Source organism: Desulfofundulus thermocisternus DSM 10259 (genome assembly GCF_000686645.1).
In the GTDB taxonomy this organism is placed as follows: Bacteria; Bacillota; Desulfotomaculia; order Desulfotomaculales; family Desulfovirgulaceae; genus Desulfofundulus; species Desulfofundulus australicus.
Window position 1 is genome coordinate 1 of the sequence record NZ_JMLG01000010.1, and the last position, 57671, is coordinate 57671.

Genomic DNA, 57671 nt, shown 5'->3' on the forward strand with positions numbered 1-57671 from the left:
GGATGGGCGCCTGGAACTGGATAACAACCGGAGTGAGCGGTCGATCAAACCCTTTGTCATTGGCCGCAAGAACTGGTTGTTTGCCAATACTCCGCGGGGTGCACGGGCCAGCGCTATTACTTACAGCATCATAGAAACGGCAAAGGAGAATGGGTTGAATCCTTTCCAGTACCTCAGCTATCTTTTTGAAAAACTTCCCAACCTGAACCCTAAAGACAGTAACGCCCTGGATCAGTTACTCCCCTGGTCCGATTCGCTGCCCCCTGTCTGCAGGGCTAATAAATAAGCCAGATTATGTCCCCACCTGATTGCAAGGTGGGGTTTATTTTACGCTTACGGAGGAAAACGCGGCGATGCTCAAGAAGCTTATTGAAATCGGGCAGCTGATATCTTCCAGTTTAGAAATGGACGTGATCATTGAACATACGTTGCAAAGCCTGAAGGAGGTCGTAGGTGCGAAGTGGTGTGCGCTGGGGCTGCGGGACAAAGAAACAGGAGAAATGGTGCTGAAGGGGAGCCTGGGACCCGGCAAGGAATTGCCCGGAAAGGCTGAGCGAATGCCGGCAGAAGGTACGATCTTGGAGGAGGTGCTGAAAACGGCGCAGCCGCTGATTGTGGAAGATTTGGCAGAGTACGATCGTTCTCTGCGCCTGCCATATTATAGCAAAGAAATACGTTCTGCTGCCGTGGTCCCCGTCCAGGCCAGGGGAAAGATACTGGGTGCGCTGATCGTATGCACGCCTTTCCTCCGGCACTGGGAAGAAAATGAGGTTGGTTACCTGTCGATCATAGCCAGTCAGGTGGGCCTGGCGATAGAGAACGCACAACTTTACGAATCGTTACGGGAATATTACATGAGCGTTGTAAAGGCGCTGGCCGCAGCGTTAGAAGCAAAAGATAAGTATACGCAGGGCCATTCGTTGCGGGTAGCGTGGTGGGCGAAGGCTGTGGCTGGAGAAATGGGGCTTTCTGACAAAGAACAGGAAATGGTTTATATAGGAGGGCTCTTACATGATATAGGAAAGGTTGGGGTAAGGGAGTATATACTGCTCAAGACAAGCGAGCTTACACCGGCAGAACAAAAAGAAATACAGTCTCATCCGGGCGTGGGAGCAAAGATCTTAGAACCGGCAAATCTCCCCAAAGAAGTAGTTGAAGCGGTTCTTTACCACCACGAAGACTATGATGGCGGTGGTTATCCGGAAGGCATCGCCGGTGAAAAGATACCCCTTTTGGCCCGGATCATCAGGGTGGTGGACTCTTATGACGCCATGATGTCGGACAGGCCTTATCGCAAGGCGTTTTCCCAAAAGTGGGTAATAGAAGAACTAAGGCGTTGTTCCGGGAAGCAGTTTGACCCGGCAGTGGTAGAAGCAATGATAAAAGTTTTAGAGCGAGATAAATCGACCTGCATAGAGCTTGGGGGTGAGTGCCGTCCAGATTCTGAATTAGGGGGTCTTGAATAAGCAACACATGCCTTTTTAACGATCGCATATTCCCCGCACTTAAAGTTCCGCCAAGACGGTCGATTATGTTTTTTACGCGTAGGTACTTTTATTATTTTATTATTGAAAGGAGTATGTTAAAGTGGATAACAGTCGGTTAGAAATGCTTGCTGAGGAACTGGGGGCCAGTGAGCAGGAAAGAAAACTGTGGCGCAAACTCTTGTTAGCATCTGTTTCGGGTGCTACCGGAAATAATTTGCGCGAAGCGCTACGGGAACCCCTGCTCGAGCTGCTTGATGAACTGGAACCTGCGGCGCTGGGGGCAAAGCTAAAGCTTGTCATCGAGCGTGTCCCAACTTTTCCAGCGGCTGAACTTTTGCCGGCGGTTCTGGAACTCTGGGGTGAACAGCGACGAAAGAGGAACCAGATTCAGCGCGAACTTGAGTACATGTTTTTGGAGATGGCAACGCCGATTATCCGCATTTGGACTGAGGTACTGCTGGTGCCGCTGACTGGTAGCCTGGATACTGACCGGGCGCAGGCTATGGCAGAAAGGCTTTTGGAGCGCGCCAGTACCGCGCGGGCCAGAGTGGTAATTGTAGACGTGACCGGGGTCCCCGTAATTGACACCGCAGCTGGAAGTTTTCTTATTGAGATGTTCAGCGCGGTAAAGCTGCTGGGAGCGGAGGTTATCTTAACTGGCCTTAAGCCCGAAGTCGCCCACACCTTGGTTAAGCTAGGGATCGATTTCCGTATGGTGGCGATAGCGCGTGACCTTGAAGATGCTCTTCGCCAGGCTATAGCTATGCTGGAGGAGGAGAAGAGGCAACGGAGGCAAATCGCATGGTGGCGGGGCAATAATTTCCCAGGCGAAGGTGGGGAACACGGTGACATTTAAAGAAAAGGTGGTTCCAACTATAAGGGTTGCCGATTGTTTGTTGGTGCCCATACAGATAGACCTGGACGATAGGACGGTGGAACAGCTGCAAGTACAGCTATTGGCGGAAATTCAGGAACAACGGGTACGAGCGGTCATTCTGGACGTACGGATGGTAGAGGTGATCGACAGCTATATATCCTATACTCTTTCAGAGACTGCTGCTATGGCCCGCCTGATGGGCTGCCGCACGGTGATCTGCGGCATTCGGCCTCCTGTGGCTCTAACCCTGGCCCAAATGGGGATAGAACTGCAGGGCTTTTTGGTTGCCCGGGACCTCGAGCACGCTTTAGCTCTGGTATGGTCTCCTTAAGAGAGGAGTAGGTGGTCTTGGCGTGGAAAGTAAGAGAGTTACTGGACATCCCGGCGGACGACTTTGACATGGTGGTGCGCATCGTCCGGGAAGAAGACATAGCCGTAGCCAGGCAGATGGCCAAGCAACTTGCCCAAGGGCTTGGTTTTTCTCTCGCTGATGTAACCAAAGTAGCCACTGTGGTTTCCGAACTTGCTCGCAATATCTATCGCTATGCGCAAACTGGCAAAATAATGATTCGCAAACGACTTGAGGAGAACGGCGGGCCTACCATACAGGTGGTGGCGGTTGATCGCGGTCCGGGCATTGAGGACGTAGATCTCGTTCTGACAAAAGGTTACACAACGCATGAGCGCAGCCTGGGCATAGGCTTATCGGGAATAAGGCGCCTTGTGGATTTTTTTGAGATTGTGTCTGAAGTCGGCACGGGCACCGCAGTGGTAGTGGAAAAGAGGAGACGCAAGTTTTGAGATTACAAGTTGAAAAACCGGAAACTAACAAACAGGCACGAGAAGGCTCCGGGTGGGAAGTGTCGGCCTATTCGCGTCCCCACCGGAAGGAGAAAGTGAACGGGGACCTTTGTTACGCTAAGGAATTGGATACCCGCGTACTGGCAGTCGTAGCAGATGTGCTGGGCCACGGGGAGGGAGCGCACCACGGAGCGGCAGTCCTGGCACAGGCGTTGCGACGAGCTACGTGTATTCTGCAGCAGACATACTCCATTCTGGAAGAAGCAGCTTCACGGACGCGGGGATGCGCTCTTTTCCTGGGCCTGCTTGACCGGAAATCGATAGAATATATCCTGGTCGGGAACATCAGAGGGTGGGTGCTGACGCGAAAAGGTACGGAGGTTCTGATAGGACAGCCGGGCATTGTAGGCAAGAGAATTTTGAAACCTACCATCCGCCGGCTGGAGCTGTCGGAGGCTGCTCTTCTTCTGGTCTGTACCGACGGGATCAAGCGAAGCTTTTCGCCCGTAGATTTGCAATGGTTCTGGGAAGGGGCTGGGGTAGAAACGGCACGCCGTGTGGTAGAGAGATATGGCATCGCTGAAGACGATGCCAGCGTGTTGGTAGGGAGGAGGTGTGTTTAATTGCCAGGGGAATTTTATTCAACTTACCGCAGTTATCTTGAACGTTATATGCACGAAGGGGCTACGGAGAGGGTGCTACTGGAAGCATACCAGGACCTGCCGCGCTACCTGGACGAGAGCGATGCGCAGGCCGCCAGCATTTTGGACGTGCATACACGTGCCTTGCGGGAGGTCATGGGAATTAAGCGGGACAGCGACAACTTGCAGTGGATATACATAGCCCGTGCGACAGAGTTTTTGGCCCAGATCCTGATAGTTATTGATACGCTTCTCCTCCAGCTAAAGGAAAAGGTTGAACGCGATAACCTTACCGGGCTTCGTAACCGGCTGGCCCTTTATCGCCTGCTTCCCCAGATGCTCGAAAAAGCTCAAGAGCAGGGCAAGCCGCTTGTTGTAGCCATGCTTGATTTAGATGATTTCAAGCAAATCAATGACCAGTACGGCCATCAAGCTGGTGACGAAGTACTCCGTTTCGTAGCTGGTTTGATCAAAAGAAGTTTGCGGAATGATGACTTGGCCGTTCGCTTCGGGGGGGAAGAATTTGTAATCGTCCTTCCGGCTACAGATTTTGCTAAAGCTAAGGTTCCCCTGGAACGGATTCGGACCCAAATAGCAGCGGAAAAGATACTGCCGGGTGTGGAAGGCATTACGGTAAGTATAGGAGTTGCCGGGTATGCCGGCCGTGGCTCTGTCGATCCCGACGAGCTAATCCGGCAAGCGGATGAAGCAATGTATCGAGCCAAAAAATTGGGCAAAAACAGGGTGGTTTTTGCCCAGGGCGATAATGGGGAGTGAAACGTGCGTTGCGGTTTTCCAAGGGAATACAGGAGCTCATTCAAGAACTAACATCCCAGGCTTGGCAATTGCCCCTGGATTGGGTAGAGGTTACTGAAAAGGCAGCGCAAGCATATGCTGACCGGCTGCGAACCTTGCTGGAGCGGGCAGGGCAAGAGGTGAACGAGACGGAACTGCGCCGGGCAGTGAGCGACTTATTGGCGTTGTTTGCTGGAAAACATGACGAGGAACTCTTGCGGCGGCGGATAGAACTCGGAAGAAAGCTGGGCGCTGCAGAAGTGTCGCTGGAGCAACTGGTAACAGCTTACCGGTTCTTTTTCGGGCGTTGGTGCGACGAATTAGTCCCGGTTATCCATATCCTGGAGAGAGAAATGAAAAGCTTTAAGTACGGCGGGACATCGTTGCTTCTTGACCTCGGCCTGCTCCTCCTGGGATACAGGGGAGAGGTAGCGCGCCAGATGCAGATGCTTTCGGAAGTAGATGTTCTTACAGGCCTTTTGAGCCGCCGCAAGTTCGAAGAAGAGATGCAGCAGGCAATCGAGTTTGCGCGGCGCACAAAACGAGAGTTTTCTTTATACTGGATAGACATTGATAATTTTAAGCTGGTTAACGACGTTTACGGTTATATCGTAGGTGATATTGTGCTTAAGGTTGTGGCTGACTTCCTGCAGGAGTCGTTCCCCGACGCCTTTGCTATTGCCCGCATAGGCGGTAACGAGTTTGGGGTTATGTTGATGGATACGGGTCCTGCTGAAGCACTGGCCAAGGCGCAGGTGCTGTGCCAGGGCATTGCCGAGCTGAAAGTTCGTCCTTTGGGAGAGGACATTTTCATTACCAGCAGCATTGGCGTGGCTTCGTACCCCCATCATGGGCAAGCGCTGGCCGACCTTATGTTAGCTGCCGAGGTTGCTCAGGTAACGGCCAAGAGGAAAGGGAGGAACCGGGCGCAGCTCGTAGATGCGGTCGACGACAGTACTAATCCTACTGTGGTTCACGAGAGAATTCTCCTCTTGCGAGAAGCTCTCCGTTCGGAGGGGGCTATCGTCCCCTTTTATCAGCCGATTGTAGATTTAGAGACTGGCAAGACATTAGGTTACGAAGTGCTTGCTCGCGTGAGGAAAGGGGAAAAGTTTCTTTCTGCCGGGCTTTTTATAGAGGCAGCCGAGCAATCCGGACTTATGAAGGATATTGGTAGAATCGTTATAGAGCAGGCCATGCGGGAAAAAAAGAGCCCTTGGGCGAAAGACAGGCTTTTCTTTATTAACTTCTCTATGCGCGAGGTAGAGAACAGAGAAACTTCCCGGTTCCTGGCTGACCTGTTCAACCGCTACAGCATCCGTCCGGAAGAAATTGTGGCCGAAATTACCGAGCGAGAAGCCGTGCTTGATATTAATGCCGTGCAGGCTTTCGCCAGGGAGCTGACAGATCTCGGGGTGCGCCTGGCGGTCGACGACTTTGGAAGCGGTTTTTCGTCATTCATTTATCTTCGTTACTTTGACTGTTACTTTGCCAAGATAGAGGGTTCCCTGGTGCGTGAGATCACCAGAAGTGGACGCTCCAGGATGATTGTAGAAAACATGGTAAAACTTTTGCAAGGGCTTTCGATAGAGGTGGTGGCCGAGTTCATAGAGAACCGTGAAACAGCTGAAATTTTGCGCCGCGCCGGCGTTCGATACGGGCAGGGCTATTATCTGGGCATGCCCTCACGGTCTCCTCGCAGCGGGGATTAGCGTCATGCTAAAAACAAAAAACAGGCCTGGTAGGCCTGCAGTTCCGGTCAATCAGGGCGGGCTGAAAAATTCAGTGCTTCCTGAACACGCGCGGCAGCTGTGCCGGGCAGGTAAAGAAGTGCTTTAATATGCAATATTTTCCCGTAAGGTCTTTTAGAAACAGGCAGGAGCTTTTGAAATTTATCCTTTAAGATTTCACCGGCGCTGCATCCAAAATGCCGGCAGTATTCTTTTACATATTGCCCAACTATCTCTTTATCGCGTTCATCTAACTGACGAACCCCCACTTCTTTACCCAGTTGATGGCTTTCTACATTTCCGCGGAGATAAATGGCGCCTGTGAATGGTGAGAGGCAAGTCACACATGATTAATACATATTTTTATAAGTCCCGTCCGGAAGGGCGGGCTTTTTTGGTTTTCCGGGCTGTGGCGGGTATGGTCGGGTTTACTTTCTGGATAGGACCTTTTTACTATTCTGCGGAATATACTGGCAAAAACAGGCTTTTTTGAGGGGGTGTGGCGATGGTTATTATCGTGGGTGGCGGATGGGCGGGATGTGCGGCAGCCTTTGCTGCGGCGCAGGCCGGTGCCCGGGTGATGCTGCTGGAAAAGACCGATATGCTCCTGGGCACGGGCCTGGTAGGTGGAATAATGAGAAATAACGGGCGCTTTACGGCCCTGGAGGAAGTCTGGGCCATGGGGGCAGGGGACTTTTTGCGCCATATTGAGGGTGTGGCCAGGCATCGCTGGCTGGATTTTCCGGGTCACCGGCATGCCACCCTTTATGATGTAACCAGAATCGAGCCGGTAATACGCCGGGTTCTCCTGGATGCCGGTATTGACGTCAAACTGCAGAAAAGGGTGGTGGGGGTTTTAAAAAAGGGGAACAGTATTGCCGGGGTCTACACGGCCCAGGGGGATACTTTCAGCGGTGATGTATTCATTGATACCACCGGTACTGCCGGCCCGGTTAAAAATTGTTCCCGCTATGGTTCCGGGTGCGCCATGTGTATCCTGCGCTGCCCCGCCTTTGGCCCCCGGGTAAGCCTGACGGCCAAAGCAGGTATTGAAGAGATAAGAGCCGGTGACGGATTTCCCCATTTTGAGGCCATGAGCGGTTCCTGCAAGCTGGATAAAAAATCCCTGGCCCCGTGGCTGGTGGAAAGGCTGGAGAGGGAAGGCAAGGTGATCATTGCCCTCCCGGAGCACCTGCACAAACATGATTTGTTAAATAAAAAAGCCTGCCAGCAGTATAACCTGGAAGAATTCGCCCGCAATTTGATCCTGCTGGATACGGGCCATGCCAAGCTGATGGCGCCATACTTTCCTCTGGAAGTGCTGCGGAAACTGGAAGGTTTCGAGCATGCCCGTTATGCCGACCCCTATTCCGGGAGCAAGGGGAATTCCATCCGGTTTATGGCTATTGCGCCGTGCGATGACGCCCTGCAGGTAGAAGGGGTGGATAACCTTTTCTGCGCAGGGGAGAAGACCGGGCTCCTGGTGGGGCATACTGAAGCTATCGTTACTGGTTTCCTGGCGGGTTATAACGCAGCCCGTTATCTTGCCGGTAAGAAACCCCTTGTGCTGCCCGACAGCCTGGCCACCGGGGATATCATCTCTTTTATGCACAGGGAAATGAAGAAACCTGAGGGGCTGAAGAAGAAGTATACTTTTTCCGGTGCAGTTTATTTTCAGCGCATGCAGGAGCTGGGGTTGTACACCACCGATGTTGAGCTGATCAGGGAAAGGGTAGCCCGGCTGGGTTTGCTGAATATTTATAAAAAGAAAGTGCTGTAGCAAAATAATCCAGCATAGCAAATATTACCCATAAAGGTTCTAATCCCCTGCCTGCCCTCATAATACTGTGAAATAAAGCAGTGGTTTTCCGGGGGTGGCAGGAATGGTTAATTATATCTGGCTGGGGATGATCGTTTTCGGTATTCTCGTGGCCGGGGCCAACGGCCAGGTGGAGGTGGTAACCAGGGCGGCCCTGGAGGGAGCTGACAAGGCCGTCAAAACCTCTTTGAACCTTATTGCCATAATTACCTTCTGGCTGGGGATTATGAAGCTGGCCGAGGCTGCCGGGCTGGTGCGCGCCCTGGCCCGTCTGGTCAGGCCCATGACCAGGTTTCTTTTTCCCGATGTTCCGGCCAACCACCCGGCTATGGGTGCCATCATTATGAACCTGAGTGCCAATATTCTGGGTCTTGGTAATGCTGCTACTCCCATGGGCCTCATTGCCATGCAGGAACTGCAAAAGCTGAACCGGGGAGATCCCAAAACGGCTACCACTGCTATGTGCACCTTCCTGGCTCTCAACACTTCGTGCCTTACCCTGATTCCCACTACCATTATTGGTATCCGGGTGATGTACGGTTCCAGCGATCCCACGGCTATTGTAGGGACAACCATTTTTGCCACGGCATGCGGGATGACTGTAGCCATAATTGTGGACCGGATTCTGCGTGCTATTTACGGTCGCCAGGGGTGATCTTGGCATGTATGAGCTGATTGGTGAAGTTTCCCGCTGGGCTATTCCGGTTACCCTCCTTCTGGTTCCCCTGCTGGCGTTCATAAGGGGTGTTCCCGTTTTTGAAATATTTGTTGAAGGGGCGGCGGAAGGTTTTACCACGGCCATTAAAACAATTCCCTATCTTGTGGCCATGCTGGTGGCCATCAGCATTTTCAGGGCCTCCGGGGCCATGGAAGTGCTGGTGCACGTTTTATCCCCCATTCTCGATCCCCTGGGTTTTCCTCCCGAGGTACTACCCCATGCGGTTATGCGCCCGCTGTCCGGTGGAGCGGCCCTGGGTATCGCCACAGATCTCATTGCCACCCACGGGCCGGACAGTTTTATTGGCCGGCTGGTTTCCACCATGCAGGGGAGCACCGATACCACTTTCTATGTTTTAACCCTTTATTTTGGCTCCGTGGGAATAACCCGCTACCGCTACGCCATTATTTCCGGCCTGGCCGCGGACTTCACCAGCCTGGTGGCTTCAGTGTTCATCGTCAACCGGATGTTCAGTTAGGCGGGCCGGCGGTTGCCGGCTTTAAGCCCGGCTTTCCGGGATTATCATCCTCTGCGGCTGAGATTGGGCCTGTGCATCTTTCACCTGCATCTGTGGTAAAATGCTTCTGGGGTGATACCTTTGGAACGGCTGCAGAAAGTGATGGCCCGGGCCGGGGTGGCTTCACGAAGGCACTGCGAGGAAATGATTGCTGCCGGTATGGTCAGGGTAAACGGGCAGGTGGTAACCCGGCTGGGAACCCGGGTGGATCCCGAGAAGGATACCATTGAAGTGGCCGGACGCGTTTTACCCCGCCGGCCGCAGGAAAAAGTATACATATTACTGAACAAGCCCCGTGGTTATGTGACCACGGTCAGGGATCCCCAGGGCAGGCCCAAGGTAATGGACCTGTTGCGGGGAATTAAGGAACGGGTATATCCTGTGGGGAGGCTCGATTTTGACAGTGAAGGGCTGCTCTTGCTGACCAATGACGGGGAGCTGGCCTACGCCCTTACCCATCCCCGCCACCGGGTTCCCAAAACCTACCTGGTACTGGTGAAGGGCACTCCGGGCGGTGAAAAGCTGGGGCGCATGGCCGGCGGGCTTATGCTGGAGGATGGACCTACGGCACCGGCGAAAGTGAAACTGATCGGGAAAAAAGACGGCAATGCTCTTCTGGAAATTACCATCTACGAGGGACGCAAGCGTCAGGTACGCCGGATGTGCGCCCGGATTGGCCATCCCGTAATCCGCTTGAAAAGGGTTAAAGTTGGTCCGTTAACCCTGAAGGGACTCGGGCCCGGCCGTTACCGCTTTTTAACCCGGGAGGAGGTCCGCCAGCTGCGGCAGGCAGCGGGGCTAAAGACTTAAATTTCCAGACGGCAGGAATTTCCCGGCCCCCGGCGAAATATCCAGGAATGTGTATTTTTTTGCTGGGGGGTGAAGTTTTGGAGGACCTCACCACCGGGATCAGGGCGAAAGTGAGGCTGGACTTTAAAGGGGTGGGGCGTCCCGGGCGCCTTATTTTTGGTGGCAAGTCAAATGATAAGGTGGCCGAAGAGGCCCGGGAACAGCAGGTGGCCCTGCTGCGCAATGTGCCCATTCAGGGGATACAAATTGAAGACGTGGATTTAAGCCATGATATTTATGTCGTATATGACGAAGTGAACAACCAGGAGGTTGCCTACGCACCGGTAATTTTACAGCTGACCGCCGATACTCTGGAAGACCTGGTCCGCTTTGTTGCCCGGGATGAATTCCGCAAGATCGAGATCATTGCACCCGATAGTTTATCGCTGAACAAGCAGCAAATGGAAAGGCTGATGTTCCGCATCTACGAGGAATTCACCAGTTACCGCCTGCATCTGGAGCGAAAGTACAATATGAAATAAAAGGAGCGGCAGCCAGGCTCCCGGTTGTTTTTTTACTCCGGTTGTCCTATAATGTTTTTACCGGTTTGGCTTGTTTTGTGCCCGAATGGAGGTGGGGGAATGGTCCCGCAGGGAAGCAGGCAGGTGGCCCGGGTAGCCCTAACCATGGCTTTAAGCGAGGATAGAGAGCACGAGCGGGAGTTAAAATCCCGTTACGCCAGGGATGGTTTTAAAACTGCTGCCGTGGATTACGGTGGTGATTTTATTTCTTCGGTAAACAAGATTACCGAGCGGGCAGTGGTGGCCGCCAAGCGGGAAGGCGTTATCAGGGAAATCCACGCCGAGGAGGGGGCGGTAGCCGGGGCAACCCGGGAAGCCCTTTCCCAGATCATGCCCAAAGCCATTGGATTAAACGTGGGTGGTAAAATAGGTATCGCCCGCTACCAGGATCATATCAGTGTTGCCGTTTTTTTTGGCGTGGGACTTCTGCATCTGGATGATGTGGCGGTGGGACTGGGACACAGGGCAGTTTCTTCTTAAACCGGCGAGGACTTCACCATAAACTCTATGAACGGAGGGACGGCAGGATGGATAGAACTTACGTGCGGGGTATCCGGGGGGCCATTACGGTAGAACGGAATACGCCTGAGGATATTATTCAGGCTACGGGAGAACTGTTACAGGCCATTATGGCGGAAAATAACCTCGACCCGGAGGATATCGCCAGTGCCTTTTTTACCGTTACCGACGATCTCAATGCGGAGTTTCCGGCTACGGCGGCCCGGGAACTGCTGGGGTGGAAGTATGTGCCCCTGTTATGTGCCCGGGAAATTGCCGTACCCGGCCGCCTGCCCATGTGCATAAGGGTACTGGTACATGTAAATACGACCCGCTCCCAGCGCGAGATCAAGCACGTTTACCTCCGGGAAGCCACCAGGCTGCGTAAAGATTTGCTTCCCCAGTGAAGAATTTGTACCGGTTATGGCCCATCAAGGGGTTACCGGAGCTGGTTCCGTTCCCGCGCGCAGGGTCGCGTAAAAATTTTCGGCAGGCAATTGAACTGAAGCATCCCCAGTTTTTTAAAACCTCTGTTTTGGCTCGGTGGCGAGCGACTTGAGCTGAGCGGCAAGCCAAACTTAGCGAGGCGAAAAGCGAAGGCAGGCCCGAGGGCATGGATGCCGAAAATGGAGGTTAGAGGTCGGAAGTTGGGAGTCGGAAATAGGAAGGAATTCGCGCAGCGAATTCCAACAGCAGTTCCAACCTCTGACATCTGACTTCCAACTTCCAAGTTGGCCGGGAAGCCTGCCGGAGCTTTGAGCCAAGCAATAGTTTGGCCCGCGAGGCTCACTGGAGCGAGCGAGAGCCAAAACAGGGTAGTTGGAAAGTGGGGATAACTCAGGCAATTGAAACCTTGACAAATGGCTTTTCCCGTGATATGGTACAGTTAACTGAACTGAATAAGGTGGAGAGCCAGTTTAGCTGAGTTGAGTTGAGGGGAGCTTCAGGTGAGGCATGGCGAGTCTTCATTGGGGTGTGGACTGCCGGTGCTCATTGGAGCGCCGGCTTTTTTACTTTGTGCACCAGGGGGAGGGGTTAAATTGATTTTTCCCTCGGTAGAGGAATACCTTCACCTGGCCTCCCATTACCGGCTGGTACCTGTAAGCGCCGAGTGGGAGGCTGATATGGAGACACCTATTTCCTTGTTTTCCCGGCTGGATACGGGAGGACCTTCCTTTCTTCTGGAAAGCGTGGAGGGTGGTGAGAAGCTGGCCCGCTATTCCTTTATCGGCCTTCATCCCCTGGCTCTTTACAGCCAGAAGGATAACCGGGGATGTTTTATCCCCGGAGCCGGGTGCCCTGCCGGTCTGCTCGAATTCATCGCGTCCTGGGGTGGTAAAAAGGGAGTACCATGTTACCCGGAAACAGGGTTTCCGCTATTTAACGGCACGGTTGAAGATATATCGGGTACCTGCTCCCCTGAAGGTTATTGGGTGGAGGGAAATCCCCTGTGCCTTGTCGAGCAGCTGATGAATTACTTACGGGGCCCTTACCTGCCGGATTTACCCCGTTTTTACGGGGGAGCCGTGGGTTACTGGGGTTACGACCTGGTGCGCTGGTTGGAAAGGTTGCCCAATTTACCGGGTGATGATCCGGGATTGCCCGACCTGATCCTCATATTTACCGGCACGGTACTTATCCTGGACCATGTCTGTCACACCTTGAGGGTGGTGGTCAATACCGTTCCCGGGAGGGAACCGGTAACCACCTATAAACGGGCACTGGCAACCATTGAAAAAATAAGCCGGTTAATTAATAACCACGGGTTTGCTGTAAATAGTATGAGCCGTCAGGAATTGAAGGCCCGGGTTACCGCGCCGGAGAAAACAGGCTCCCGTCCAGGATCTTTTACCTCCAACCTTGCTCAGGAGAAATTTATCTCCCTGGTACAAAAGGCCAAAGAATACATCCGGGAGGGAGAGATCCTGCAGGTGGTTCTGTCCCAGCGTTTGCAGCTACCTTTTTCCGGGGATACCTTCCGGGTTTACCGGCGGTTGCGCCGTATCAATCCCTCCCCCTACCTCTACTACTTGAATCTGGGATCAGTGGTCCTGGCCGGCTCTTCGCCGGAAATGCTGCTGCGTGTGGAAGGCAACGCGGTGGAAACCAGGCCCATTGCAGGTACGCGTCCCCGGGGAGCCACCGTTGCAGAGGACGAAGAGCTGGCTGCAGATCTGCTGGCCGATGCCAAGGAACGGGCCGAACACATCATGCTGGTGGATCTGGGGCGTAATGATCTGGGCCGGGTGTGCCTGCCGGGGAGTGTGACCGTACCCCAGTTCATGAGTGTGGAAAGATATTCCCACGTCATGCACCTTGTCTCATCGGTACAGGGAGTCCTGGCTCCCGGAGTATCGGCTTTCGATGCCTTTAAGGCCTGTTTCCCGGCCGGCACGGTTTCCGGGGCGCCAAAAATCAGGGCCATGGAGATCATCAATGAACTGGAGCCATCGCGCCGCGGCCCTTATGCCGGTGCCGTCGGTTACTGGGGTTACAACGGTAACCTGGATATGGCCATTACCATTCGCACAATTACCTTTTACCGGGGTTTCGCCAGTATCCAGGCAGGAGCCGGTATTGTAGCTGATTCCGTACCCGAAAGGGAGTACCTGGAGACACTGAACAAAGCAAAGGCGCTGCTGCAGACCCTTGCCCTGGATGAGGAGGTGAATGGATGCCGGTTGCACATTTAAAGAACGGGCCGGTTTGCCTGCCGGGAGAAGAGGAAATCAGGCTGCTCATGATCGATAATTATGATTCCTTCACATATAACCTGGTGCAGTATTTTGGGGAACTGGGAATACCGGTTGAAGTAAGGCGCAACGACCGGGTGACCCTTGAAGAGATCAGAAGCATGAATCCTACCCACGTGGTCATTTCCCCCGGCCCCGGGGTACCCGGCAGGGCGGGTATTTCCCTGGAACTGGTGCGGGACCTGGCCGGAAAAATACCGGTCCTGGGGGTGTGCCTGGGCCATCAAACCATAGGCCAGGCTTTCGGCGGCCGGGTTATTCGGGCTGAAAGATTGATGCATGGAAAAACTTCAGCCGTTTATCACGACGGCAGGACGATCTTCAAGGGCCTGCCTTCCCCATTTAGGGCTACCCGCTACCATTCCCTGCTGGTGGATGGCAGCTGCCTTCCCCCGTGTCTTGAAGTGAGTGCGTGGACGTCTGAAGGAGAAATTATGGGTTTGCGCCACCGGGAATTTACCGTGGAAGGGGTGCAGTTTCACCCCGAATCCATCCTTACCGAATACGGGCGGGATTTGCTGGCTAACTTCCTGTTTTACCGGGGAGGCCGGTGGCCTGCCTGAAAACCTGGCTGAGGGGAGATTGAGTATGATTAAAGAAGCCATTGGCCGTGTGGTGGCCGGGGAGAGCTTGAGTGAGAGCGAAGCGGAGCGGGTAATGGATGAAATCATGACCGGGCAGGCCAGCCCGGCGCAAATTGCCGCGCTTTTGACTGCCATGCGTTTAAAAGGGGAGACCATAGAGGAAATTACCGGTTTCGCCAGATCCATGCGCCGTCATGCCACGCCGGTACGTTCCAGGCACCCCGTGGTGGTGGATACCTGTGGTACGGGAGGGGACGGCGCCGGTACTTTTAATATTTCTACCATTGCTGCCCTGGTGCTGGCCGGAGCGGGAGTTCCGGTGGCCAAGCACGGCAACCGTTCCGTATCGAGCCGCTGCGGGTCAGCCGATGTGCTGGAGGCGCTGGGGGTGAATCTGGAGTTATCTCCTGCGGAACTGGAGGAATGCCTGGATAAGGTGGGCATAACCTTCCTTTTTGCGCCGGCCCTGCACAGGGCGATGAAACACGCTGCAGGTCCCCGGCGGGAAATAGGTATTCGTACGGTTTTTAACGTGCTCGGCCCCCTGACAAATCCAGCCGGGGCCAAAGTTCAGATCGTGGGGGTATACAGCGCCGGACTGGTGCCCGTAATTGCCCGGGTGCTGGCCCGCCTGGGGACCAGACGTGCCTTTGTAGTCCACGGGGCCGGGGGGCTGGATGAAATATCCCCGGTCGGGCCGGCAGTGGTGGCCGAAGTGCGGGAGGGGGATATCCGGGAGTACTCCCTGGACCCGGCGGATTATGGTTTTGCGTATACTCCCGTGGAATCCCTGGCCGGGGGTAATCCGGAATTTAATGCCGCGCTGGCCAGGGAAATACTGCGGGGCGCCCGGGGTCCCTGCCGGGATACTGTACTCTTAAACGCCGCTTTAGGGCTGGTTGCCGCCGGCAGGGCGGAAGATCTTGGCAGGGGACTGGAACTGGCTGCTGCCAGTATAGATAGCGGTGCTGCTGCCGGCAAGCTGGAGGAGTTAATAGCCTTTACCCGCCGGGCCGGCCGGCAGGTGATCAGCCTTTGATTCTGGAAAAAATTATCGCCCATAAGCGCCGGGAGGTTGAATGCCGGCGCGCTATCAGGCCCCTTGCCTGGCTTGCCGGTCGGGTTCAGCTGCCTGGAGCTACCAGATCGCTGCGTGACCACCTGCGCCGCCCGGGAAAAGTAACCCTTATAGCTGAGATTAAACGCGCCTCGCCCTCCAAAGGCTGGCTGGCAAGGGGTATGAAGCCGGTGGAAGTGGCCCGGATTTATACCCGGGCCGGTGCCGCTGCCATTTCCATACTTACCGATAACCATTTTTTCCGGGGGCACCGCCTGATTCTGCCCCTGGTGCGCCGTGAAACTTCCCTGCCTCTTTTATACAAGGACTTTATCATCGACCCCTACCAGATCTATGAAGCCCGCTGCCTGGGGGCGGATGCCATCCTGCTGATTGTGGCGGCACTGGATGACCGCCAGCTATCCTCCTTTCAGGCCCTGGCGGCGGAGCTTGGCCTGAGCTGCCTGGTGGAGGTGCATACTGCGGAAGAACTGGAGCGGGCCCGGGCCTCCGGGGCCTCCATAATTGGCATCAACAACCGGGACCTGCGCACGTTTTCTGTTGATCTCAGCACTACTTTCCGTTTGCGGGAGAAAATTACCGATCCGGGTGTGGTGGTGGTCAGCGAAAGTGGTATTAATTCCAGGGAGGATATGCTGGCTCTGGCCCGCTACCGGGTCGATGCGGCCCTGGTGGGCGAGGCGCTGGTCAAAGCCGGGGATATGGAGCGTAAGGTGAAAGAACTGCTGGGGGAGGGTGTCCTTCCATGGTCAGGATAAAAATCTGTGGTATTACCGATATTTCCGGCGCCCTTGCGGCTGCGGAAGCCGGAGCAGACGCCCTTGGCTTTGTCTTTGCCCCCGGCCCCCGTCGCATTACCCCGGTGGAAGCGCGGCTTATTTGCAGGGAACTGCCGCCCTTCATTACCCGGGTGGGAGTGTTTGTGGATGCTCCCCTGGAGGAAGTCAGGACGGTGGCGGATTACTGCGGGCTGGATGTGATCCAGTTGCACGGCAACGAGCCGGTGGATTACTGCCGCGCTGTTGGTCGCAGGGTGATCAAGGCTTTCCGGGTGGGTGGTGAATTAAAAATAGATCCGCAGGTGGTATCCGGTTACCCGGCAGATGCTATTTTGCTCGATACCTTTGTGGCCGGCCGGAAAGGCGGCACCGGGCAGCCCTTTGACTGGCACCTGGCTGCCGGCCTGAAACTACCCCGCCCCCTCATTCTGGCGGGTGGCCTGACGCCGGAGAACGTGGGCCGGGCCGTGGATCTGGTGCGACCCTATGGAGTGGACGTCAGCAGTGGCGTGGAAAAGGAGGGCCGGCCGGGGAAAAAGGACCCGGAGAAAATCCGCCGCTTCATTGCTGCCGCCCGGGCTTCCGGCAGGAGCCCGGCGTGAATTAAGGCAATTGACAGCAACATAACCCTTACCGTGTGGAAGGAGAGGGGAAAATTATGTCACTACCAGATGAGCGGGGCTATTTTGGGCCCTTCGGGGGTCGTTACGTGCCGGAAACCCTCATGCCGGCCCTGGAGGAACTGACTTCGGCCTACCTGGATGTGCGGCAGGACCCGTCTTTCTGGCAGGAACTGGATTATTACCTGCAGCAGTATGTGGGCCGGCCCTCACCGTTATATTTTGCCCGCCGCCTGAGCGAATACTGCCGGGGGGCCAGGATTTATCTTAAGAGGGAGGATCTCAATCATACGGGTGCACATAAGATAAACAACACCATTGGCCAGGTTCTCCTGGCCCGGCGGATGGGCAAGAAGCGCATTATAGCCGAAACGGGTGCCGGCCAGCACGGGGTGGCTACGGCCACCGCTGCCGCCCTTTTTGGCATGGAATGTGCCGTGTACATGGGTGAAGAGGATATGGCCCGCCAGTCCCTGAACGTTTTCCGCATGCGTATTCTGGGTGCTTCAGTGATCGGGGTGTCCGCTGGAAGCCGTACCCTGAAAGATGCCATGAATGAAGCCATGCGGGACTGGGTAACCAACGTTGATACCACTTATTACCTGATTGGCTCTGTGGCCGGCCCCCATCCCTACCCCATGATGGTACGGGATTTTCAGCGCGTCATAGGAGTGGAAACCCGCCGGCAGGTACAGGAGCAAACCGGCAGGCTGCCCGATGTGATTATAGCCTGCGTGGGGGGAGGAAGCAATGCCATGGGCATATTCCACCCCTTCCTTGAAGAGGAGGAGGTAAAACTGGTGGGGGTGGAGGCGGCCGGCTGCGGGCTGGAAACGGGTAAGCATGCTGCCACCCTTAACCGGGGCCGCCCGGGTGTTTTGCACGGCTCGAAGAGCTACGTTTTGCAGGATGAAGACGGCCAGATCAGGCTGGCCCACTCCATTTCCGCCGGGCTGGATTATCCCGGTGTTGGCCCGGAGCACAGCTATCTCAAAGAATCGGGCCGGGTTATTTATACGGCTGTGACCGATGGGGAAGCCCTGGAAGCTTTTCAATTGCTCTGCCGCACGGAAGGGATCATTCCGGCGCTGGAAAGCGCCCATGCCCTGGCCCAGGCCGTAAAAATAGCCGCAGAAATGCCCCGGGAGGCCATCATCGTGGTGAACCTCTCCGGCCGGGGAGACAAGGATGTGGAGACTGTGGCCCGCATCCTGGAAGGGGGGAAGGGGAAATTATGACTGCAAACCGTATTACCGCGAAGTTTTCTGCCCTGGCCCGGGAGAGGAAAAAAGGGCTCATCACTTATATTACTGCCGGGTATCCAGACCTGAGCACAACTGCCGGGCTCATCATGTCCATGGTGGAAGCCGGGGCCGACCTGGTGGAAGTGGGTATCCCTTTTTCGGATCCCGTAGCCGACGGCCCGGTAATCCAGCGGGCCTCCGCCCGGGCTCTGGCCGGGGGCATAAGGGTCAGGGACATTTTAAGCCTGTGCGCCGGTATCCGGCAGAAAACGGGCATTCCCCTCATTGTGATGACTTACTATAATCCCGTATATCAGTACGGGCTGGAGCAGTTTACCCGGGATGCTGCCGGGGCCGGGATAGATGGCCTGATCGTGCCCGACCTGCCCGTTGAAGAGAGCGGGGAATTGCTGGGGCATGCCGATCATTACGGTCTTGCCCTCGTACCACTGGTGGCTCCCACCACCACCGAAAAAAGAATGGCCGTTATTGCCTCTGCGGCCCGGGGGTTTGTGTACTGCGTTTCCGTTACCGGAGTAACCGGTGCCAGGGAGGAGATCAACACCAATCTGGCGAAATTCATGCAAGCAGTACGCAGGCGTATTCATCTGCCCTGCGCCATTGGTTTTGGTATTGCCGGCCCGGTGCAGGCTGCGGCGGTGGCACCGTACTGCGACGCCGTGGTTGTGGGTAGTGCCATCGTCGAGCTGGTGGACCGGGCGGGTACGGGCGACCCGGCTCCGTTGGTGGCCGCCCTGGTCAAGGAGATTAAATCTGCTCTTGAAAATTGCCGTGATCTAACCTCAAAGGTTATGTAAGGGGGTACACATCTTGCCTGCCTACCAGCTGGCCAGCCGGGAATATCAACAGGAGGATACGGTTGTCGAACTCAAAACCTGCCGCATTGGAAGCGGCCAGGTGATAATAATTGCCGGCCCCTGTGCCGTGGAAAGCGAAGAGCAGATGCTGGGGCTGGCTTCGACCCTCAAGGAGATGGGCGTCCATATCCTCAGGGGTGGAGCTTTCAAGCCCCGTACCTCTCCCTATTCTTTCCAGGGGCTGGGTGAGGAAGGACTGCGTATTTTAGCGCGGGCCCGGGAATTGACCGGCCTGCCCGTGGTTACTGAAGTTACCGATGTGCGTAACCTGGACATGGTTTTAAAATATGCGGATATACTCCAGATAGGCAGTCGCAACATGCAGAACTTTGATTTGCTGCGGGAAGTGGGCAGGGTGCATCGTCCCGTATTGCTTAAAAGGGGGCTTGCCGCCACCATTGAGGAGTGGCTGCTGGCGGCGGAATACATACTGGCGGAAGGTAACCGGAGTGTAATCCTCTGTGAACGGGGTATACGCACCTATGAAACCTATACCCGTAACACCCTGGATATAAGCGCCATTCCGGCTATTAAGGAACTCTCCCACCTGCCTGTAATTGCCGATCCCAGCCACGGTACGGGGCGGCGCTCCCTGGTGGCTCCCGTGGCCCGGGCGGCGGTGGCGGCGGGGGCTGACGGGTTAATGCTGGAAGTACACCCCTGTCCCGAGGAAGCCCTTTCCGACGGTCCCCAGTCCCTGCTTCCCGCACAGCTGGAACGCCTGCTGGCAGAACTGCGCCCCATGGCTGAAAGCCTTGGGCGCAGGTTATCCGGCCCCATGTAAAAAAAGCGTTGCCGCTTCAGGTAATCTGTGCTAAGATAAAACTGAGTTCAGTGCAGGATGGTAGTACGGCAGGGGAGGGATGTCCATGTCTTTTGATGGGTATTAAGGCACCTCCTTGGTGCCTTGTTCGTTTTCAGGGGAAAATAGCAGTATGGATAGGACGGAGGGGTAAAAAGTGATTGTTGTCATGCAGCAGGGTGCAACCCGTGACCAGGTGCATGCGGTCGTGGAGCGGCTGCAAAACAGCGGTTTTCTGGTGCATGTCTCCCAGGGGGTGGAGCGGACCATCATCGGGATTATTGGCGACCGCACCCGGCTGGAAGATACGGCTCTGGAGGCCATGCCCGGTGTGGAAAAGGTTATGCCGGTGCTTCAACCATATAAACTGGCCAGCCGGGCTTTTCATCCCGAGGACAGTGTGATTATGGTGGGAGATCTGGCCATTGGTGGAGAAACGGTTCATGTAATGGCCGGTCCCTGCGCGGTGGAAAGCCGGGAACAGCTGCTGGAGGCAGCCCGGCAGGTGAAGGCTGCCGGGGCTACTATTTTGAGAGGGGGCGCCTACAAACCCCGCACTTCCCCCTATTCATTCCAGGGACTGGAAGAGAAGGGTTTGCAGCTCCTGGCTGAGGCGCGGGAAGTTACCGGCCTGAAGGTGGTTACGGAAGTGATGGATGCCCGCACTCTTCCCCTGGTGGCGGAATATGCCGATATCCTGCAAATTGGTGCCCGGAACATGCAGAACTTTTTCCTCCTGCGGGAGGTGGGCCGGCTTGACAAACCGGTACTTTTGAAACGGGGACTTTCCTGCACCATTGAAGAATGGCTTATGGCGGCAGAATATATTATGTCCATGGGCAACCAGAGGGTTATCCTGTGTGAGCGGGGCATCCGGACCTTTGAAACCTATACGCGCAACACCCTGGATCTTTCTGCCGTGCCGGTGGTCAAACATTTCAGCCACCTGCCGGTGGTGGTCGATCCCAGCCACGGTACCGGCAAGTGGCAATTCGTGCCCACCATGGCCCGGGCAGCCGTTGCTGCCGGTGCCGACGGCCTTTTGATTGAGGTGCACCCCAACCCTGCGGAAGCCCTGTGCGACGGCCCGCAGTCCCTGACCCCGGAGAATTTTGCCCGGATGATGAAGGAGCTGCGCCGTGTGGCCAGGGCTGTCAACCGCCGGCTGGCCGGTGAGGACACCGATGTTTGACCGGGTGGTCATTATTGGCGTGGGTTTAATAGGCGGCTCCCTCGGGCTGGCCCTGCGCCGCCGTTCCCTGGCCCGGCGGGTGATAGGCGTGGATAAAAATCCCGAAAACCTCCGTTTGGCCATGGAGTCAGGGGCGGTGCATGAAACGACATGCGATCCCGCAGGTGCGGTGCGGGGCTCGGAACTGGTGGTTATTGCCACACCGGTGGGTGAAACCACGTCCGTGCTGAAGCAGCTGAGGAATTACCTGTCTTTCGGGGCGGTGGTCACCGATGTGGGCAGCACCAAGGTGGAGGTTTGTACCCGGGCGGCGGAAATGATGCCGCCGGGAACCTGGTTTGTTGGCGGCCACCCCATGGCCGGTTCGGAATATTCGGGTATGGCGGGGGGGGATCCCTACCTTTTTGAAAATGCCTTTTATATCATCACTCCCTTTCCGGATACTCCTGCCCGGGCCGTTGAGCGGGTGAAATTGCTGGCTGCCGGGGTGGGAGCCAGGGTCGTTCAGATGACGCCGGAGCAGCATGACCGGGCGGTGGCCGCTGTCAGCCATGTTCCCCACCTGGTGGCGGCGGCCCTGGTGAACACCCTGGTGGAGATGCCAGGGGGAGAGGATTTTCTCCCCCTGGGTGCCGGGGGATTCCGGGACACTACCCGCGTGGCGGCAGGTAATCCGTTGATGTGGCGGGACATATTTCTCTCCAACCGGGGAGCTGTGATTGAGGTTCTGGCCTGTTTCCGGCGGGAACTGGAACGCCTGGAAAGGGCCATCAGCGACCGCCGGGAAGAAGAGATCCTTGCCCTTTTAGAGCAGGCCAGCCGGGTGCGTAAAAAAATACCCGCCCGTATGCGGGGTTATCTGGGGTCCATGTTCGAAATAGTGGTGGGCGTTCCCGACCGGCCGGGAATGATTGCCGGGATAGCCGGTCTGCTGGGGGAAGCGGGTATTAACATCAGCGATATCGAGATCCTCCGGGTACGGGAGGGAGAAGGCGGTTCCATCCGCCTGGCCTTTGCCACCGCCGCCGGGCAGGAGGAAGCGGTGCGCATCTTAAGACAGGCCGGCTACCAGGTGGTTAAGCGCTAACAACAGGACATTTCTACCTTCCAGCCCGCTGCTTTTATTTATAGAATCATTTTTCCGGACATTGTTGACCTGCGGGTGCGTGTAAGCGCAGCAGGGGCTATGCACACAGAAAGGCAGGCGAAATATGAATCTGGAAATAACCCCACCCCGGGCGTTGCGGGGGAGCACCACAGTTCCCGGGGATAAGTCCATTTCCCACCGGGCGGCCATGCTGGGCGCCCTGGCCGAAGGTGAAACCTTAATTGAAAATTTTCTTATGGGGGCCGACTGCCTGGCCACAATAAAATGCCTGGCTGAAATGGGAGTATCCTTTACCGGGCCCGATGAGAAAGGACGGCTTACCGTGCACGGGCGCGGCCCGTCAGCCTTAAAGGAGCCGGGAGACGTGCTGGATGCGGGTAATTCCGGCACAACCATGCGCCTTCTCCTGGGCATACTGGCCGGGCTGCCCTTTTTCTCCGTTATTACCGGAGATGCTTCCCTGCGCCGCCGGCCCATGAAGCGGGTTACCGCTCCCCTGTCCCGGATGGGTGCCCGTATCTGGGGCCGCCGGGAGGCCAGCCTGGCTCCCCTGGCCGTTCAGGGTGGCGCACTGGAAGGCTGCAGTTTTTCCCTTCCCGTGGCCAGTGCCCAGGTGAAGTCGGCTCTCCTTCTGGCCGGCCTGCTGGCCAGGGGCGAGACGCGGGTTGTTGAACCGGTTCCGTCCCGGGATCACACGGAGCGCATGCTGCAGTTTTTCGGTGTGGAGGTAATTAAAGAGGGAACAGCCGTCACCATTAAAGGCGGCCAGGTTCTAACCGGGCGCCGGATTATGGTTCCCGGGGATATTTCCTCCGCGGCCTTTCTTATGGTGGCCGCGGCGGTAGTGCCCGGTTCCGATGTAACCATCCGGGGGGTGGGACTCAATCCCACCCGGGATGGGATAGTGGATGTGTTGAAGGCTATGGGCGCCGACCTGGAAATTACCAACCGTTACCGGCTTGCCAATGAACCGGTGGGCGATGTCCGGGTTCGTCATTCCCGGCTCAGGGGGGTAACCGTTGGTGGGGATATGATCCCCCGTCTTATAGATGAGATTCCCGTACTGGCCGTGGCTGGCGCCCTGGCAGAAGGAGAACTGGTGGTAAGGGATGCCGCGGAGCTGAAGGTGAAAGAAAGCAACCGTATCGATACCGTGGTGCAGGAGTTGAGGAAGTTTGGCGTGGAGGCAGAGGCGCTGCCCGACGGCCTGCGGGTACGGGGTGGCCGCCCCCTTACCGGAGCTTCATGTGCCAGCCATGGAGATCACCGCATAGCCATGGCTATGGCTGTAGCCGGGCTGGCCGCCCGGGGCAAAACGGTTATTCAGGACGCAGGGTGTATTGATGTTTCTTTTCCCGGATTTACCGGTATTTTGGGCTCCCTGCGGGTAGAATAATACCGGGATAGTTTTTCCCGGTTTATTTTTTTCTTTGTTATCTCTTGAAGGAAATATCAGTGCAGTGTCGAAATTAAAGAGGGTATTTGTGTTACTATAATAGGGAGATGGGCATGGTTAGCAGGCAGTCTATTGCCATTGACGGTCCGGCCGGGGCGGGTAAGAGTACGGTGGCCCGGGAGCTGGCCCGGAGGTTGGGCTGGCTGTACATTGATACAGGAGCCATGTACCGGGCCATAACCCTGAAAGCCCTGCGCCAGGGGTTGAACCTTAAAGATGAAAAATCATTGGAAGCACTGGCCAGGGAAAGCCGGATTGAAATGACCACCGACCCGGGTTGTGCAACGCGGATCTACCTGGATGGGGAAGATGTCACCCGGGCCATCCGGGAGCCGGAAGTATCCCGCCACGTATCCCTGGTAGCCAGGTTGCCCGGGGTACGGGAAGTTATGGTCCACCGCCAGCGGGAAATGGCTGAAAGCAAAAACGTGATTATGGATGGCCGGGACGTGGGTACGGTGGTTCTTCCAGACGCCGGTTTGAAAATTTTCCTTACTGCCTCGCCGGAAGCGCGGGCCAGGCGCCGGCAGCAGGATTTGCAGGCCCAGGGGCACCACGTTCCCCTGGACCTGCTCATCCGGGAAATCGCGGAACGGGACAGGCTGGATAGCAGCCGCCCGGTAGCACCGCTCATGCCTGCACCCGATGCCTGGGTTATTGATAGTTCGAATTTGAGCGTCGAGCAGGTAGTGGAGATGATAACTGCCCGGGTTCGGGGGAGGTTTTCCTGATGTTCTATCGCGTAGCCCGGGCCATCTGCCGGATAGTTCTTGCCCTTGTCCGCCGGTGGGAAGTGGTGGGAGCGCATCATCTCCCTCCTTCCGGGGGAGTGCTGGTGGTCAGCAACCACGTCAGCTACTGGGACCCCGTGGTGGTGGGATGTGCGCTGGACCGGCAGGTACATTTTATAGCCAAGGCCGAGTTATTCAATATACCCCTTCTCGGCCCGGTGATTAGAGCCCTGGGTGCTTTTCCGGTACGCCGCGGTGGTGGCGACAGGCAGGCTATCCGGCGGGCATTGGAGTTGCTAAAGCAGGGCCGGGTGGTGGGTATTTTTCCGGAGGGAACCAGGAGCAAAAGCGGTGAGCTCCTCGAACCACATATGGGGGCTGCCATGCTGGCCTTGCGGGCAAAAGTACCGGTACTGCCGGTAGCAGTGATTAATACCCGCGGCCTTTTCGGCAGGGTCAGGGTAAATATAGGCAAGCCGCTGGTATTTGAGTACAGCTCAGGCGGCCGGCCTGATTACCTGGCAGTCAGCCGGAAACTGATGCATGAGATTGCCAGGTTAATGAACAGCGGGAAGTAAGTCGGTGATTTTTCAATGCAAGTGCGGCGGTCGGCGGAAGCAGGTTTTTGTTTTGGTGTAAAAAGGGCTTTAAAGCTGGCTATGGCTACGGCCAGGGAGCGGGACGGGCCGGTCTACTGCCTCGGTCCACTGATTCATAACCCCCAGGTAATGAATAAACTGGCGGCGGCGGGGATACAGGAGATAAGCAGGGTGGAGGAAGCCCGTCCCGGAGGGAAACTGATTATCCGCTCCCATGGCGTAGGCCCCGGCATTCTGGCCGCTGCCAGGAAACGCGATTTGAAGGTAGTGGATGCGACGTGCCCCTTTGTGGGCAGGGCACAGAAGCTGGCCCACTCTGAAGCTGCCAGCGGTACGCTGGTGGTGGTGGTGGGTGATAAGAACCATCCCGAGGTTCAGGGTATTGTGGACTGGACCGGTGGGCGGGCGGTAGTGGTGGAAGGGCCCCGGGAGGCCGAGAAGTTGCCGGCGATGGCCTGCATGGCCGTGCTGGCCCAGACCACCCAGCCGCTGGCCAACTTCCAGGCAGTGGTGGATGTCCTGCTGCAAAAAGTGGGACAATTAAAAGTATACAATACCATCTGTCATACCACCGGGGCCAGGCAACGGGCTACCCTGGAACTGGCCCGGGAGGTGGATGTGATGGTGGTGGTTGGTGGTGCGTCCAGCGCCAATACCCGCAAGCTGGCCGCCCTGTGCCGCCAGGCGGGTGTACCAACCTATCAGGTGGAAACCGCCCGGGAACTGGACCCCTCCTGGTTTAAAGGGGTGAAGGTGGCGGGATTGACAGCGGGGGCATCCACACCTGACTGGATTATAGAGGAGGTAGAACGACGGATGAAGGAGTTGGGCGAGATGGTAGCTGTGGAGGAAAACATTAAAGACACCAGTGTCGCTGGGGAGAAAGACCAGGTGGTATCCCCGGGCGGAGCCACCGGGGAAACCGCCGGGGAAGCTTCCCCTGCCGCCCAGGACACCACTGCCAGCGCCGCCGCCCGGGAAGCTGTGCAGGGTATACCCGCTGCCGACAGTACAACCGGTGAAACACCCGGTGCCGGGGAAAGTGCCGCGGAGACAGCCAGCGGCGAGGAAGGGATGAAAGAAGCCGTAGAGGTCAGGTCATTGCGGCCAGGGCAAATTGTGAAGGGCGTGGTGGTTCAGGTAGGTGCCGATGAGGTGCTGGTGGATGTCGGCGCCAAGTCGGAAGGCATAATTCCCCTGAGGGAATTGTCCTGCTACAGTGTAAGTTCCCCCGCGGATGTGGTAAAGGTCGGGGATGAAATAGAAGTTGCCGTTATTAAAGCTGAAGATAATGAGGGGCGGCTGATCCTCTCCAAGGAACGGGCCGATGCGGAGAGAGCCTGGGTGAAATTAAATGAGCACCTGGAAAACGGTGAGCCCGTCGAGGGCATCGTGCGGGAAGTGGTTAAAGGCGGTCTTCTGGTGGATGTGGGCTTGAGGGCCTTCCTGCCGGCCTCTCTGGTGGAAAGAGGTTACGTAGAAGACCTCAGCAAATATGTAGGGGAAAAGATCAGAGCCAAGGTAATCGAGTTAAACCGCAGCAGGCGGAAAGTTATCCTCTCCCGTAAGGCTGTGCTGGAAGAGGAAGCGGTGCGCAGGCGCCGGGAGTTGCTGGAAAGCCTGCAGGAAGGCCAGGTTGTGCGGGGCGTGGTTCGCCGGCTGACCAATTTTGGTGCCTTCGTGGACATTGGCGGCGTGGATGGGTTGCTGCATATATCGGAAATGGCCTGGTACCGGGTTAACCACCCTTCAGAAGTGGTAAATGTAGGCGACGAAGTGGACGTAATGGTTCTGCGGGTGGACCGGGAGAATGAAAAAGTTTCCCTGGGCTTAAAACAGGTGTTGCCCAACCCCTGGGATAATGTGGAGGAAAAATATCCCGTGGGCAGCATCGTGAAGGCCAAAGTGGTCAGGCTCGCACCGTTTGGAGCTTTTGTCCAGCTGGAGCCGGGAGTGGAAGGGCTGGTGCATATATCTCACCTGGCGGACCGGCATGTGGCCACTCCCGATGAAGTGGTTCAGGAAGGAGAAGAAGTTGAAGTTAAGGTGCTTAATGTGGATCGTGCTGAAAAACGAATCCGCCTTTCCATCCGGGAAGTCAACCGGGAGCGGGAAAGGGGGAGCCGGCGTGCCAAAGAGCCGGGCTACCAGCACAGCAGTGACGGTGCCAGCGTAACTATAGGGGAAGTGGTGGGAGATCTTTTTGAAAAATAAGCTTATTTCCGGTGGCAAAGCATAGTGGCGTGCAAAGCGCCACTTTTTTTTGTGCATATTTATACCTGGCCGGGGCACGCTAAAAAAAGCTTAAGTATAGAGGAGGATGGTACATGACCGGTTTTCCTGTGGGTATCACGGCACTGATAGTTATCTCCCTCTTGATCTTTTTCGGCCTGGCCCACCGGGCCCTGGATCGCATGCGCCTGACTGACCGGGGTGCCCTGGCCGTAATTGTGGCCATGATGGTGGGCAGTTTCATCTCCCTGCCCATTCCCGGCGGTCGTTACCCGGTTTCCATAAACGTCGGCGGCGGCCTGATCCCGCTGGGTTTGGCTATTTACCTGCTCTCCCGGGCGGGGACTGCTGCGGAGCGTATCCGTGCCCTGGTGGGGGCAGGGATAACCGCAGTAGTGGTCTATGCCGTAGGCTCCCTGGTAATGAGGGGTCTGCCCGAACCCGGAGGAAGGTATGAAATTCTGGATGCCCTGTGGCTTTATCCTCTGGTTGCCGGGCTGGTGGGTTACCTTGCCGGGCGTTCAAGACGGGCTGCCTTTGTTTCCGCCACGCTGGGGTTGCTGGTTCTGGATGTGGGTTACTATTTCTGGCTGGTCAGCCGCGGTGCCCCGGCAGGCCGGGTGGCTATTGGCGGCGCTGGCGCCTTCGATGCCATTGTGCTGGCCGGGATCCTGGCCGTGCTCCTGGCCGAAGTGGTAGGCGAGGTGAGAGAGCGCCTGCAGGGAGGACCGGTATCGAAAGGGCGGCCGGAAGCCTTGCTCAGGGCTTTGCGCAAACCGGAAATGGCTACCGTGGAGAATGGCGGGAACAGGATCGACAGGGAAAGTCCTGAGAATGACGAGGGGGGAACTTTAAAGTGACCGGGGCAAAAAGCAGGATTATCTGGGGAATCGGCCTGCTCCTGGTGGGAATATCCCTGCTCCTGGGGTTATCCGTTTCACGGCTTACCCGGCCGGTATGGTCGGTAACCACCTTCTTTAAAGAGGCAGAAAACGACCACCAGGTGGGCGTCGTCTATACTGTAAAGGACGAGCAGGGACGCGTGATCAGCCAGGCTTCCCGGCGGGTTACGGTGGGAGACGAAATTTTTACTGCTGAAGGCCGGCATTACCGGGTTACCGGGGTAAAGGGTAACACCGCTTACGCCCGTTATCTGGGAATGGACAGGGACCTGCTGGCCTATAATGAGTATTACAGTCACCTGGGCGTTCCCGCTGTCCGGATGATGGCCCGCAGTACCCGGCCGGTAGGTATTTACCACACCCACAGCGATGAATCCTATGTGCCCACAGACGGTTCGGAATCCATTCCCTTTAAGGGAGGTATTTACCAGGTGGGGGAAGCCCTGGTAAACCGCTTAAAGAACAGCGGTGTAAGGGTGGATTATGACAGGACCCCCCATGACCCCCATGACGATAACGCCTATTACCGTTCCCGGAGAACGGCTGTAAAATTGATGCAGAATAACCCCATTGCCATTTTTGACGTGCACAGGGACGGCATTTCCGATCCCAGCTATTACCAGCGTTATATTTCCAATGAGGATGTAGCCCAGACACGGCTGGTGGTGGGGCGGGAAAATCCGCGGATGCAGGCCAACCTTGATTTTGCCAAGAGGTTGATGTCCTACGCCAACAGCCTGCATAAACCGGTGGTTAAAGAAATATTTACCGCACAGGGCAATTATAACCAGGACCTGATGCCTACCGCCCTGCTCATCGAAGCGGGCACCCACACCAACACGAAGGGAGAGGCAGAGCGAGGCATCGCTCTTCTGGCCGATGCTGTGCCGGTTGTCCTGGGCCTCACCGGACCAGCCCCCGGGGGAGCACCCAAACCGGTTACCGACCGTACGGCGGGAACGCCCGGCAGCTGGAAGGCTCTGGGCTGGATCATTGCCCTGACCCTGCTGGGGGGAGGTGCGTTTCTGCTCATCAGTGCCGGAAGCTGGGACAGGGCCAAAAGCAGGTTAAGCGATTTCTTTGGCCGGGAATTTGCGAGTTTCTTCGCTCCCCGGCGGGCCCGAAAACCGGACCTGGATACCGCTGAAAAGGCAACCGAAACGCCGGCAGAAGGCCACCGGGATCCGGATGCGGGTGAGGCGGCCAGGGATCATCTGGAACGTATTCGCCAGGACTAGAGGTGGGGGAAATTGGAACATTACCTGGGCACCATCATAGCCGGGACAATGGCCGGTACGATAGCCAGGATGGTTATGCTGCACCTGGATTACCGCCAGTATCCCGGCTACCCTCATGGTTATCTTTCTCACCTTTTCCTGGGTTTTATCGCCTCTGCCCTGGGAGCGGTAGCCATTCCGGCTATTTTGAAACCGGATTATACCGCGGTAACTTTCCTGGCGCTGGCTGCCAGTCAGTTCCGGGAAATAAGGGGTATTGAAAGAAAAACCCTGGAACACCTGGATGAAAACGAACTGGTCAAGCGGGGCAGTGATTATATAGAAGGAATAGCCCGTACCTTTGAAGCCCGTAATTACCTGTCCATGGGCTGTGCCCTTTTGACCAGCATTGCCTATGAACTGGGGAGATTTCCGGCGGCCGTTCTTATTGCCTTACTTTCCATAATCTTTGTGCGCACATTTATGGCCGGGGAGACAGTGGGGGATATCTGCGAAGTCGTGCCGGCACGAATATGGTTTGACAATTCTATCCTGATGGTGGAAAACATCGGTTTTATCAATGTCGGCTTGAAGGAGATACGGGAGAAGATCCTGGCCGAGGGGCTGGCTGTTTTAATTATACCCAGGAATTCCGATGCCCGGGCCACCATTCACGATCTGGGGCAGCGCCAGGCCATAGCGCATACAGTTACGGTGCTTCTGGGAACCAAGAAAGACGTGGATATTCCAGAGTTCACCCCCCTTGCCCGTATTGATCCCGATAGCGGGGTGGTGGGGCTTTATACGGTACCCGTGGAAAGGGATCAGGATGCGTTAATCCTGGCGGTAAAGCGTACTCCCGTGCTGGAAAGCGCCCGTTCCAGGCCATTGAAAACTGAAGCGGGACGTATGGCCGCCAGGTAAACCGGCATGGATGGTGGTGTTATGGAAAACCGCATAATGGCTGTGGTAACTTTGAATATGGATATTGTGGCCGGGGGAGCGCCCATTTTTTTTGCCCGCAACCAGGAGGAGCAGGTGAAAATGGCCCGTTACCTGGCCCGTACCCTGGACGCCATGGTGCATGACCTGGAAAACGGCGTGTATATCATTGTGAAGCACGAATAACGAGACGGCGCTGGACAGCTATCCCCTGGCTTTTAGGTAAGATGTTTCGCCGCGGTTCGTTTCGGGCCGGTGACGGCCGTCCCTCGTCGCTCCAGTGCTCCGGGCCGGGCGAAACATCGGCTTGTCTCGGAGCGAACCTGGCAGCGTTGCATATGCGCCCGGTAGTTTTGCACTCGATGTAAAGATTAAGACACGCTGTATCCGTGACAAACAGAAGGCGAATTACCCTGAATCTTAGCTGCGGCATTCCAGTACTTGCGATTTGGTATGTTGTTACAATATAATACTGTTACGTATGCGTAACTTTTCCCAGTGTAATGTTACGTGTTCTAACGTTTTTCTATAAAGGTGACCATGATGACGGCACAGGGCCTGGTAATTGAAAAAGTAGCCCCGGGCAGTATTGCCGCGGAGTTGGGCGTGGAGCCAGGGGACCGGCTGGTGGCGGTAAACAACCAGCCGGTGGAAGATATCCTGGATTATCGCTTTTTAACCTGCGAGGAGGAACTGACGCTTACCCTGCTCAAAGCCGGCGGTGAAGAATGGCTCTGCGATGTGGAAAAGGATTTCGACGACGATCTGGGTCTGGAATTTGTTGACGGGGGCCTGGGACCCATCCGCCGCTGCCAGAACCGCTGTCTTTTCTGCTTTGTGGATCAAATGCCCCCGGGGCTGCGTCCCACCCTGTACGTGAAGGATGACGATTACCGCCTTTCTTTCCTGCACGGGAACTTCATTACCCTGACCGGCCTGAAGGAAAGGGATCTGGAGCGTATTATCAGGCTCAGGTTATCCCCCCTTTATATTTCCGTGCATACCACTAACCCTGCTTTGAGGGTGAAAATGCTTGGACATCCCCGGGCCGGGGAAATTATGGAGCAGTTGCGGCGGTTGGGCCAGGGGGGGATTGAGATGCATACCCAGGTGGTCCTTTGCCCGGGGATAAACGACGGCAGGGAGCTGGAACGTACGGTGGGCGACCTGATAAACCTCTGGCCGGCGGTGCGCTCTGTGGCCATTGTTCCGGTAGGGCTTACCCGTTACCGGGAAGGGTTGACCCCCCTGCGTACCTTTAACCGTGAAGAAGCAGTTGAGGTGGTGGAGCGGGTACAGTCGTGGCAGGATCATTGTCTGGAACGTTTCGCCCGGGCAATGGTCTATGCCAGCGATGAATTCTACCTGCTGGCCGGGAGGGAGATCCCCTCGGGACTGCGTTATGATGATTTTCCCCAGACGGAAAACGGTGTGGGACTGGTGCGCCTCTTTCTGGATGAATGGGAGCGGGTATCCAGGTCCCTGCCGCCATCGCTGCCCTCTTTACGCAGGGTGACCGTGGTTACAGGGGTGCTGGCGGAAAGTATCCTGGCGCCGGTTGTAGAAAGGCTGAATAAGGTTAATAACCTGGTTGTGAACCTGGCTGTCGTTCCCAGCGGTTTGTTTGGCCCTTCGGTAACTGTGGCCGGCCTTATTTCCGGGAAGGATATTGTGACAGCCCTGGAAGGCCGGGACAGGGGGCAGGCGTTAATCCTGCCTGCGGTTATGGTGCGCCAGCCGGAACAGGTCTTTCTCGACGGTATGACTGTGCAGGAATTGTCCGCCAGACTGGATTGCCCCGTGTTTGTGGTCGATGGACCTGCCGGACTGGTAGAAGTTTGTTTAAATTATCACTGATGCAGCAGTAAACTACGGAGAAAAAGGGAGGGCCCTCCCCTTGCCAAAACCGGTAGTAGCAATTGTAGGCCGTCCAAATGTGGGAAAATCCACCCTTTTTAACCGCCTGGTGGGAAATCGCGTCGCCATTGTGGAAGATGAACCCGGGATAACCCGCGACCGGCTCTACCGGGATGCGGAATGGGCCGGGCGCGTCTTCACCCTGGTGGATACCGGTGGACTGGATTTTGCAGGATCGGGTGACATTCCCCGTCAGGTGCGGCGGCAGGTTGAGCTGGCCATAGAGGAAGCGGATGTCATACTCTTTCTGGTGGACGCCCGGGCGGGATTGACCAGCACAGATGAGGATACAGCTGCCCTCTTGCGCCGAACCAGGAAACCGGTATTGCTGGTGGCCAACAAGGTGGAGGATTTCCAGCGCCCGGGCCAGCTGGCGGAATTTTACCGCCTGGGCCTGGGCGAGCCCATCCCCGTTTCGGCGGCACAGGGAATGAATACCGGGGATTTGCTGGACCGCCTGGTATCGGTTCTGCCACCCGAAACCGGGGAGGAAGAAGAAGCGGACACCATTCGCATTGCCGTTATCGGGCGGCCCAATGTGGGCAAGTCTTCCCTGGTCAATGCCATTCTGGGAGAAGAGCGGGTGATTGTCAGCGAAATTCCCGGGACCACCCGGGATGCCATTGACACCTGGTTTGAGCGGGAAGGGCAGCGCTACATCCTGGTGGATACGGCGGGCATCCGGCGGAAGAGCCGCATTGAAGAGGCTGTGGAGAAGTACAGTGTGATTCGCTCTTTCAAGGCCGTAGATCGCTGCGAGGTAGCCCTGGTGGTGCTGGATGCCCTGGAAGGGGTTACCGATCAGGATAAGCGTATAGCGGGTTATGCCCATGAACAGGGCAAGGCCAGCGTGCTGGTGGTCAACAAATGGGACCTGGTGAATAAGGATAGCCATACCTACCAGCGGTTTACCGAACTTATTCGCCGGGAACTGGCCTTCATGACCTACGCCCCGGTAGTTTTCGTTTCTGCACTTACCAGGAAGCGGATATCCAGGCTTCTGGAAATGGTGAACCTGGTGGCCCAACAGCAGTGTTTGCGCATCGGCACTTCAGATTTGAACAGGCTGATCAGGGATGCTGTTTTACGAAACCCGCCGCCTGCCGCTAAGAACAAACGCTTGAAAATATTTTATGCCACCCAGAGCGGGGTAAAGCCACCCACTTTCATCCTCTTTGTCAACGACCCGGAATTGATGCACTTTTCTTACCTGCGCTACCTGGAGAACCAGCTCCGGGCAGCCTTTGGCTTTGAAGGTACGCCCATCCGTTTCATCCTGCGGCAGCGGGATTGAAAAAGAAAAAGGGGGGAGAAAATGGCTGTTCTGGCTGTGGTGGTCAGCTACCTGATTGGTTCAATTCCTGTGGGCTACCTGCTGGGACGAATCCGGGGGATTGATATTCGCAAGTACGGCAGCGGTAATATAGGTACCACCAATGTCTGGCGCAACCTGGGCCCGGTAGCAGGCACCATTGCTCTTATTGGCGATACCGGTAAGGGACTTTTAGCCGTGCTCCTGGGGCGTTACCTGGGGGGGGGAGGTCTGGAACTGGCCTGCGGTCTGGCTGCAATTGCCGGTCATAGCTGGCCGGTGTTTTTGGGTTTCAGGGGGGGTAAAATTATAGCTACGGGGCTGGGGGTTTTTCTGGGCCTGGCGCCGGTGGCGGCCCTTCTGGCCCTGGGACTGTGGGCGTTAGTGGTGGTGGCTTCCGGTTACGTTTCCCTGGGTTCCATCGTGGCTGCCGTTTCAATGCCCCTCTGGATGCTCCTGCTGGGCCGGCCCCGTGAACACCTGTTCTTTGCCCTGCTGGTGGCGGTTATAGCTGTATACAAGCATATACCCAACATCCGCCGGCTGCTGGCAGGTACTGAATCCAAAATTCGTTAAAGGAAAGGGTTGGCAGTGGTGAATGAAAAAGTGGCCATTCTGGGCGCCGGCAGCTGGGCCACTGCCCTGGCCGTGCTCCTGGCCGGCAAAGGAATACCGGTAGAGATGTGGGCACGGCGGGCGGGCCTGGCCGCTCAAATTAACAGTGAACGCCAGAACAGCCGTTACCTGCCGGGAGTTTACCTGCCCCCCGGCGTTCAGGTAAATGTGGATCTTTCCGCGGTGGTTAAAAATGCCCGGGCGGTCATTTACAGTGTCCCTTCCCATGCTTTCCGGGAAGTCCTGCGGGCTTCGCTTCCCTATCTGTCTCCCCGGGCGCTGTTGATCAATGCGGCCAAGGGTATTGAGGAAGATAGCCTCCTGCCTCTCTCCCGGGTTTTTGCCGGGGAAGCCGGGGAGGAAAATAACAGCCGTTATGTGGTCCTCTCCGGTCCCAGCCACGCCGAGGAAGTGGGGCGGGGGATGCCAACTGCAGTGGTGGTTGCCAGCCGGAATATGGCTGCGGCTGAGGCTGCCCAGGAACTTTTTATGACGGGCAGCTTCCGGGTTTATACCAACCCCGACGTGGCCGGGGTGGAGCTGGGAGGAGCTTTGAAAAATATCATCGCCCTGGGTACGGGAATTGCCGACGGGCTGGGTTTTGGTGATAATACCAAGGCGGCCCTGATGACCCGGGGCCTGGCCGAAATTACCCGTCTGGGTCTGGCCATGGGTGCCAATCCCCTGACTTTTGCCGGCCTGGCCGGCGTGGGGGATTTGATTGTCACCTGTACCAGCATGCACAGCCGTAACCGCCGGGCCGGGATTGAGATTGGCCGGGGGAAAAGCCTATCCGAGGCAATATCCGCGGTGCAGATGGTGGTGGAAGGGGTGCGGACCACCCGGGCGGCCTACCGCCTGGCCGGCCGTTACGGTGTGGAAATGCCCATTACCGAGCAGATGTACCGGGTGCTTTTTGAAGGAATGCCTCCCCGGGAAGCGGTGATCAACCTGATGAGCAGGGGCCGCAGGCGGGAAATGGAAGAGGTGGCCCTGGCTGCAGTGCAGTTGCGCGAGAAAAACTATCAATAGCTCAAATGAAAAAGCCCGCTGCCAAAAGCGGGCTCAGCGTGTATGCAAATTATTTCCGGGATGTGTCCTGGTTTTAGTCGTCGCTCCCGGTCGTTTAAACTCGAAAGCCCGTTTTTAAGGAAACGGGCTTTCAGACTATATCGCCGCGGCCCGCTGCCAGGGGCCGCATATTTTTTAGCCGGGCAGGATTCTGGTTGCCCCTCTGTAATTGGCGGCGTAATAGGAATCATTAAGGGAAGAATAAATTACTCCCCGGCTGGTGGAAGCATGAATAAACCGGTCCTGGCCCACATATATACCTACATGATTAATGTTCCCGCTGCCGTAGTAGCTGAAGAAGACCAGATCTCCCGGTGACAGGTCGCTTCGCTCCACCCGCTTTCCGAGCTGGGCCTGGGCAGCCGCATTATGGGGCAGGTTTATCCCCGCTGCCTTCCGGAAGACATAGCTGGTAAAACCTGAACAGTCAAAGGCCCCGGGGCCGCTGGCCCCGTAGGTATAGGGACTTCCCAGCAGGGAATCGGCCGTGGCCAGCACCGCTCTTATGCTGCCCGTACCACTGCGGGAGACCCGGGTTGCAGCATTGCTGGCTTCCTGGCTGCCCCGGGGTAATATTAAAACCCACCCGGGGTAAATCAGGTCAGAAGTAAGATTATTGGCTTTCTTTAATGCCTCCACTCCTACACCGTAACGCAGGGCAATGGCATACAGAGAATCTCCCGGACGAACCGTATATTTACTAACCCCGTCAGAGGCGCTGCCGTTCCCGGTTACCACGTTGTTCCGGGACGACCCTGCTGTACTCTGGCCGGGGATAATTAACACCTGGCCGGGGTAGATTAAATGCCCGCTGATACCATTGGCTGCCTGCAGGGCATTTACGGTAACCCCGTATTTCTGGCTCAAGCCATAAAGTGTTTCCCCGGCTGCTACCGTATGCTTGAGGTTGGCCCAGGAAATTGAAGGAACCAGACATAGCATTAAGGAACTCAGGAGAAGAACCAGCCACCACCGCCCGTTCCTGAGGGGCGGGTAAGGTAATTTTTGCATGCATCACTCCCCTCTCTGACAACTTTTTGAGATGACGTGGATTGTATTCGACAGTGCTGGCAAAAATCCTTTTTAAAAACCAATTTTTTCTGATTAAAATACCTGCCGGAATGTTCACAAAAATATTTACCCCGGTTATTAATCTGCCGGGGTCTTAATATATATATATTGTTAATGTATGCCATTGGAATAAACTGGTCCTGTGGATTCCGGCCGAAAAACCTTTGTTAAGGAGGGAATACATCATGGAGAAAGTGGATATCTTCCGGGATATCGCGGAACGGACCGGCGGCGATATCTACCTGGGCGTCAGTGGCGGCGTGCGCACGGGCAAGTCCACTTTCATCAAGCGTTTTGCTGAACTGCTGATGATTCCGAACATTGAGAACCCTTACGACCGGGAGCGGGCCAAGGATGAACTGCCCCAGAGCGGTGCCGGCAGGACAGTAATGACAACCGAGCCCAAATTCGTACCCAACGAAGCAGTGGAAATTACCATTTCACCCAACCTCGTGGTGAAGATGCGCCTGGTGGATTGTGTGGGCTACCGGGTTGAAGGTGCCCTGGGTTATGAGGACGAGAACGGCCCGCGGATGGTGTCAACGCCCTGGTTTGAAGAGCCTATTCCCTTCCAGGAGGCAGCGGAGATCGGTACCCGCAAGGTAATTACGGACCACTCCACCATAGGCGTGGTGGTCACAACGGATGGGAGTATAACCGATATACCCCGGGAGAATTACGTGGAAGCTGAAGAAAGGGTCATTACCGAATTCAAGGACATTAACCGTCCGTTTGTGGTACTGCTGAACAGCACCCATCCCCTCGATCCCCAGACGGTGAGCCTGGCCGAGGAGCTGGCCGAGAAATACGATGTGCCTGTCTTACCGGTGGACTGCCTGCAGATGACCCAGCAGGACGCCCTGTTTATTCTGGAAACTGTGCTGATGGAATTCCCTGTCAATGAGGTTAATGTGGTGCTTCCCCAGTGGGTGGAGGAGCTGGACAGCGGCCACTGGTTGAGGCAGAAGGTAGAAGAATCGGTTCGTGAAACCATCCAGAACGTGCGCCGCCTGCGTGACATCAATAGCGCGGTGGAAAGACTGGGGGAATACGACTTTGCTTCTTCCGTTAAAATTACCAGGATGGATATGGGCACCGGGGTTTCAGCCATTGAAATAACCTCACCCCAGGAGCTTTTCTTCCAGGTGCTGAGCGATGAATCGGGCTTCAGTATCAGCGGGGATCATGAACTTTTCAGGCTGGTTAAAGAGCTGGCCGTTGCCAAACGCGAGTATGATAAGGTGGCCCACGCGCTGACAGAGGTACGGGAAACGGGCTACGGTGTGGTAACTCCCAGCCTGGACGAAATGGTCCTGGAAGAGCCCCAGCTGATTCGCCAGGGTAATCGTTTTGGGGTTAAATTGAAGGCAACAGCTCCTTCCATTCATATGATCCGGGCGGATATTGCTACCGAAATAACACCTATAATTGGAACGGAAAAACAATGTGAAGAGCTGGTGCGATACATGCTCAATGAATTTGAATCCAACCCGCAGAAAATCTGGCAATCGGAGATTTTTGGCAAGTCGGTTCACGATCTGGTTAGAGAAGGAATACAGAATAAACTGTACCGCATGCCGGAAAATGCCAGGGCAAAACTGCAGGAGACCATTCAGCGTATTGTTAACGAAGGAAGTGGCGGGCTCATTTGCATAATTATTTAATAACCGGTCCCGGGCCGGTTTTTTGTTTGCCCTTAACCGGCAGGCGATGATAAAATATTCATATCCAAATCCGGGACAAGTGCTGGAAGGAAGGAGAGAGGATTTCTTGCAGCCGGTTAAAGTAGCGCTTTTAGGTCTGGGAACGGTTGGCCGCGGGGTTTACCGCATTCTCACCGGCAATGCGGCAAACATCGCGCAAAGGGTTGGTGCGCCAGTAGAAATCTCCCGCATCCTTGTCCGCGACCTGACCAGGGACCGGGGCATCCAGGTGGACCCGGCCCTGCTTACCGATAGTTATCAGGATATAATTGATGATCCCGAAATTAATGTTATTGTGGAAGTAATGGGAGGCATTCACCCGGCGCTGGATTATGTTATGGATGCTTTGAAGCGGGGCAAAAGTGTGGTTACGGCCAACAAGGATATGATTGCCCTGCACGGTAAAGAACTTTTTGCCGCTGCCGGGGCCAGCGGGGCGGGTTTCTTTTTTGAAGGCAGCGTTGCCGGGGGAATTCCCATTATCCGCCCCCTCAAACAGTGCCTGGCGGCCAACCGGATTCAGGAAATTATGGGTATTATTAATGGGACAACCAACTATATGTTGAGTAAGATGACCCTGGAAGGAATGGATTTTGACCAGGTATTGAGGGAGGCCCAGGCCAGGGGTTATGCCGAGGCCGACCCCACTTCCGATGTAGAGGGGCTGGATGCGGCACGCAAGCTGGCCATCCTGGCTTCCATTGCCTTTAATTCCAGGATAACTTTGAATGATGTTTACGTGGAGGGCATAAGTAAAATTACGGCCAGGGATATTGCCTACGCCCGGGAGTTAAATTATGTCATCAAGTTGCTGGCCATTGCCAAGGAAACACCGGAAGGCGTGGAGGTACGGGTACACCCAACCATGATCCCCCAATATCACCCCCTGGCTTCGGTTAACGATGTTTTTAATGCCATTTTTATCCGGGGTGATGCGGTGGGAGATGTGATGTTTTACGGCCGGGGGGCAGGGGAGCTGCCCACGGGAAGTGCTGTGGTGGCCGATATTATGGATGCCGCCCGCCATATAGTCCACCGGGTGCCGGCCTTTATGGGCTGCACCTGTTACGAGGAAAAGCCGGTCAAACCCATGGCCCTTGCGGAAAGCAAGTATTACATCCGCCTGACGGTTTCCGACAGGCCGGGAGTGCTGGCGTCCATTGCCTACGCTTTCGGTGATAAGGAGGTCAGCCTGGCTTCGGTAATTCAGAAACACACCGATGGTGACAGGGCGGAGATCGTGATGGTAACCCACCGGGTGCGGGAGCAAAACCTGCAGGATGCCCTGCGCCTGGTGGAATGCTTGAGTTCGGTGGACCGGATAGACTGCTGCATCCGGGTAGAAGGTGAATAAAAATGGTTCGCGTACAGGTGCCCGCCACTACGGCCAATCTGGGTCCGGGGTTTGATTGTCTGGGTATGGCCTTAAAATTCTATAACATTATCGAGATGGCACAGGTGTCCAGCGGCCTGAGCATTGAAGTGCACGGGGAAGGGGTTCAGGATATAACCCGGGACGAAAGCAACATCGTTTACCGGGCGGCCATGCACCTCTTCAAACAGGTGGGCTTTGTCCCTGCGGGACTGCGCATCCGCCTGCTCAACAATATTCCCGTGGCCCGGGGGCTGGGCAGCAGCGCTTCAGCCATCGTGGGCGGCCTGGTGGCGGCTAACGTGCTTTCCGGAAACAAGCTTTCCCCCCGGGAACTGCTCACCATGGCCTCGCAGCTGGAAGGCCATCCCGACAACGTGGCTCCAGCCCTCCTGGGCGGCGTTATTATTTCCGCCATCGTGGAGGGGGAGGTGCGTTACGTTAAGATAGACCCGCCCCCCGGCCTGAAGGTGGTGGTGGTGATACCGGATTTCCAGCTGAGTACCAGGGCGGCCCGGGAGGTTCTGCCCCAGCATGTCAGCCTGGGGGATGCCGTTTTTAATCTGGGACGGGCGGCCCTCCTGGTGGCAGCCCTGCAGCAGGGCCGGCTGGATCTGCTGGCCACCGCCATGGAAGACAGGCTTCACCAGCCTTACCGCGCTTCTCTCGTACCCGGGATGAAGAAAGTGCTGGCAGCCGCCCGCCTGGCCGGAGCCCGGGGGGTATGCCTGAGCGGCGCCGGCCCGAGCATAATTGCCCTGGCCGACAGCAATATGGAGCTTATTGCCCGGGTAATGAAAGATACTTTCCGGGAAAGCGGTATCCCGGCCCGGGCGCTGGTTCTGGAGCCCAGCTCCATTGGCGCCCGCGCTCTGGAAATAAAATCCAGACTCTCGTAATATACGGGGGGGATTTTATGACGGCAGTCAGGCGACCCGGTTTTGAACAATTCCAGGAGGATCTGCTGGTCTTAATTAAAGAAATGGTTAAAAAAGAAGATATTCTTCCTTCCACTCCCTGGCTGGAGGTGGGTGATGCGGGCACCAGGGAAGCCATCCTGCAGGCCTTTAAAAAGCGGATGGAATCCATTTATGGCGTGGAGCTGGTTATCGAGCCCCACCTGGTTAACCTGGACCGGCCGGTGGAAAGTATTGCCATTCAGCTGCATCATGTTTTTAATACCATTTTTTTGATGGAGCAGATTAATGCCAGGATCAGGGCAAGGCTGGGGAAATACAGGTAGGGGTAAGTTTAAAAACAACTTTTGAGGGCCAGGGGGGAAGCTGCCAACCTGGCATAATTTGTCACTTGGCGCCGGCGGTTTTGTTCTATATAATTACTAACTGGTAACAGAATTACCAGCGGCCGAATCCCCGCATGCAGAAGGCGGGGTACGGGGGAATCTCTATCCCGAGCGGGGTGAATCCACGCGTTTAGAGGAGGTGAGGGAAGGACGCGTGGAAGGGTGTACCCTCTACCCAAACCCATCAGCTAACCCCGGAGGCCCGAGGAGGGGAAAGGATGGACAAGTTTTTCACCGGCTTTCGTTACCTTTTGTCGGTGGTGGCCATATTTTTACTGCTGCCTGTAGGTGCTGCAGCAGCAGCCACCCACACAGTCAGTCCCGGCGAGTCCCTGTTCCTGATCAGCCGCGCTTATGGGACTACTGTGGACGCCCTGCGCCGGGCCAACGGTATTTACGGTGACCTCATCTATCCGGGGCAGAAGCTTTATATTCCAGATGAAAGCCCGGGTACATATACCGTTCAGCCCGGAGACACCCTTTACCTCATTGGCTTGCGTTACGGGTTAACTTATCAGTCGATAAAAGCAGCCAACGGATTGACCGGCGACATAATTTACCCGGGGCAAAAGCTGGTTATCCCCGGCAACCGCAGTGCAGGGACAAGCCCGGCACCGGTAAGCCGCGGTACCATCAGCTCGGGTCCCGTTAATTATAGCCGTTCCGATGTAGACCTCCTGGCGCGGTTGATTACCGCGGAGGCTGATTCCGAATCCTACCTTACCAAGGTGGCCGTAGGGGCGGTGGTATTGAACCGGGTAAGGAGCGGTATTTTCCCCAATTCCATTCCCGGGGTTATCTACCAGGTGGATGAAACGGGTTCTTACCAGTTCGAACCCGTTTTAAACGGCTGGATTAACCGCCCGGCCAGCGAGGAAGCCAGGCGGGCTGCCCTGGACGCATTGAATGGCGTTGACCCCACCAATGGGGCGCTGTACTTCTTTGAATCCTGGGTGCCCAATAGCTGGCTGCAATCACGCCCCGTAAGCCTGATCCTGGATAGTTTCACCTTTACCTATTAGAGACAAATTAGAACATCATGTTTACCCTGCCGCGGGCAGGGTTTTTTATTGACCAGAATATTTAATAAAAATTTAACAAAAATTAAGTAGAAATGACACACTTTTAAGGTAAAATCTTAACCGTGACCGGTACTGTTAACGGGAGGTGCCTTTGTGCGCAGGTTTATCTTTTTTGTACTGCTCCTGGCCCTGATGGTTCTCATGATCCCGGGCCTGCGTCCTCCGGTGAGCTAAAACTTGCGTGAACGCAGGATGGAAAAAACCAGGGCTAAACCCAGTACCCCTCCTCCAATAAAAGCAGCTTCTGCCAGGGGCAGGCCCCAGAGGATGGTGTAACCCTTTCCCATCAGCAGGGAAGAACCCACGATCAGAGAACCCAGCAGGATACCCAGAACCATGCGGTTGACCATGGCATTGAGCTGGGCAATCATACGGTCCAGGTCCGGGTTAACCGCTTTTATTTTTAATTCACCTGCAGCAGCCAGCTCCAGCACTCTGTCCAGGCGGTGGGGTAACCCGGAAAGGAGCCCGCAGTAGTCTTCCAGGAAATTCTGGAGCCTTTTTTTTATTCCGGGCAGGCTGAACCGGCGTGCCAGCAGTTGCCTGCCCATGGGGCGGGCAATCTCCACCATGCTTAATTCCCTGTCCAGCTGGGCAACCACGCCCTCTGCGGTAACCAGAGACTTTACCAGCAGGGTGAACTGGGTGGGAACCCGGATCCGGTATTTAAAAGCTACTCCCATAATATCTCTCAAGGATTCACTCAGGCTGATCCTGCTCAGGGGGATTTCATAGTATTTATTTCTCAGGGCATCAATATCCTGCTGCAGGGCGGCACGATCCACATGCGGCGGCACAACACCCAGTTCTTCCACTGCTCTTACCACCAGGGCGGTATTGCGCCGGAGCAAACCCAGAACCAGGTTGCCTATTTTTTCCCGGGTCTCTTCATCCAGGCGTCCCACGATACCGAAGTCCATAAAAACCACCCTCCCACCCGGCAGGGCGGCCAGGTTTCCCGGGTGGGGGTCGCCGTGAAAAAAGCCGTGCATCAGGATCTGGCGCAGTAAAGCACCGGCCAGATTCCGGGCTACCAGTTTCCGGTCGATCCCCCTGCCGGCCAGTTCTTCCGGGTGGGTTAATTTTATCCCCTCAACAAACTCCATGGTTAATACTTTGCTGGTGGTATAATCCCAGTAAACTGCCGGGAAATAGACGGTACTGTCCCCTGCAAAGAGCTGCCGGAAGTTTTCGGCATGGCGGCCTTCCACCGTAAAATCCATTTCTTCCCGCAGGAATTTTTCAAACTCTTCTACCATCTCTTCAAAACGGTAAAGTTCCCGCCAGGGGCCGTGCCTGTCCACCAGGCGGGCAACGTCGTGAAGAATCTCAATGTCGGTCAAAATCGTTTTTTCGACGCCCGGACGCTGAACTTTTACCACCACCGGCCTGCCATCCCGGAGGTTTGCCCTGTGAACCTGGCCGATGGAAGCGGCAGCCAGGGGAGTTGCTTCGAAGTGGTCGAATATTTCTTCCAGGGGGGCGCCCAGCTCCATTTGAATACGCTCCCTTACCTGGGCGAAGGGAAAGGGAGGTACCTGGTCCTGAAGCTTTTCCAGTTCCGCAATGTATTGCGGGGGCAGCAGGTCCGAACGGGTGGAAAGCACCTGCCCCAGCTTGATAAAAGCCGGGCCCAGTTCCTCCAGGGCCTGGCGCAATCTTTCGGGTGGTGAAGGCTGCTCCCTGACGGTCAGGGCTCCTTCGCCGGATAGCCGCCGGCGCAGCCTGTACCGGTGGCCAAAATTTAAGAATTCGGTTAACCCCAGCTGGTAGGCCAGGTAGCCAAAGCCGTGGCGAACCAGTATATTGGTAATTTCCCGGTAACGGGCAAAGTGTTTATATCTTTTACGCAGGTATAGCTGCAATTCACTGCACCTCCCTGCCGCCGGGAGCCACCCTTATTTACTTATTTTTTCCACGGATGATTTTGAAAACCCTTCTTTTGAGCGTACGGGCTTTCATTAGTTTGGAAACCGCTGGAGAATATTTTCTTGCCGCCCGGGATAGGAAACAGTATAATATTAACGCGTGGAGGTTTAAATATGCGTGTGACCCTTTATCCAACAGCTGAAAGCCTGGAACAGGCCGTTCTGGCCGGGGGTACGGCGGTGGTTTTTGATGTTTTGAGAGCTACCAGCACCATAGTTACCGCCCTGGCCCATGGTTGCCGGGGTGTGGTGACCGTTGTCGACCCGGCGGAAGCACAGGAGGTTGCAGCCAGGCTGGCCGGGGAGAATATACCGGTACTGCTGGCCGGTGAACGGGGCGGCGAAAAAATTCCCGGCTTTCCTCACGGCAACTCCCCGCTGGAGTTCCGGCCGGAAGTGGTTGGCGGCAGGATGCTGGTTCTCACCACCAGCAACGGCACCCGCGCCCTGAATCTTGCGGCAGGAAGAGCCGGTACGGTGCTGGTGGGAAGCCTGCTCAATGCCCGGGCGGTGGCCCGGGAGGTCTGCCGGCTGGGCAGGGACGTAACCCTGGCCTGCGCCGGCACGCAGGGCGAGTTTTCCCTGGAAGATGCCCTGGGGGCTGGAATGGTGGTGCTGGAGATGGTGAAAATGGCGGATCCGGGCTGGTTGTACTGCTCTACTCCCGGAGCGTCCGGGCTGGATCTGTCCGACTTTGCCGTGGCTGCCCTACACCTGGCCCTGGCCTATAAAGACAACCCCCGGCGAGCTTTTGACCATTCCCTGCACGGGCGCAAGCTTTTCAGCATGGGCCTGGCGGCCGACCTGGACTGGTGCGCTTCCCTGAACACCTGTGAGGTGGTGCCGGTGGTTGGGGAGGGGAAGGAAATAATTCCCGGCTGCCCCGTAATTGTAAGGAGCTGATACCTGTGCGCCCCGCCTGTCCGGGAATAAAAAAACAGGCCGGCCCCCCTTGCACCCGGCCGGCAAATGTGTTAAAATAACACCTGCAACGGTAAAACTTCAAATGGGCGCGTAGCTCAGTGGGAGAGCGCTTGACTCACATTCAAGAGGTCGTAGGTTCAATCCCTACCGCGCCCACCAGAAAAACGGGAGCCCCGGAAAACGGGGCTTTTTGTTTTGGTGTGGAAGCTGCAAACTATTGCTGTTCGACATAAAATGACATTATTTACTTGACACAGGAAAATTGTGCTGGTTCAATAGAATTAATTATGAAATAAGTAGAAAAATAGCGAATAAAGTTTAACCTCGGAGGGCAAACCCGCGCGAAAGCCGGGGACGCAAAGCCACAGGTCTAAGGTTTCCCGCAGGACGCTTTTTAGCGGGGAGCTATGACGGCTGGGTTGCAGGGGAGAAAAGTAACTACGGGGCAGGATGCTTTTCTCCCTGTAGTTTTTTCTTTGTTTGCGTTCCTGGAAGGGGGGCTTTATTTTCTACCTCCAGTTTGTTTCTTCCTGTTCTGCCCCATGTTCTTGTTTTCCTTCAGGTTGGTGATATATCTCATCAGCGTCAGATGTGATTGCGGATAAAAGAAAGGGGAGTGTTCTTTAGTGAACCTGCTTTCATTTAAAAACAAGAAAGCTCAACCGGAAGAAATATCTCCACCTCCAGCGGTCGAGCCGGTGGAACCCGCTGCAGCTGCCGGCGATAACGGGGGTGAACGCCGGGCGGAGCAGGCGGAGCCCGACCTTTTAAAATGCGCCCTGAAGCTGGCCCCCTTTATCAAGGGGATGCTGGGGGAAGAGATGGGAATTTATGTATCGGACCTGGAGCGGTATATTTACTGCGACCCCGGTCAGGTGGGCCTTTCTTTAAAGGCGGGTGACACCATCAATGAAGGCAGCGTAACCGCCCTGACCCTGCGCACCGGCCGCAGGCAGGCCAGGCGGACGGGGAAGGAGGTCTACGGCATACCTTACATCGGCGTTTCCTACCCCATTACCGATCCCGGTACAGGTAAAGTAATCGGCACCATTGGCATGACCACCCCCATCACCCGCCAGGAAAATCTGATTGCAATGTCGCAGGAAATGGACAGCCAGATCAACCAGATAGCCATGGCTACCTCCAACCTTTCCGCCACCTCGGAAGAAGTGGCGGCAACAACGGAAAACCTGAACAGCAGCGCGCAGAAGATCAGGGATGAAATCAAGAAAACCGACGGCATTGTCAACCTCATCGAGGAAATTGCCGAGCAAACCCACCTGCTGGGGTTGAACGCGGCCATCGAAGCGGCCCGGGTGGGCGATGCCGGGCGGGGTTTCAACGTGGTGGCCGGGGAAATACGCAAGTTATCCCAGGATACCCAGCGCTCGGCCAGGGAAATCCTGGAGACCCTGCAGGAGGTGCAGCAGTCCGTTCTGGAGCTGACGGATTCAATTACCCAGTTGTCTGCCGCGGTGCAGGAGCAGGCCGCTTCGTCGCAGGAAATCAACGCTTCGGTGAATGAGCTGACGGCGGTATCCGCGCGGCTAAAGAAGCTGGCCGATGAGCTGGTGGTTTAGGGCACCAGCAACTAAAATTATTTTAGCGTTTTATTTAAAGCCGGCCGTCACAACTGCCGGCTATTTTTATGGTTTAAAAAAAGGCTATAAGCTCTGGCAGCGGGCTCAAGTAACCCTGAATTATGCCGAAATAAAAATATAGAAGTTTAAGACCGGGGAACGGTTGTTTCTATACCCTTAAACGGGATCTGCCGGTTCCGGTTACTGCCTGAAGAAGCAAAATTGTAAGGAAGGAGGATTGGCGGCGCTGTTCCTGCTTGCCGTCACGGTGCAGGGGCGGCTGCAGACAGGGATGAAGGGAAGACTTACGGGACAGCTTGCGGGAAGCCTGCGGATCAGAATGGCTGTTTTCTTCGGCTTTATAGTGCTCATGGGTTGCCTGGTGCTGGGGCTGGTGAGCGAGCATTACGCCGAACAGGCCCTGCAGGAACAGAGCCAGGAGGCCCTGCTTAAGACGGCCAGGCAGGCTGCCGAAACACTGGACAACCGTATCCAGGCGCGAATATATGCGGTTGAAAGCATAGCCAGCAGGAACGTCATCCGCGGCAGGTGGGGTGGCCGGGAGGCCACTCTGGAGGAAAAACTGCAGGCCCTGCGCGAGGAGTGGAAAAGGGCGGAAAGCCTGGGCTTCAAACAACTGGGCATTGCCGACAGGGAAGGAAATGCTTTCTTCAGCGATGGCAGTAAGGCCAGGGTTGCCGACCGGGATTATTTCAAAGCGGCCCTGGAAGGAAAGACCGCCGTTTCCAGCACGCTGGTCAGCAGGCTGGATAATGCTGTGGTCTTTGTTTTTTCCGCTCCGGTTCGCCATTATGCCACTGGAGAGGTAAACGGCGCGGTTATCGGGGTTATGGATGGCAGCAAGATGAGCACTTTGGTTTCTTCCATCAATTACGGGCGCACGGGTTACGGTTTTGCCGTGGACAACACAGGCAAGGTCATAGCCCATAAGGAATTTACCCGGGTGGCAGCCCAGGAGAATTTCATCGAGCAGGCCAGAACCGACTCCTCCCTGAAGGAGCTGGCAGCGGTGGTTTCCCGGATGGCGAAAGGGGAGGAAGGCGTGGGGCGGTACGTCTTCCAGGGGCAGGAAAGGTTTGTGGGATTTGCCCCCATTAAATCTACCGGCTGGTCTGTGGGCATCAATGTTCCCACTGCCGAGGTTCTGGAGAGGGTAGCGGTGTTAAAGGATACCATGTTACTTTTATCGCTGCTGATTATTCTTGTTGCCCTGGGGCTGACCTTAATGATGGCCGGCAGAATTACCTCACCCCTGGTGCAAATGGTGGACCATCTGGGGCTCATAGCCAGCGGTGACTTTACCCGGCCGGTGCCGGAAAAAATCCTGCGTATGAAGGACGAGATAGGAAAGCTGGCCCTGGCCGTGGACCGGCTGCAGGATAGTGTAAGAAAACTGCTTTCAGGCCTGGTCAGGGAGGCTCAAACCCTGGCTGCCCACAGCGAGGAGCTGGCTGCTTCCACCCAGCAGGTCAGCGCAACCGTGGAAGAACTGGCCAGTACCACCAGCGAGGTGGCCGCAACGGCGGAAAAGAGCCTGGAGAATGCCAGCCGCACCTCCAGTGAGTCGAAGAAGGTGGTTGCCGTGGCCGAAAGCGGCGGAAAGACGGTGAAAGAGACAATCGGTAAGATCCACTCCATTGCTGCTTCTGCCGAGCGCATGGGCGAGTCCATCCGGAGCCTGGGCGAGCTCTCGGCACGCATCGGTAACATTACCGGCGTCATCACCGGCATAGCCGACCAGACCAACCTGCTGGCCCTGAACGCAGCCATCGAAGCGGCCCGGGCCGGCGAGCAGGGCCGCGGTTTTGCTGTGGTGGCGGAAGAGGTAAGGAAGCTGGCCGAACAATCGGCTGGAGCCGCCGGGGAGATAAGCCGGTTGGTCAGCCAGATCCAGGCGGGGGTGGAAGCGGCCGTAGCAGCCATGGAGCACGGCTCTGCCGAAGTACAGGAAGGCGTGGCCCTGGCCTCCCGGGCAGGCGAGGCTCTTGATGATATTATTGATGCCGTTGGGAAAAACATCGAGCTGGTGGAAGAAATCATCGAAGGCGCCAGGCAGACCGGTGAGGGGGTAGAGCAGCTATCTGCCAGCTACGAGCAGGTGACCTCCACCATCCAGCAGGTGGCCGGGGCCACCCAGGAGCTGGCGGAGATTGCGGCCAGGCTGCAGTCAGCGGCCAACGAGTTTAAGATCTAAAAAAGGTCTCAACCGCAAAGATGCAAAACCGGAGGGGCATCAAACGGCTCCCGGAGGGCAAACCCGCGCGAAAGCCGGGGACGCAAAGCCACAGGTCTAAGGTTTCCCGCAGAACGCTATATGCGGAGAACTATGACGGCTGGGCTGCAGGGGAGAAAAGTGGCTACAGGGAAAGTACTTTTCTCCCTGTAGCTTTTGTTTTACCTGAGCAGTCAGTTGAAAAACTTCTTTGGGGTGATCCCGGTGGATTCCCTGGTGCATGTGGTTGGAGCACTGTACAGGATGCTGGAGGCCCGGTTGAAAGTTGTCTGGCTTCACTCGGGGCGGGTGGCTTCCCTGGCCGCACTGCTGGCGGACTGGCTGGGGATGGGGGAGGAAGAACAAAAAATAATTTATACTGCCGGCCTGCTCCACGATATTGGCAAAATGGGGGTGCCGGGCGGTATTCTCTTCAAACCGGGCAGGCTCACGGGTGAAGAGTGGGAGGAGATGAAGAACCACCCGGTGTACAGCTTTAACGTTCTCTCCCCCATTCCAGAAATGGGAACCGTCAGCCGCCTGGTACTCTACCACCATGAGCGTTACGACGGCCGGGGCTACCCCGCGGGGCTGAAAGGGGAAGAAATCCCCCTGGGAGCACGTATCCTGGCGGTGGCGGACAGCTACGACGCCATGACCTCGCACCGGGTATACAGGCCGGCAAAATCCGGCTCCGAAGCCCTGCAGGAGCTGTACCGCTGTGCGGGCACCCAGTTTGACCCGCACGTGGTGGAGGTGTTCTGCCGTCAGGCAGCCCGCGGCGGGGTCGAGTGTTCCCTCCGGCAGCCTGATCTCCGGGCGTTAACAATTGCACTCTCCCCGGAAAAGGCCGGATCGAAAGGCCGGGACTTAAAAGGGTAAACCCGGGGCCGCATTGGTGCTCGTTCCGGTGTGGGAGATCCCGCCGGCCCCCGGCATTCCGGGCCTTTTGCTTATGCCGCACCGTTTTTATGCTCCTGCGCATCAACGTGAGGCCCGCCCTTGCGTTTGTCTTCCCCTCCGTCCTGGTTGAATTTCCAGATCTCGGCCACGGATTTCAGCCTGTCGGCCAGGCCGGACAGCTCGCCGGTAATGGCGGCCGTCTCCTGGCAGCTGGCAGCCGCCTGTTCGGCGACAGCCGCAATGGCTTCCACTCCCCCCACCATCTGCTCCGTGCTGGCCGCCTGTTCCTGGGAGGCGGAAGCCAGCTCCTCGATGCTCTCCACGGTGCGTTCGATCTGGGATACGATGTTCCGGAAAGCTTCCTGAACTTCCCCGGTAACCTGCAGGCCCCGCTCTACCGCCGCCACGCTTTCCCCCGCGGCTCCCTGGATGCCGGCCACCAGCTGGGTGATTTCCCGGGTGGCGCGGGCGGAGTTTTCCGCCAGTTCGCGCACCTCCTGGGCCACCACCGCGAACCCCCGGCCGTGCTCTCCTGCCCGGGCTGCTTCAATGGCTGCGTTTAAGGCCAGGAGGTTGGTCTGGGCGGCGATATCTTCAATCACCTGAACGAACTGGCCGATGCGGGCGGAACTTTCATCCAGGGTTTTGATCTTTTCATGGATCAGATTCATGCTTTCGATAACCCTGTCCACCGCTTGACCACCCTGCCGGGCGGTCAGGTCTGTCTCCCGGGCCACATCTGCCGTTTGCCGGGCTTTTTCCGCCGACTGCCGGGCCGATTGGGCCAGGTTCTCAATTTCCTGCAGAAGTTTCTGTACCTGCCCGGCCTGTTCCTGGCTGCCGGTGCTGATTTGCTCCGTGCCGGAAGTGATCTGGGCGGTGGCGGCGGTCAGCCGCTCCGAATACTCCCGCACCAGGCCAAACCACTTGTGCACGCCTTTTAAAACCTTGCGGATATTTGTTACCAGCCTGTTTATTTCTCCCCAGCCGAAATGGCGGTCCTCAATCTTTCCGGTGAGGTCACCGGCAATGGCCTTGTCTGTGTTGACGATAACCATGTTCACGGTGGCCTGCAGGGAAGCGAAGGCGAAGGCTGCCAGAACTCCGGCCAGGAGAATCCCTGCTGCTGCCCCGGCCAGAGTGGCGGGCACGCTGCCCCGGGCCAACCAGCCTGCCAGGAGCGTTGCCGCCACGGCCAGCAGAGCCAGGGCGGAAGTCAATAGAACGAGCTGGCGGCGCAATTTACCCACATTCTATCCCTCCGTGCGCAGTTTTCTTATATAAAATTTTCGGACATTTTGCCGGGCTCTTGAGGCAGTAAGAAAATTGTCGTCAAAAAAACTTTTGCGGGAGGAAGTTTCCTTTTTGAGGAGAATACTGGAAGTGTATTTGAGGCGGCAGGTGAAATGTGTAAAAAGGGGGTTATGGCGTGAAAAGAAACAGCCGCAAAACCAGTTACGGCAGCATGGAAAGGTGGCTGATCACCTATGCCGATATGATTACCCTGCTGCTGATTTTTTTTATTGTCATGTATTCCTTAAGCCAGATTGATATCAAGAAGTTCCGCATGCTGGCCGAATCTTTAAGTGAGGCCATGGGGGGCGGCGGGGTTGTTCTGGATAACCTGGGGCCTTCGGTAGTCCCCGGGATCAGCGGTACGGAAACGGAAGCGGGTCTGCAGGAGGATATGGCCGACCGGGCGGAGATGGAGAACATCCGCAGGGAGCTGATGCGGGAAGTACAGGCCCAGGGCCTGGGAGCCAGGGTTTCGGCTACCATTGAAGAGCGGGGCATAGTCCTCAGCTTTCAGGAGGAAGTCCTTTTCAGGCTGGGTTCAGCCGAACTGACTCCCCGGGCGAGGGAGATAATTGCCGCGGTGGCTCCGGTTCTGCTGAAGACCCCCAATTACATCCGCGTGGAGGGGCATACGGACAATCTGCCCATTCACACGGAGCTCTACCCTTCCAACTGGGAACTGTCCGCGGCCAGGGCCACGGCGGTGGTGAGGGAACTGATCCGCACGGCCGGTTTCCCACCCGGGCGCCTTTCCGCCGTGGGTTACGGCGAATACCGCCCCCGAGTGCCGAACGATTCGGAAGCCCACCGGCAGTTGAACCGCCGGGTTGATATAGTCATCCTGCGCAGCAAGTACAAGGGGGCTGAGCCGACTTCCCTGCCGTAGGCAACGGGGAATTGAATCTGGGGAAAGGGATGAAGGATGGATTTAGCCGTACTTGGATTTGTAATTGCCTTTGCAGCCCTGGTGGGCGGATTTTTGATGGAGGGGGGACACGCCACCGCCCTCCTGCAGCCCACAGCTGCGGTGATTGTCTTCGGCGGCACCATAGGTGCCACCATTTTCAGTTTTACCTTCAACGATCTGAAGCAGATTCCGCAACTCCTGCGGGTGAGCTTTTTCAGCAACATTCCCGAGCCCATTGAAACCATCGAGCTGATTGTCAGCCTGGCCGACGAGGCCAGGAGGGAGGGGCTGCTGCACCTGGAAAACCGCCTGGGTGATATTGACGACCCCTTCCTGCGCAAGGGCATCCAGCTGGTGGTGGACGGCACCGACCCGGAGCTGGTGCGCAGCATTCTGGAGGCTGAGCTGTACGCCGCCCAGGAGCGCCACAGTATGGGGGCGGGCATCTTTGAGGCAGCTGGAGGCTATGCCCCCACCATGGGGATTATCGGGACGGTGATGGGTCTGGTCCACGTGCTCAGCTCCATTGAATCCCCGGAGTCCCTGGGGCCGGCCATTGGAGTGGCCTTCATCGCCACCCTCTACGGCGTGGCCAGTGCCAATATATTCTGGCTGCCCCTGGCGGCCAAGCTGCAGAACCTGAGCAAGAAGGAGATGCTGCACCGGCAGCTGATGCTGGAGGGTATTGTTTCCCTGCAGGCCGGTTACAACCCCATCTTGATCCGGGAGCGGTTGACCGCTTTCCTCAAGCCCGAAGCCAGGCGGGAAGAGGAAAGGAGCCGTTCAGAAGAAGAGTAAAAGGAGTGGCCGGGACCCAGAAGACACCCGGACCTGCTGGACAAAGGAGAGGATGGCATGGATAAAGGGCGGGGCGAGCTGCAGCTGGTGGTGTTCCGTTTAAAGGAGCAGGTTTACGGCGTTGATATAAACCACGTGCTGGAAATAATCAGGGCTGCCGGTGTTACGGCCATTCCCGGTGCTCCGGCATTTGTGGAAGGGGTGATCAACCTGCGGGGGCGGGTCATACCGGTAATAGACCTGGCCCGCCGCCTGGGTCTGGGAACCACCGGCAGATCTGAGAATACGCGCATTATCATCGTCGAGGTGGGCGGGGCCACAGCCGGGATGGTGGTGGACGGGGTGTCGGAGGTGCTGCGCCTCTCTCCGGACGACATTCAGCCGCCCCCGGCCATGGTGGCCGGGGTTTCCGCCGCCTTCCTGCGGGGTATTGCCCTGGTTGGGGAGCGGCTGGTAATTATCCTGGATGTGACCCGTATCTTCCACCGGGAGGAAAAGGAAGCCCTGCGGGAGCTTTCCCGGGAGGCCTGAAAAGCTGCTTCTCCCGAATTATAGACGATCTGACCGCTCGCGCAATGAGCTTGGGGAAGGACGGTGGCCAAGATGTTTACCGGTGAAGAAATTGCCATTTACCTGGAAGAGCTGGAGGAAAAAATCCAGGCAATCAACGACAATGTTCTGCTGCTTGAGCGGGAGGGCGGCAGTCCCGAAGTAATTCAGGAAATCTTCCGGGCTGCCCACACCATAAAGGGCTCTTCGGCCGTCATGGGCTATGAAAAAATTACTTCCCTGACCCACGAGATAGAAAACCTTTTTGACCTTCTGCGCCAGGGCAAGATGGAAGTTTCGGAAAACCTGGTGAATGTCCTGTTCGAGGCCCTGGACGCCCTCAAGCTATTAAAGGACGAGATTACCGGCGCCGGCGGCGGGGTGGACGTTTCGGCGGTAATAGAAAAGCTGCGTTCCTGCCGGGCCGGCTGCGGGGCGGGGGAGCCCGGTGCCGCCCCGGCCGGCCCTGAGCTGCCGCCGGCCCCGGCGGCGGATGAACTGCCCGCCGGGCGTTCCGCTTACCGCCTCGAGTTGGAGCTGGAGGAAGCCGTGGAAGAAGTGGTGCGGGAAGCGGAGGTGCGGGGTTTCCAGGCCTACCAGGTGGATATCGGCATCGACCGGGGCTGCCAGATGAAAGGGGTGCGGGCCTTTTTGATCTTTGAGACCCTGCAGCAGGCCGGTGAAATTATTAAAAGCGTGCCCCCGGCGGAGGACCTGCAGGAAGGCCGGTACGGCGAGGGGTTCACCGTGGTGCTGCTGACCAGGGAAGACGCCGGTCAGGTGCGCGATCTGGTCTTTTCCATTGCCGAGGTGAGCAGCGTGGAGGTCCGCCCCATCAAGCTGCGCTCCGGGGAGCAGCCCGCCGCCCGGGAAGCCGCCGGCCAGCAGGCCAGGAAGGAGGCAAACGCTTCGCCGGGCCGGGAGAATATCAAGACCGTGCGGGTGGACGTGCAGAAGCTGGACACTTTGATGAACCTGGTGGGGGAACTGGTCATCGACCGCACCCGCCTGGACCGCTTCGTGGAGGTCTTCGAGAGCCGCTACGGCTCCGACGATCTGGTGGAGAATATTGTGGAAATTTCCAACCATCTGGGCCAGGTGACCGGCGACCTGCAGGAAGAAATCATGAAGGCGCGCATGCTGCCCGTGGCCCACGTTTTCAACCGCCTGCCCCGGATGGTGCGCGACCTGGCCCACAAGCTGGGCAAGGAAGTGGACTTCATCATCGAGGGCCGGGAAACGGAACTGGACCGCAACGTAATCGAAGTCATAGGTGACCCCCTGATCCACCTTTTGCGCAACGCCGTGGACCACGGCATTGAACCGCCCGAAGAGAGGGTCCGCCTGGGCAAACCCCGTGCCGGCCGGCTGCTCCTGAAGGCGGCCTATGTGGAGAGCCAGATTGTAATCACCCTTTCGGACGACGGGAGGGGGATGGACCCGGAAAAAATCCGGCAGAGGGCGGTGGAGAAAGGTCTGCTGACCCCGGAACAGGCCGCCCGGGCCGGGGAAAGGGAAGTCCTGGACCTCATATTCGCCCCCGGCTTTTCCACCGCCTCCAGCGTGAGCGACATTTCCGGCCGGGGAGTGGGCATGGACATCGTGCGCAACCAGATCGAGCAGATCAACGGGTCGGTGGAATTTACCACCACTCCCGGCAGGGGGACCACCTTCACCATCAAGCTGCCCCTGACCCTGGCCATCATCCGGGCGCTGATGGTGACCCTGGGGGACCAGGTTTACGCCTTCCCCCTGACCAACGTGCTGGAAACCCTCACCTTCAAGCCCGGGGAGATCCAGCGGGTGCGCCATGCGGAAGTGGTGGTGGTGCGCGGGCAGGTGCTGCCCCTGGTGCGCCTGGCCCACCTTTTTCAAGAAAAGAGCAGGGAAGAAGGCCGGCTTTCCGTGGTTGTCCTGGGTTCCGGGGATAAGAAGGTGGGCGTGGTGGTGGACCGGCTCATCGGCGAGCAGGAAATAGTGATCAAGTCCCTGGGTGGCTACCTGGGTCAGGTGCCCGGCCTGTCGGGCGCCACCATCCTGGGGGACGGGAAGGTGGCCCTGATTGTGGACGCCCGGGCCATTGTCAAGGAGGTCGGTGTGGAGGACGCCGCCCTGGAGGTGAGCAGGGCCGGGTAGGACGGTTTTACGGTCAAAATCTGCTGAAAAGGGGTATGGGAATTGGCGGCAATTCGCGTGCTGGTGGTGGACGACTCGGCCCTCATGCGCCGCCTGTTCAGCCGCCTGCTGGAAAGCCGGGGGTTTGAAGTGATCGGCACCGCGGCGGACGGGGAAGAGGCTGTGGCCAGGATCTGCGCCTTAAAGCCCGACGTGGTCACCCTGGACCTGGAAATGCCGGTCCTGGACGGCCTGGGGGTGTTGCGCAGGGTGATGAGGGAGTGCCCGGTTCCGGTGGTCATGCTCAGCTCCCGGACCACCGCCGGCGCCCGGGCCACCATGCAGGCCCTCTCCCTGGGGGCGGTGGACTTTGTGGCCAAACCCTCCAGACGGGACCAGCTGGAGGCCGTGGTCGGCGAGCTGGTGGAAAAGCTGCGCGCCGCCGCTTCCGTAGCCGCGGGAAAACTGGCCCGCCCGGGAGCGGGCGAGGTGTTGCACCCGCCTGCCGCAGAAAAGGCCGGACCTGAACGGCCTTACCTCCCGGAAAAAAGGCGCCCGGATGCCCGGACGGCCCCCGGCGGGCCGTCCGGCCGCCCCGGTGCTTCCGGTAAAAGGGGTGCATCCCCGGCGGCTCCGGCGGACTCAGGTACCCTTCCGGAGCGGCGCGCCGGAACACCCCCCTCCGGGGCCCGGCCCGCCCGGGAGAAAATCCTCTTCCCGCTTCCGGGCTTTTTATCCTCCGGGGCTTTCTCCGGTGCGGCTGCCGGGGCTGCCGGCGCCGGCAGGACGGAGGCGGCCAGGGGTACCTTTGCCGGCGGCTCTTTGCCCCGGCCGGTGCTGCTGCTGAAGCGCTCCCCCCGCGTCGACCTGGTGGTGGTGGGTTCTTCCACCGGCGGCCCGGCCGCCCTGCAGGTGATCATCCCCGCCCTGCCGGAGGATTTTCCCGCCGCCGTGGTGCTGGTGCAGCACCTGCCGGTGGGCTTTTCCGGCCCCCTGGCCGAGCACCTGAACCGGCGCAGCCGCCTGCCGGTGAAGCACGCGGAGGAGGGCGACCCGGTGGTCCCGGGCAGGGTGCTGGTGGCCCCGGCCGGCTTCGACCTGACTTTCCGGGGGCACCCCGGCCGCGTCACCGTGCACCTGGATGCCGGCAGCGGGCCTGTGCCTCCCGGGTGGTTCCGCCCCTCGGTGGACGGGGTGATGCTCTCGGCGGCGGAAGTTTTCGGGGCCAGGGTAATGGGGGTGCTCCTCACCGGCATGGGCCGGGACGGCGCCAGGGGCATGGCCGCCATCAGGGAAAAGGGCGGCCCCACCATCGCGCAGGATGAGGCCACCTGCGTGGTCTTCGGCATGCCCAGAGCGGCCATTGACCTGGGGGCGGCGCTGAAGGTGGTCCCCCTGGATGAAGTGGCGGGGGAGATGGTGAGGCTGGTGCGGGCCGTGTGAGAGAGTGTAAAGGGCTGTTGAACCAGTCAGGAGAGGAGGGCTGATTATGAAAGTGGGTGCGGGTGGATTGCAGTCTCTGGCCTCCCAGGAAGTGGCGCCGCTGCGGCGGATTGAGCCTCCGGCGGCGGTAAAGCGGGAGGATGTCTTTCCCCAGGGTGCGCCTCCACCGGAAGAAGGGGGCTTCAGCCGGGAGGAACTGGTGGCTGCAGTGGGCCGGCTGAACCAGGCGGCAGAGGCCTACAACCAGCCCCTGGAGTTTCTGGTGCGGGAAGACGGGGAAAACCTCCGGGTGGAAGTGGTGGAAAAGGATACGGGTACGGTGAAAGGGGAAGCGCCCGGACAGGTTGTGCTGGAGGCGGCGCGGGAGCCGGAAAAAGCCATCGGCCTGCTCCTGGACCGGTATCTTTAAAAATCATCAATTATCTTTTTCCCGCAGGCTTCACTGTCTCAAATATTTCCCGGAGGGGAACTTCGATGCCCTGGATGTCCCTTCCCGTCAATGAGTTCCCACCGTTCATCCCCGGGCCACTCACCCTTTTTTCTTTGTTACCCCCGCCGGTCCAGAAAATAACTTTCGGCAGCGCCTTTTTTCTTTATGTAGGCTCTGGCCTGCCCGGCCCTGTGAAGGTTGGCCAGGGCAGCGGCCAGGCGTTCTTTAACCTTTGCGGCCAGCCGGAGGTTCTGCCGGTGGATCTCATTGAGCTCAAGGAGCAGGGCGGAGACTTCCGGCCCGCCTGTGCCGGAGCCCCCCGCCCTGTCCAGCTGGTCAATCCCCGCTTTTATTTCCTCAATGGCGGCAAGGTGCCGGAAAACAGCGTCCAGCAACTCTTCCGCCGCCGGCCCGTTCCCGGGTGTGTCCAGGCGCTCGAGTACGGCCTTTAGGGCCAGCACTTCACCGCGCATTTCCTGCAGGAGCCTGAGTTTTTTTTCGTCTTGATTTTGTGGGGGCATTGTGGAATCATCCCTTTGGTCTTCTGCCTGCTCAAGCCGCTTGCTTTTGAGCTGAATTACGCTCTCAAAGACTGGTGATAACTCAGGGGTAAATGTTCAGTGACCTCGCTATGGTGCCGCGTTGTCCACGCTCACTCCAGTGCTCCGCGCTGACAGCACCGCGGCTCGCTTCGGACCGGACTAGCGGCGCTGCAAATGCGGCATGGCAGTTGCACCTTACTGTCATCT

56 protein-coding genes, 1 tRNA gene and 3 riboswitches are annotated in these 57671 nt (G+C 57.1%); of the genes, 53 read left to right on the forward strand and 4 right to left on the reverse strand.

What is annotated here, in order from left to right; translation table 11 throughout:
* The 37 genes from BR83_RS15515 to BR83_RS0109125 form a co-directional block, all read left to right on the forward strand.
* On the forward strand, positions 1-286 hold a 286-nt coding region (locus tag BR83_RS15515; protein ID WP_027357434.1), incomplete at its 5' end, for a transposase domain-containing protein.
* Positions 287-353: 67 nt separating this feature from the next.
* Positions 354-1466 carry an HD-GYP domain-containing protein gene (locus BR83_RS15520; RefSeq protein WP_242839655.1) on the forward strand — a complete coding sequence of 371 codons (1113 nt, stop codon included), beginning with the start codon at positions 354-356 and terminating at the stop codon, positions 1464-1466.
* A gap of 121 nt (positions 1467-1587) precedes the next feature.
* On the forward strand, positions 1588-2343 hold the full coding sequence (locus BR83_RS0108945; RefSeq protein WP_027356796.1) for an STAS domain-containing protein: 756 nt from the start codon (positions 1588-1590) through the stop codon (positions 2341-2343).
* Positions 2333-2695 carry an STAS domain-containing protein gene (locus BR83_RS0108950; RefSeq protein WP_027356797.1) on the forward strand — a complete coding sequence of 121 codons (363 nt, stop codon included), beginning with the start codon at positions 2333-2335 and terminating at the stop codon, positions 2693-2695. The genes BR83_RS0108945 and BR83_RS0108950 overlap by 11 nt, the downstream gene beginning before the upstream one ends.
* A gap of 11 nt (positions 2696-2706) precedes the next feature.
* Complete coding sequence (locus tag BR83_RS0108955; protein ID WP_207640186.1) at positions 2707-3165, forward strand: anti-sigma regulatory factor; 459 nt, start codon at positions 2707-2709, stop codon at positions 3163-3165.
* Positions 3162-3788 (forward strand): SpoIIE family protein phosphatase, encoded by a 627-nt coding sequence (locus BR83_RS0108960; protein ID WP_027356799.1) that lies wholly within the window; start codon positions 3162-3164, stop codon positions 3786-3788. The genes BR83_RS0108955 and BR83_RS0108960 overlap by 4 nt, the downstream gene beginning before the upstream one ends.
* Positions 3789-4583 (forward strand): GGDEF domain-containing protein, encoded by a 795-nt coding sequence (locus BR83_RS0108965; RefSeq protein ID WP_027356800.1) that lies wholly within the window; start codon positions 3789-3791, stop codon positions 4581-4583.
* 158 nt (positions 4584-4741) lie between these two features.
* Positions 4742-6313 carry a putative bifunctional diguanylate cyclase/phosphodiesterase gene (locus BR83_RS15525; RefSeq protein ID WP_157832991.1) on the forward strand — a complete coding sequence of 524 codons (1572 nt, stop codon included), beginning with the start codon at positions 4742-4744 and terminating at the stop codon, positions 6311-6313.
* 523 nt (positions 6314-6836) lie between these two features.
* Entirely contained in the window at positions 6837-8111 is a 1275-nt protein-coding gene (locus tag BR83_RS0108985) for an FAD-dependent oxidoreductase (protein WP_027356802.1), read from the forward strand.
* Between the two features lie 103 nt (positions 8112-8214).
* Positions 8215-8805: a nucleoside recognition domain-containing protein gene (locus BR83_RS0108990; protein ID WP_027356803.1), complete on the forward strand. Its 591-nt coding sequence runs from the start codon at positions 8215-8217 to the stop codon at positions 8803-8805.
* 7 nt (positions 8806-8812) lie between these two features.
* Positions 8813-9346 carry a spore maturation protein gene (locus tag BR83_RS0108995; protein WP_027356804.1) on the forward strand — a complete coding sequence of 178 codons (534 nt, stop codon included), beginning with the start codon at positions 8813-8815 and terminating at the stop codon, positions 9344-9346.
* 114 nt (positions 9347-9460) lie between these two features.
* Positions 9461-10195 carry a pseudouridine synthase gene (locus tag BR83_RS0109000; RefSeq protein ID WP_027356805.1) on the forward strand — a complete coding sequence of 245 codons (735 nt, stop codon included), beginning with the start codon at positions 9461-9463 and terminating at the stop codon, positions 10193-10195.
* 77 nt (positions 10196-10272) lie between these two features.
* The gene (locus tag BR83_RS0109005) at positions 10273-10716 is read left to right on the forward strand and encodes a hypothetical protein (protein WP_027356806.1); all 444 of its coding nucleotides are present in this window, start codon (positions 10273-10275) and stop codon (positions 10714-10716) included.
* Positions 10717-10815: 99 nt separating this feature from the next.
* A complete protein-coding gene (locus BR83_RS0109010) occupies positions 10816-11235 on the forward strand; it encodes a HutP family protein (protein ID WP_027356807.1) in 420 nt (139 codons plus the stop codon).
* A gap of 47 nt (positions 11236-11282) precedes the next feature.
* A complete protein-coding gene (gene aroH / locus BR83_RS0109015; protein WP_027356808.1) occupies positions 11283-11660 on the forward strand; it encodes a chorismate mutase in 378 nt (125 codons plus the stop codon).
* Positions 11661-12293: 633 nt separating this feature from the next.
* Entirely contained in the window at positions 12294-13946 is a 1653-nt protein-coding gene (locus BR83_RS0109020; protein WP_027356809.1) for an anthranilate synthase component I family protein, read from the forward strand.
* A complete protein-coding gene (locus BR83_RS0109025; RefSeq protein WP_027356810.1) occupies positions 13928-14569 on the forward strand; it encodes an anthranilate synthase component II in 642 nt (213 codons plus the stop codon). The genes BR83_RS0109020 and BR83_RS0109025 overlap by 19 nt, the downstream gene beginning before the upstream one ends.
* Positions 14570-14594: 25 nt before the next feature.
* Positions 14595-15629, forward strand: a complete 1035-nt coding sequence (gene trpD, locus BR83_RS0109030; RefSeq protein WP_027356811.1) for an anthranilate phosphoribosyltransferase — start codon at positions 14595-14597, stop codon at positions 15627-15629.
* Positions 15626-16426 (forward strand): indole-3-glycerol phosphate synthase TrpC, encoded by an 801-nt coding sequence (trpC, locus tag BR83_RS0109035; protein WP_027356812.1) that lies wholly within the window; start codon positions 15626-15628, stop codon positions 16424-16426. Before trpD ends, trpC begins: the two co-directional genes overlap by 4 nt.
* Positions 16414-17049: a phosphoribosylanthranilate isomerase gene (locus tag BR83_RS0109040; RefSeq protein ID WP_027356813.1), complete on the forward strand. Its 636-nt coding sequence runs from the start codon at positions 16414-16416 to the stop codon at positions 17047-17049. The genes trpC and BR83_RS0109040 overlap by 13 nt, the downstream gene beginning before the upstream one ends.
* A gap of 56 nt (positions 17050-17105) precedes the next feature.
* Entirely contained in the window at positions 17106-18305 is a 1200-nt protein-coding gene (gene trpB / locus BR83_RS0109045) for a tryptophan synthase subunit beta (protein WP_027356814.1), read from the forward strand.
* Positions 18302-19129, forward strand: coding sequence for a tryptophan synthase subunit alpha (gene trpA / locus BR83_RS0109050; RefSeq protein ID WP_027356815.1), 828 nt, complete (start codon positions 18302-18304; stop codon positions 19127-19129). Before trpB ends, trpA begins: the two co-directional genes overlap by 4 nt.
* A gap of 13 nt (positions 19130-19142) precedes the next feature.
* Positions 19143-19973: a 3-deoxy-7-phosphoheptulonate synthase gene (gene aroF, locus BR83_RS15530; RefSeq protein ID WP_051618076.1), complete on the forward strand. Its 831-nt coding sequence runs from the start codon at positions 19143-19145 to the stop codon at positions 19971-19973.
* 175 nt (positions 19974-20148) lie between these two features.
* Complete coding sequence (aroF, locus tag BR83_RS0109060; RefSeq protein ID WP_027356816.1) at positions 20149-21183, forward strand: 3-deoxy-7-phosphoheptulonate synthase; 1035 nt, start codon at positions 20149-20151, stop codon at positions 21181-21183.
* Positions 21176-22270 carry a prephenate dehydrogenase gene (locus BR83_RS0109065; RefSeq protein WP_027356817.1) on the forward strand — a complete coding sequence of 365 codons (1095 nt, stop codon included), beginning with the start codon at positions 21176-21178 and terminating at the stop codon, positions 22268-22270. The genes aroF (BR83_RS0109060) and BR83_RS0109065 overlap by 8 nt, the downstream gene beginning before the upstream one ends.
* A 124-nt stretch (positions 22271-22394) precedes the next feature.
* Entirely contained in the window at positions 22395-23687 is a 1293-nt protein-coding gene (aroA, locus tag BR83_RS0109070; protein WP_027356818.1) for a 3-phosphoshikimate 1-carboxyvinyltransferase, read from the forward strand.
* Positions 23688-23800: 113 nt separating this feature from the next.
* Positions 23801-24478, forward strand: coding sequence for a (d)CMP kinase (gene cmk, locus BR83_RS0109075; RefSeq protein WP_027356819.1), 678 nt, complete (start codon positions 23801-23803; stop codon positions 24476-24478).
* On the forward strand, positions 24478-25056 hold the full coding sequence (locus BR83_RS0109080) for a lysophospholipid acyltransferase family protein (RefSeq protein WP_027356820.1): 579 nt from the start codon (positions 24478-24480) through the stop codon (positions 25054-25056). The genes cmk and BR83_RS0109080 overlap by 1 nt, the downstream gene beginning before the upstream one ends.
* A gap of 15 nt (positions 25057-25071) precedes the next feature.
* Positions 25072-27291: a bifunctional 4-hydroxy-3-methylbut-2-enyl diphosphate reductase/30S ribosomal protein S1 gene (locus BR83_RS0109085; RefSeq protein WP_027356821.1), complete on the forward strand. Its 2220-nt coding sequence runs from the start codon at positions 25072-25074 to the stop codon at positions 27289-27291.
* A 113-nt stretch (positions 27292-27404) separates the two neighbouring features.
* Complete coding sequence (locus BR83_RS0109090) at positions 27405-28169, forward strand: DUF1614 domain-containing protein (RefSeq protein ID WP_027356822.1); 765 nt, start codon at positions 27405-27407, stop codon at positions 28167-28169.
* Entirely contained in the window at positions 28166-29449 is a 1284-nt protein-coding gene (spoIIP, locus tag BR83_RS0109095; protein ID WP_027356823.1) for a stage II sporulation protein P, read from the forward strand. The genes BR83_RS0109090 and spoIIP overlap by 4 nt, the downstream gene beginning before the upstream one ends.
* 12 nt (positions 29450-29461) lie before the next feature.
* Entirely contained in the window at positions 29462-30352 is an 891-nt protein-coding gene (locus tag BR83_RS0109100) for a YIEGIA family protein (protein ID WP_027356824.1), read from the forward strand.
* 21 nt (positions 30353-30373) lie between these two features.
* Positions 30374-30556 carry a capping complex subunit for YIEGIA gene (locus BR83_RS0109105; RefSeq protein WP_027356825.1) on the forward strand — a complete coding sequence of 61 codons (183 nt, stop codon included), beginning with the start codon at positions 30374-30376 and terminating at the stop codon, positions 30554-30556.
* 354 nt (positions 30557-30910) lie between these two features.
* A complete protein-coding gene (locus tag BR83_RS0109110) occupies positions 30911-32227 on the forward strand; it encodes a DUF512 domain-containing protein (protein WP_322786313.1) in 1317 nt (438 codons plus the stop codon).
* A gap of 40 nt (positions 32228-32267) precedes the next feature.
* The gene (gene der, locus BR83_RS0109115) at positions 32268-33581 is read left to right on the forward strand and encodes a ribosome biogenesis GTPase Der (RefSeq protein WP_027356827.1); all 1314 of its coding nucleotides are present in this window, start codon (positions 32268-32270) and stop codon (positions 33579-33581) included.
* A gap of 21 nt (positions 33582-33602) precedes the next feature.
* On the forward strand, positions 33603-34175 hold the full coding sequence (plsY, locus tag BR83_RS0109120) for a glycerol-3-phosphate 1-O-acyltransferase PlsY (protein ID WP_027356828.1): 573 nt from the start codon (positions 33603-33605) through the stop codon (positions 34173-34175).
* Positions 34176-34193: 18 nt separating this feature from the next.
* Positions 34194-35246, forward strand: coding sequence for an NAD(P)H-dependent glycerol-3-phosphate dehydrogenase (locus BR83_RS0109125; protein ID WP_034635010.1), 1053 nt, complete (start codon positions 34194-34196; stop codon positions 35244-35246).
* A 174-nt stretch (positions 35247-35420) separates the two neighbouring features.
* Here BR83_RS0109125 and BR83_RS15535 read toward each other — a convergent pair whose 3' ends face one another.
* A complete protein-coding gene (locus BR83_RS15535) occupies positions 35421-36296 on the reverse strand; it encodes a C40 family peptidase (protein WP_051618077.1) in 876 nt (291 codons plus the stop codon).
* 245 nt (positions 36297-36541) lie between these two features.
* Between BR83_RS15535 and spoIVA the strand changes: the two genes are divergently transcribed.
* From spoIVA to BR83_RS0109160, 5 genes are all read left to right on the forward strand, one after another.
* Complete coding sequence (gene spoIVA, locus BR83_RS0109140) at positions 36542-38020, forward strand: stage IV sporulation protein A (protein ID WP_027356830.1); 1479 nt, start codon at positions 36542-36544, stop codon at positions 38018-38020.
* A gap of 106 nt (positions 38021-38126) precedes the next feature.
* Entirely contained in the window at positions 38127-39413 is a 1287-nt protein-coding gene (locus tag BR83_RS0109145) for a homoserine dehydrogenase (RefSeq protein WP_027356831.1), read from the forward strand.
* Positions 39414-39415: 2 nt separating this feature from the next.
* Positions 39416-40330: a homoserine kinase gene (gene thrB, locus BR83_RS0109150; protein ID WP_027356832.1), complete on the forward strand. Its 915-nt coding sequence runs from the start codon at positions 39416-39418 to the stop codon at positions 40328-40330.
* Between the two features lie 17 nt (positions 40331-40347).
* Complete coding sequence (locus BR83_RS0109155) at positions 40348-40674, forward strand: hypothetical protein (protein WP_027356833.1); 327 nt, start codon at positions 40348-40350, stop codon at positions 40672-40674.
* Between the two features lie 110 nt (positions 40675-40784).
* A riboswitch (cyclic di-AMP (ydaO/yuaA leader) is annotated at positions 40785-40951 on the forward strand.
* Position 40952: 1 nt separating this feature from the next.
* A complete protein-coding gene (locus BR83_RS0109160; protein WP_027356834.1) occupies positions 40953-41756 on the forward strand; it encodes a LysM peptidoglycan-binding domain-containing protein in 804 nt (267 codons plus the stop codon).
* A gap of 230 nt (positions 41757-41986) precedes the next feature.
* Here BR83_RS0109160 and BR83_RS0109170 read toward each other — a convergent pair whose 3' ends face one another.
* Positions 41987-43681, reverse strand: a complete 1695-nt coding sequence (locus tag BR83_RS0109170; protein WP_027356835.1) for an ABC1 kinase family protein — start codon at positions 43679-43681, stop codon at positions 41987-41989.
* A 177-nt stretch (positions 43682-43858) separates the two neighbouring features.
* On the opposite strand from BR83_RS0109170, the gene BR83_RS0109175 reads away from it, so the two are divergent.
* From BR83_RS0109175 to BR83_RS15540, 5 genes are all read left to right on the forward strand, one after another.
* Positions 43859-44647 carry a 2-phosphosulfolactate phosphatase gene (locus tag BR83_RS0109175; protein WP_027356836.1) on the forward strand — a complete coding sequence of 263 codons (789 nt, stop codon included), beginning with the start codon at positions 43859-43861 and terminating at the stop codon, positions 44645-44647.
* 105 nt (positions 44648-44752) lie between these two features.
* A tRNA-Val gene (locus tag BR83_RS0109180) sits at positions 44753-44827 on the forward strand.
* 161 nt (positions 44828-44988) lie between these two features.
* Positions 44989-45095: riboswitch (cyclic di-GMP riboswitch) on the forward strand.
* A gap of 199 nt (positions 45096-45294) precedes the next feature.
* The gene (locus BR83_RS0109185) at positions 45295-46248 is read left to right on the forward strand and encodes a methyl-accepting chemotaxis protein (protein ID WP_027356837.1); all 954 of its coding nucleotides are present in this window, start codon (positions 45295-45297) and stop codon (positions 46246-46248) included.
* A gap of 238 nt (positions 46249-46486) precedes the next feature.
* Positions 46487-48463 (forward strand): methyl-accepting chemotaxis protein, encoded by a 1977-nt coding sequence (locus BR83_RS0109195; protein WP_242839656.1) that lies wholly within the window; start codon positions 46487-46489, stop codon positions 48461-48463.
* A gap of 46 nt (positions 48464-48509) precedes the next feature.
* A riboswitch (cyclic di-GMP riboswitch) is annotated at positions 48510-48615 on the forward strand.
* Positions 48616-48706: 91 nt separating this feature from the next.
* Positions 48707-49363, forward strand: coding sequence for an HD-GYP domain-containing protein (locus BR83_RS15540; protein WP_242839657.1), 657 nt, complete (start codon positions 48707-48709; stop codon positions 49361-49363).
* Positions 49364-49434: 71 nt separating this feature from the next.
* On the opposite strand, the gene BR83_RS15545 is transcribed toward BR83_RS15540, so the two are convergent.
* Positions 49435-50634 carry a methyl-accepting chemotaxis protein gene (locus BR83_RS15545; protein WP_051618079.1) on the reverse strand — a complete coding sequence of 400 codons (1200 nt, stop codon included), beginning with the start codon at positions 50632-50634 and terminating at the stop codon, positions 49435-49437.
* Positions 50635-50813: 179 nt separating this feature from the next.
* Between BR83_RS15545 and BR83_RS0109210 the strand changes: the two genes are divergently transcribed.
* The 6 genes from BR83_RS0109210 to BR83_RS0109235 all read left to right on the forward strand — a co-directional run bounded on the left by BR83_RS0109210 (position 50814) and on the right by BR83_RS0109235 (position 56901).
* A complete protein-coding gene (locus tag BR83_RS0109210) occupies positions 50814-51566 on the forward strand; it encodes an OmpA/MotB family protein (RefSeq protein ID WP_027356839.1) in 753 nt (250 codons plus the stop codon).
* A 36-nt stretch (positions 51567-51602) separates the two neighbouring features.
* Positions 51603-52385, forward strand: coding sequence for a flagellar motor protein (locus tag BR83_RS0109215; RefSeq protein WP_027356840.1), 783 nt, complete (start codon positions 51603-51605; stop codon positions 52383-52385).
* A 57-nt stretch (positions 52386-52442) separates the two neighbouring features.
* Positions 52443-52916, forward strand: a complete 474-nt coding sequence (locus BR83_RS0109220) for a chemotaxis protein CheW (RefSeq protein ID WP_027356841.1) — start codon at positions 52443-52445, stop codon at positions 52914-52916.
* A gap of 72 nt (positions 52917-52988) precedes the next feature.
* The gene (locus tag BR83_RS0109225) at positions 52989-55070 is read left to right on the forward strand and encodes a chemotaxis protein CheA (protein WP_027356842.1); all 2082 of its coding nucleotides are present in this window, start codon (positions 52989-52991) and stop codon (positions 55068-55070) included.
* A gap of 42 nt (positions 55071-55112) precedes the next feature.
* Complete coding sequence (gene cheB / locus BR83_RS0109230; protein ID WP_242839658.1) at positions 55113-56492, forward strand: chemotaxis-specific protein-glutamate methyltransferase CheB; 1380 nt, start codon at positions 55113-55115, stop codon at positions 56490-56492.
* A gap of 46 nt (positions 56493-56538) precedes the next feature.
* A complete protein-coding gene (locus BR83_RS0109235) occupies positions 56539-56901 on the forward strand; it encodes a flagellar protein FlaG (protein ID WP_027356844.1) in 363 nt (120 codons plus the stop codon).
* Positions 56902-57038: 137 nt separating this feature from the next.
* Here BR83_RS0109235 and BR83_RS0109240 read toward each other — a convergent pair whose 3' ends face one another.
* Positions 57039-57443, reverse strand: coding sequence for a hypothetical protein (locus tag BR83_RS0109240; protein WP_027356845.1), 405 nt, complete (start codon positions 57441-57443; stop codon positions 57039-57041).
* Between the last annotated feature and the right edge of the window lie 228 nt (positions 57444-57671).

What these genes read in the sequence shown, in the direction of transcription:
- BR83_RS15520 (WP_242839655.1), top strand. Translation starts at nt 354, where the DNA reads ATGCTCAAGAAGCTTATTGAAATCGGGCAGCTGATATCTTCCAGTTTA.
- BR83_RS0108985 (WP_027356802.1), top strand. Translation starts at nt 6,837, where the DNA reads ATGGTTATTATCGTGGGTGGCGGATGGGCGGGATGTGCGGCAGCCTTT.
- BR83_RS0108990 (WP_027356803.1), top strand. Translation starts at nt 8,215, where the DNA reads ATGGTTAATTATATCTGGCTGGGGATGATCGTTTTCGGTATTCTCGTG.
- BR83_RS0108995 (WP_027356804.1), top strand. Translation starts at nt 8,813, where the DNA reads ATGTATGAGCTGATTGGTGAAGTTTCCCGCTGGGCTATTCCGGTTACC.
- BR83_RS0109010 (WP_027356807.1), top strand. Translation starts at nt 10,816, where the DNA reads ATGGTCCCGCAGGGAAGCAGGCAGGTGGCCCGGGTAGCCCTAACCATG.
- aroH (WP_027356808.1), top strand. Translation starts at nt 11,283, where the DNA reads ATGGATAGAACTTACGTGCGGGGTATCCGGGGGGCCATTACGGTAGAA.
- BR83_RS0109025 (WP_027356810.1), top strand. Translation starts at nt 13,928, where the DNA reads ATGCCGGTTGCACATTTAAAGAACGGGCCGGTTTGCCTGCCGGGAGAA.
- trpD (WP_027356811.1), top strand. Translation starts at nt 14,595, where the DNA reads ATGATTAAAGAAGCCATTGGCCGTGTGGTGGCCGGGGAGAGCTTGAGT.
- BR83_RS0109040 (WP_027356813.1), top strand. Translation starts at nt 16,414, where the DNA reads ATGGTCAGGATAAAAATCTGTGGTATTACCGATATTTCCGGCGCCCTT.
- trpB (WP_027356814.1), top strand. Translation starts at nt 17,106, where the DNA reads ATGTCACTACCAGATGAGCGGGGCTATTTTGGGCCCTTCGGGGGTCGT.
- trpA (WP_027356815.1), top strand. Translation starts at nt 18,302, where the DNA reads ATGACTGCAAACCGTATTACCGCGAAGTTTTCTGCCCTGGCCCGGGAG.
- BR83_RS0109065 (WP_027356817.1), top strand. Translation starts at nt 21,176, where the DNA reads ATGTTTGACCGGGTGGTCATTATTGGCGTGGGTTTAATAGGCGGCTCC.
- aroA (WP_027356818.1), top strand. Translation starts at nt 22,395, where the DNA reads ATGAATCTGGAAATAACCCCACCCCGGGCGTTGCGGGGGAGCACCACA.
- cmk (WP_027356819.1), top strand. Translation starts at nt 23,801, where the DNA reads ATGGTTAGCAGGCAGTCTATTGCCATTGACGGTCCGGCCGGGGCGGGT.
- BR83_RS0109080 (WP_027356820.1), top strand. Translation starts at nt 24,478, where the DNA reads ATGTTCTATCGCGTAGCCCGGGCCATCTGCCGGATAGTTCTTGCCCTT.
- BR83_RS0109085 (WP_027356821.1), top strand. Translation starts at nt 25,072, where the DNA reads ATGCAAGTGCGGCGGTCGGCGGAAGCAGGTTTTTGTTTTGGTGTAAAA.
- BR83_RS0109090 (WP_027356822.1), top strand. Translation starts at nt 27,405, where the DNA reads ATGACCGGTTTTCCTGTGGGTATCACGGCACTGATAGTTATCTCCCTC.
- BR83_RS0109105 (WP_027356825.1), top strand. Translation starts at nt 30,374, where the DNA reads ATGGAAAACCGCATAATGGCTGTGGTAACTTTGAATATGGATATTGTG.
- BR83_RS0109110 (WP_322786313.1), top strand. Translation starts at nt 30,911, where the DNA reads ATGATGACGGCACAGGGCCTGGTAATTGAAAAAGTAGCCCCGGGCAGT.
- plsY (WP_027356828.1), top strand. Translation starts at nt 33,603, where the DNA reads ATGGCTGTTCTGGCTGTGGTGGTCAGCTACCTGATTGGTTCAATTCCT.
- BR83_RS15535 (WP_051618077.1), bottom strand. Translation starts at nt 36,296, where the DNA reads ATGCAAAAATTACCTTACCCGCCCCTCAGGAACGGGCGGTGGTGGCTG.
- spoIVA (WP_027356830.1), top strand. Translation starts at nt 36,542, where the DNA reads ATGGAGAAAGTGGATATCTTCCGGGATATCGCGGAACGGACCGGCGGC.
- thrB (WP_027356832.1), top strand. Translation starts at nt 39,416, where the DNA reads ATGGTTCGCGTACAGGTGCCCGCCACTACGGCCAATCTGGGTCCGGGG.
- BR83_RS0109155 (WP_027356833.1), top strand. Translation starts at nt 40,348, where the DNA reads ATGACGGCAGTCAGGCGACCCGGTTTTGAACAATTCCAGGAGGATCTG.
- BR83_RS0109160 (WP_027356834.1), top strand. Translation starts at nt 40,953, where the DNA reads ATGGACAAGTTTTTCACCGGCTTTCGTTACCTTTTGTCGGTGGTGGCC.
- BR83_RS0109175 (WP_027356836.1), top strand. Translation starts at nt 43,859, where the DNA reads ATGCGTGTGACCCTTTATCCAACAGCTGAAAGCCTGGAACAGGCCGTT.
- BR83_RS0109215 (WP_027356840.1), top strand. Translation starts at nt 51,603, where the DNA reads ATGGATTTAGCCGTACTTGGATTTGTAATTGCCTTTGCAGCCCTGGTG.
- BR83_RS0109220 (WP_027356841.1), top strand. Translation starts at nt 52,443, where the DNA reads ATGGATAAAGGGCGGGGCGAGCTGCAGCTGGTGGTGTTCCGTTTAAAG.
- BR83_RS0109225 (WP_027356842.1), top strand. Translation starts at nt 52,989, where the DNA reads ATGTTTACCGGTGAAGAAATTGCCATTTACCTGGAAGAGCTGGAGGAA.
- BR83_RS0109235 (WP_027356844.1), top strand. Translation starts at nt 56,539, where the DNA reads ATGAAAGTGGGTGCGGGTGGATTGCAGTCTCTGGCCTCCCAGGAAGTG.
- BR83_RS0109240 (WP_027356845.1), bottom strand. Translation starts at nt 57,443, where the DNA reads ATGCCCCCACAAAATCAAGACGAAAAAAAACTCAGGCTCCTGCAGGAA.